A 43,316-nucleotide genomic window follows, 5' to 3' on the forward strand; every position below is an offset into this window, starting at 1 on the left:
GCTGCTGGGCGGGCACGACGGTGCCGCCGCCACCGTGTTCATCACTACGTCACGCACCCCCCCGGCGCGCCGCCCACCCGGTGGGGGGCGCGGCCTCTCGTGCGTGGTGCGTCAGTGGAAGAAGTGCCGCGTGCCCGTGAAGTACATCGTCGCGCCCGCCTGCTTCGCGGCCTCGACGACCTGCTCGTCGCGGACCGAACCGCCGGGCTGGACCACGGCCTTGACGCCCGCGTTCAGCAGGATCTCGAGCCCGTCCGGGAACGGGAAGAACGCGTCGGAGGCGGCGTACGCACCGTTCGCGCGCTCCTCGCCCGCACGCTCCACCGCGAGCTTCGCGGAGTCGACACGGTTGACCTGCCCCATGCCGACACCCACCGACGCACCGCCCTTGGCGAGCAGGATCGCGTTGGACTTCACGGCGCGGCAGGCGCGCCAGGCGAAAGCCAGCTCGGCGAGTTCAGCGTCGGACAGTGCCTGGCCCGTGGCGAGCGTCCAGGTCGACGGGTCGTCGCCCCCGGCCTGGAGCCGGTCGGTGACCTGGAGCAGCGCGCCGCCGTCGATCGCCTTGACCTCCACCTCGTCGGACGGAGCGTCGGGACAGACCAGCACGCGGATGTTCTTCTTGCGGGCCAGCACCTCGACGGCGCCGTCCTCGTACGCCGGGGCGACGATGACCTCGGTGAAGATCTCGGCGACCTGCTCGGCCATCTCCACGGACACCGGCCGGTTGACGGCGATCACGCCGCCGAAGGCGGACAGCGGGTCACAGGCGTGCGCCTTGCGATGCGCCTCGGCGACGTCCGCGCCGACGGCGATGCCGCACGGGTTGGCGTGCTTGATGATCGCGACACACGGCTCGCTCTGGTCGTACGCGGCCCGGCGAGCGGCCTCCGTGTCCGTGAAGTTGTTGTACGACATCTCCTTGCCGTGCAGCTGCTCCGCCTCGGCGAGGCCGCCCGTGCCGGAGGTGTAGAGGGCCGCGGGCTGGTGCGGGTTCTCGCCGTACCGCAGCACGTTCTTGCGCGCGTACGTCGAACCGAGGAAGTCCGGGAAGCCGCTGTCGTCGGCGGCCGCGTAGTCGGCGGCGAACCAGGACGCGACCGCGACGTCGTACGCCGCCGTGTGCTGGAAGGCCTCGGCCGCGAGCCGCTTGCGCGTCGTCAGGTCGAACCCGCCGCCCTTGACGGCGTCGAGGACGTCGGCGTACCGCTCGGGGCTGGTGACAACTGCCACAGAGGGGTGGTTCTTGGCGGCGGCGCGGACCATCGAGGGACCGCCGATGTCGATCTGCTCGACGCACTCGTCCGCGGTCGCGCCGGAGGCGACGGTCTCCTTGAACGGGTACAGGTTCACGACGACGAGGTCGAAGGGCTCGATGCCCAGCTCCTCCAGCTGCGCGCGGTGCGCGTCGAGCCGCAGGTCGGCGAGAATGCCGGCGTGGACGCGCGGGTGCAGCGTCTTGACCCGGCCGTCGAGGCACTCGGGGAAGCCGGTGAGCTCCTCGACCTTGGTGACCGGGACGCCGGCGGCGGCGATCTTCCCGGCGGTGGAGCCGGTGGAGACCAGGGTGACGCCCGCCTCGTGCAGGCCGCGGGCCAGCTCCTCGAGGCCCGTCTTGTCGTAGACGCTGACCAACGCGCGGCGGATGGGCCGCTTCGTACCTTCGGCGGTCACTGGATAACTACCTTTCGTCCCTCAATGTGAAAGCCGTTACGGGCCAGGCGCCCCACGACATCGACGAGCAGCCGTCGCTCGACTTCCTTGATCCGCTCATGAAGAGCGACTTCGTTGTCCTCGTCCCGGATCTCGACCACGCCCTGCGCGATGATCGGGCCGGTGTCGACACCGTCGTCGACGAAGTGGACCGTGCATCCGGTGACCTTCGCGCCGTACGCGAGTGCGTCGCGTACGCCGTGGGCCCCGGGAAAGCTGGGCAGCAGGGCAGGGTGTGTGTTCACGAACCGGCCGCCGAAGCGGGCGAGGAATTCCTTGCCCACGATCTTCATGAAGCCGGCCGAGACGACCAGATCGGGCTCGTACGCCGCCGTGGCCTCGGCCAGCGCCGCGTCCCACTCCTCGCGCGAGGCGTAGTCCTTCACGCGGCAGACGAAGGTCGCGAGCCCGGCGCGCTCGGCACGCTCGAGGCCCGTGATCCCGTCCCGGTCGGCGCCGACGGCCACGACCTGGGCGCCGTACGCCGCCGGATCGGCGCCGATCGCGTCGAGCAGGGCCTGGAGGTTCGTACCGGAGCCGGAGACCAGCACGACGAGGCGGGCGGGGGTGCCGGGGGGACGGGAGGAAGGGGGCGGGGAGGCCACAGCGGGTCTCTTTCTCGCGGATGGTGCGGTTTGTATGGTCGTACGAACGAATCGCGCCCCCCGATACGGGGAACTCTACGAAGACGCCAACCGTCGGCAACGATACCGGCACACCGAGCGGCCCCCACGGGACGGGTACGTGGCCGGGAGGTAGCGTCAGGGGACAGGTTCGTTCTGCGGACTGGGACAATCCGTCTCCGGACGGGAACAGATCGACACACAAGACCCTCTGTGCACCGGGTCTGAGGGGAAGACGTTCACCAGATGACGGACCGACGCCGCCGCGCGGCTCTCCGCCTGCCGCTTTCCGCGACGCATGCCGGACAGCGGGGTTCTCAGTTGCTGCTGCGGGAACGCCAGTCCTCGTCGACCCCGCCTCCGTCGCCGCAGGGCGACGACAATCCCTTCGCGCCGCCCCCCGAGGGGCAGCCCGACCAGCCGTGGCAGCCGCGCAGGCCGGCGAACGACGGTGGCCAGGACGACGACGCGGACCAGCAGAACACCCCGCCGTCCAGCCAGTGGAGCCCGCGCCAGCCCGGCCGCCAGAGCGGCGGATTCGGCGGTCCCAAACGCCAGGGCGAGCCCGAGGGGCCGGGCGGCCAGGGCGGCGGCAGCGGCCCGGGACTGCGCTGGGATCCCACGGACCCCGCGCAGCGCCGGGCGCGCTACGCGCTGCTGTCCGGCATGTGGGCGTTCTTCTTCGCGCTGTTCGACCTCCCCGAGGTCGCGCTGCTGCTGGGCGCGCTGGCCCTGTACTGGGGCATCAGCTCGCTGCGTGCGAAGCCCCGCCGCGACCAGGAGGCCACCGCGCGCACCGCCGCGCCGACCACGCCCGCTACGGCGCAGGCGCCCGGCAGCACCAAGCAGCAGACGACGGCGGCGGTGAGCGGCCTGGTCACGGCTGCGCTGGCGCTGACGATCGTGGCGACGACGTTCACGGTGCAGCTGGTCTACCGCGACTACTACACGTGTGTGCAGGACTCCCTGACCCAGTCCGCCCAGGTGTCCTGCAACGACCTGCTGCCCAAGCCCCTGCGCCCGGTCTTCGGCGTAAAGGAGTAGGCCCCACGCCTGCAAGCCCCCACGCCTGCAAGCCCCCACGCCTGCCGGACTGAGCCGGCTACCGCGGCTCCTCCCGTCCGGCAGGACCGTCCGGCAGTTCGCCGGGCGGAGCCGTAGCCGGGGGCAGGGGTGATCCGGGCGGCTCCACGGGCTTCGGGAGCCGCCCCCCGGGGGGCAGGCCGGGGTCCCGGCGCGCCTGCGGGCCCGGGGTCTGCGGCTCATGAGGTGCCGGGGCGGCGGGGAAACCGGCCATCGGACCGCCGGACGACTCCTTCAGGGTCGCCCACCTCACCTCGCGCACTCCGCTGTCGCGCCAGTCGACGCCGACCGTGGCCCCGGGGTCCCCGATGGGCAGGAAATCGGCTTCGCTGTCGTACGGTCCCGACACGTCGTCGCCGACGGAGCCGCGCCCGCCGGGACGCCACCACGGCGCGACATCGGCCGAATCCGTGACGGCGGCAACCTCTCTCCCCCGCCGCCACCAACCCCGCTTCGCACCATTGGCCACTTCCTCCACCTGTTGCGCACCCGACTCCGGCCCGGAGCCACGCCGCCACCACCCGCGCCTGCCCCCGCCCACCGTCGCCTCGGCCTCGCGCACGAGCCGCGGTTCCTCGGCGGAACCGCGCCGCCACCACCCGCGCTTCGCCGGACCGGCCTCCCTCGCGGCAGCCGCCTCCGCCCTCGCCGCCCTCCGCCAGGAGCGCGGCGTACGGTCGCGCAAGCGCCACACACGCAGGATCAGCGCGGCCGGGACGCCCAGCGTCACGGTCCACACCACCGCCGCCCCGCCCGTACGCCACCACACCGGCCCGAACTCGGCCAGCGCCCCCACCCCCAGCGGCCCTGCGGCCAGGGCCGCCAGTACCGCCATCGCCATCCCGCACCCTGAGCCCGCGAGCGCCGCCGTGGCGGCCGTTTCCCGGAGCGTCCACGCTTCCTCCCGTACGGCGAACGGCGGCGCCGCCGTGCGTACGGTGAACCACGCGACGGCGCCCGCACCCACCACCGGCACGGCCAACGTCGCCCAGTGGACCGGCGTCGCCGCCTCCCCGGCCGGCAAGGCGGCGACCAGCGGAAAGTGCGGAAGCGCCGGTGGCCCCACCACGCCCAGCGGCGCGGCGGTCGCACCGGCACCGAGCGCGAACCCGGGACCGAGCCCGTACGCGGCGGCCCACACGGCGGCATTCGGTGCGAGCGCCAGAACCAGCAGCAGTACCGCGAGCCGCCCCGACCAGTCCCCCGCCAGCTGCAGAACCGCCCCCTGCGCCGCCCCCGCGTGCCACACCAGCGACGCCAGCGCGAGCACCGATCCACCGCAGGTCAGCGCCACGACCCCGGCCCCGGCGGCCCGCAGCGCGACCCGGAGCCAGGGGCGCACGAGGGCCTCCCGCGCGCCCCCCGGCACCCACCCGGGCAGCGGCCCGCGCGGCCGCCCGTTGGCCGTCCACACACCACCGGCCGCACCCGCGGCCGCGACGAGGGGCAGATGCACCGCCGCACTGACAAGCCCTGCGGGTAGCGGCCCCCCGTGCGCGTAGAACACGGCGAAAACACCCACACCCACGTACCCACTCACCACACCGAGAAAGGCCGCCCCCGCAGACGCCACATCCCCTGGCGCCCCATAAGCACGACCATCCCCACCCACGCTCCCCTCCCCCTCCCCCTCCTCGTCTCCCTCCCCATCCATCGCATCCCGGGCGGCCCGGTGGGTGAGCCACAGCGGCAGGGCGATCAGCAGCATCGGAGTCAGCCCGACGGGCGCGGGTCCGCCGGAGAGCGTGTCGTACCGGACGAGTTCGACCCCATGGGCGAGCAGCCACAACCCGGCGGCGAGGCGCAACGCCCCGCCGGGTCCGCTGTCGGGGTAGGGCGAGCTGATCCACAGCACCATCACCAGAACGGCGAGCGAGCCGAGACCGAGCCCGGCAGCGATCACTCCGCGCACGAAACAGGCGGCCTGCACGGAGGAGCGGCTGTGCGCGGACGGCAACCAGGTACCGCGATGGGTCACTTGAGTCACCCGCCCATGCTGTCAACGACACGCGCTTAATCCATGTAACGGGCGAATGACTGCCGTGTCGCTCAATATACGTTTATGTACTTTTTCGTCCGGCGTAGCGCTGCGGAGGGACTTTCATGACGCAGGGCACCGAAACCGCCCACGCCGCGCCGCTGCCCTCCCCCAAGGAGCGCCGGAGGCTGCGCGAGGCGCAATCGCTGACCCGGGAGCAGGTAGCGGCCGCCCTGGGCGTCACCCGCGAGACGATCAAGGCATGGGAATCCGGCCGGGCGAACCCCAAGCGCCGCAAGCGAGCGGCGTACGCCAAGCTGCTGGCCTCCTTCCGGGACGCGCCCCACCCCGCTCCGCTCCTCACGGCGCCAGGAGGGGACGTTCCGGGGCGCTCCCCGCAGGGCGCCGAAAGCGACGACCGCGAACGGATCGACGCGGTACCCGAACGTTCTGCACCCGAGGAGACGCCAGAGCGCGGCACCGACCCCGCGCCCCCGGAACCCGCCACCAGCGAGGACCCGGGCCCGGAGTCCACCGCCGCGCCACCGCCCCCCTCACCACACCCCGCCGAGCCCCTCACCCCCGCCCAGGCCTTCGATGCCCTCTACGCCCACTCCGCCGCCGCCCTGCTGAGCCAGACGTACCTCCTCACAGGAAACCGGCCCATGGCCCGCGAGTCCGTCGAGTACGCCTTCCGCCTGGCCTGGGAGCGCTGGCCCGCCGTGGCGACCGACCGCGACCCGGCGAGCTGGGTCAGGGCGGCGGCGTACGAATACGCGCTCTCCCCCTGGCACCGCCTGCGCCGCGCGCACAGGCGCCCCGAGCGCCCGCCCTCCGACCGCGACCGCCGCGTCCTGCTCAAGGCCCTGCTCGAGCTCCCCCCCGCCCACCGCCGGACACTCCTGCTGTACGACGGCCTGGGCCTCGACCTCCCCGACACGGCGGCCGAGACGGAGGCGAGCACCCCCGCGGCGGCGCGACGCCTCCTCAACGCACGCGACGCGATCGCCCGGCGGCTGCCCGAGCTGGCCGACGCCGGCACCCCCGCCGAACAGTCCGCGCTGCTGCGGGAACGCCTGGGCCAGCTGGCCGAGATCGGCACGGCGCCGTCCGTCAGACTGCCGCCCGCCCGAGCCGTAAGGGCGGGCAGCGAGCGCAGGACGCGGTTCTGGACGCGCGCGGCCCTCTTTTTCACGGCGATGATCGTCGGCGCCACGGGTTTCACCCTGGCCACAGCCCCGACGCGGTACGAGCCCCCGCTGGCCCGCGGCGAACCCGTGGGCGGCGTTCCGGTGCGCGGCGGCCCGCAGCCGCTCACCCCCGAGGACGAGGACCTGCGGAGCATGCTGCACTCGGCACCCGTGACGGGCCCGGCCCGCCTGGTCCCGGAAGCACGCTGAAACGCGGGCGGGCCCGTACCCCCCTGACCGGGGGATACGGGCCCGCACTGCGACGCCTGAGCGCGCGTCACCACGCCACCGCACCACCGCCGGGAACCGGCGGAGGCAGCGGTGTACTAGCCCGCCAGAATGGCGCGAGCCAGCTTGGCCGTCTCGGTGGGCGTCTTGCCCACCTTGACGCCCGCGGCCTCGAGGGCCTCCTTCTTGGCCTGTGCGGTGCCAGAAGAACCGGAGACGATGGCTCCGGCGTGCCCCATGGTCTTGCCCTCGGGCGCCGTGAAGCCCGCGACGTAACCGACGACCGGCTTCGACACGTTCTTCGCGATGTAGTCCGCGGCACGCTCCTCGGCGTCGCCACCGATCTCACCGATCATCACGATCAGGTCGGTGTCGGGGTCGGCCTCGAACGCGGCGAGAGCGTCGATGTGCGTCGTACCGATGACCGGGTCGCCACCGATGCCGACGGCGGACGAGAAGCCGATGTCACGGAGTTCGTACATCATCTGGTAGGTCAGCGTGCCGGACTTCGACACGAGACCGATGCGGCCGGGCTTGGTGATGTCGCCCGGGATGATGCCGGCGTTGGACTGGCCCGGCGTGATGAGACCGGGGCAGTTCGGACCGATGATCCGGGTCTTGTTGCCCTTGGCACCGGCGTACGCCCAGAACGCGGCGGAGTCGTGGACCGCGATGCCCTCGGTGATCACGACGGCCAGCGGGATCTCGGCGTCGATCGCCTCGACGACGGCGGCCTTCGCGAAGGCCGGCGGCACGAAGAGAACCGACACGTCTGCGCCGGTCTTCTCCATCGCTTCCTTGACGGAGCCGAAGACCGGAACCTCGGTGCCGTCGAAGTCGACGGTCGTGCCGGCCTTGCGCGGGTTCACGCCGCCGACGATGTTGGTGCCATCGGCCAGCATGAGCTTGGTGTGCTTCATGCCCGTGGCGCCGGTCATCCCCTGGACGATGACCTTGCTGTCCTTGGTGAGGAAGATAGCCATGGTGTTGGAGTCCCTCGTCCCTTACTTCGCAGCCGCGGCGAGCTCGGCGGCCTTGTCGGCCGCGCCGTCCATGGTGTCCACGCGCTGAACGAGCGGGTGGTTCGCGTCGGAGAGGATCCTGCGACCCAGCTCCGCGTTGTTGCCGTCGAGACGCACGACCAGCGGCTTGGTAACAGCCTCGCCCTTGGTCTTGAGCAACTCAAGCGCCTGGACGATGCCGTTCGCGACCTCGTCACACGCGGTGATGCCACCGAAGACGTTGACGAACACGGACTTGACGTCCGGATCGCCGAGGATGATCTCCAGGCCGTTCGCCATGACCTCGGCGGAGGCGCCGCCACCGATGTCGAGGAAGTTGGCGGGCTTCACGTTGCCGTGGTTCTCACCGGCGTACGCGACGACGTCCAGGGTCGACATGACCAGACCGGCGCCGTTGCCGATGATGCCGACCTCGCCGTCGAGCTTGACGTAGTTGAGGTTCTTGGCCTTGGCGGCAGCCTCGAGCGGGTTGGCTGCAGCCTTGTCCTCGAGCGCCTCGTGGCCGGGCTGACGGAAGTCGGCGTTCTCGTCGAGAGACACCTTGCCGTCGAGCGCGATGATGCGGCCGTCGGCGACCTTCGCGAGGGGGTTGACCTCGACGAGGAGCGCGTCCTCGGCGACGAAGGTGTCCCACAGCGTCACCAGAACCTCGGCGACCTGCTCGGCGACCTCGGCCGGGAACTTCGCCTGGGCGACGATCTCGCGGGCCTTCTCGATCGTCACGCCGTCGTTGGCGTTGACCGGGACCTTCGCGAGGGCCTCGGGGGTCTTCTCCGCGACCTCCTCGATGTCCATGCCGCCCTGGACGGACGCCATGGCAAGGAAGGTGCGGTTCGTGCGGTCGAGGAGGTACGAGACGTAGTACTCCTCGGCGATCTCGGGCGCGGTCTCGGCGATCATCACCTTGTGGACCGTGTGGCCCTTGATGTCCATCCCGAGGATGTCCGTCGCCCGGGCGACGGCCTCGTCCGGCGTCGCGGCGAGCTTGACGCCGCCGGCCTTGCCGCGGCCGCCGACCTTCACCTGCGCCTTGACGACCGACTTGCCGCCCAGCCGCTCGGTGGCCTCGCGCGCCGCCTCAGGCGTTTCGATGACTTCACCGGCCAGCACCGGTACACCGTGCTTGGCGAAGAGGTCCCTCGCCTGGTACTCGAACAGGTCCACGCGCGTCCGTCCCTTTTCTGGTGATCGCGGTTCGTTGCTTTGAATGCGATGGGCGTGCCGCGAAGGGCAACGTGACGGCGCAGTCACAAGGGAGGCGTAACGGTGTCCGGTACGCGGCATGTCCGTCTCGCAGGTTATCCCCGTGGGCCACAGGTCCCTAAATCGCAGATCACACCTGAGCGGTGATACCGGTCACAGCCGGTCACGGAGCGCACGTGCTACCGCGTCGGCGGCGGGCGGCAGCGGCAGACACGGAGCCGGGCGGCCTCCACCCCAATGGAGACCGCCCGGGATGCATCGGACCCGCCGGTCGGATGCCGCAGGTGTCGTACGCGCCGTACGCGTCCTACTTGCTCTGCGTGTCTTGCGTGCCCTGCGTGTCTTGCGTGCCCTGCGTCAGATGCCCTGGGTGAGGTACGACGCGTAGCCCGGGGTGACCGAACCGGCGGCGTCCTGGGCGCCGTGGACGGCGTTGCCGGCGAGCGGGGCCGAGGCGACGGTGCCCGACAGGTCCTGCGCGAACGGCTGGACGTCGGACACGACGCCACCGGCGAACGGCGACACGTCGCCGGCGACACCGTGGGCGAGGGTGTGGGCGCTGCCGCCGACTCCGTACGCGACGGGCTCGACGTGGTCGACGACGGTCCGGACGAGCGGCTGCACGGCGCCGTGGACGCCGCCCGCGAACGGGCCGACCTCGGAGACGACGCCGCCGGCGAACGGCGGAACGTCGTTCACGATGCCGCCAGCGAACGGCGACACGTCGCCGACCGCGCCGTGGGCGAGACCGCCGACGTCGCCGACCGCCTGGCCGGCGACCGGGAGCACGCCGTGCACCGCGCGGGCGGCGATGGGCGGCAAGGTGTCCTCGGCGACGGCGTGGGCGAGCGGGGTGGCGTCGGCGCGGACCTGACCGACGTGGCCCTGGGCGTGGTTCGGCGCCTGCTCCAGCTCCGAGGTGAAGGCGGACAGCGGGCCGAAGAGGTAGTCGACCTCGGCGTCGGCCTCGGCGTGGGCGACCTCGGCGACGTCCGGCGCTCCGGCCAGGGAGGGCGCGGCGGGCAGGTCGTACGAGGGCAGCTCGGCCGCGGCGTCGTGCCGCACATCCTGGGCGCCGGACGCGACGTCCTTGACGTCCTTGACGTCCACATTCTTGACGTCCACGTCCGTGACATTCAGGTCCGGGACATTCAGGTCCGGGACGTCCACGTTGACGTCCTCTATGGCGTCGGACGCCTGGTCGGGGGAGGAGAGCGGCACCGAGACGGGCAGCTCGGCCGCGCTCGCGGCGGCGGTGCCGAGGGCCCACATGCCACCGGCGGTGGCGGCGACGGCGATGGAACGGCGAATGTTCTTGTTCATGCTGGTGTCAGATCCTTCGAATTCGTTCGGCTGGCTGTCCGGGGTTTCCGGATGGCGGGCAGACCTGTCCCGCCCCCGCGCGGCAGGTCATTGAGCGGGGACGGTCTGCCCTAGCCGGGGAATTCGAGAATTTCGTGCGGACGGTCGTACGTCGGTGAGGCGGTCGCCGGCAGCGTGGCTCCGCGCACCAGCCCGAGCCGGGCGCCGTGCGCGAACGGGGCGGCGTGCTTGTCACCGGAACGCGACGGGTTCCCGTCACCGGCCGTCTGCCGTACGCCGTCACCGCACGGCCCGGCAGGTGCCTGTACGGGCACCTCCCCGCACTCCGGGCGGCCCGGACCGCGTTCCGCGTCATCGCCTTGCGGGGCGGACAGTTCGTACGGGTACGCGCCCGGTTCGACCTGACCCGTCGTGCGGGCTGCGGACCCGCTCGCGGCAGGCTGCGCCCGGTCGCCGGAGCCCTGGTGCACGGCCTTCTCCGGCGTGACGGACGGCTCCGTACCACCGCCGGAAGGCGGCACCGGCACGGCGGCCTGCCCAGTGGGCACGGGCAGTTCGGGTACGGGCGGCGCCAACGCCACCGGTGACTGCGGCAGCCCGGGTACGGCCGGCCGATGCTCGGCGACGCGGTCCCGCAGCTCGCCGACGGGCCGTGCGACGCCCCGTACGACGTCGGCCACCGGCTCCGCGATTTCGCGCACGGCCTGTCCGGCCTCGCGCGCCGCCGGCTTCCGCTGCGCCGGCACGTCCACCGGGACGTCCGGGACCAGCTGGGCGATCGCGTCCACCGCATCGGTGGAATCGCGGAGCGGCGACGGTGCCTCGGCGGCGTACGCCTGACCGCCCCACAGGAACCCCAGCGCCAGCAGGCCGCCCAGGAAGAACACCACCCGCAGCGCACGCCGCCGGCCCGCCCGGCGCAGTACGCGCAGGGCGGTCAGGGGGTGAGCAACTGCGGCAGTCAAGGAGAACGGCGCCTTCACAGGGGGAACGGACAGGGTGTCGGAACGACGAGCGGCGGACCAGCGAGTGACGAAACGACGGGGTGATGCTCGCACGTCCCTCCTGGGTTCGCGCAAGTCGGATGTTACTGATGAGTCGCCACGTCCGGTATGGGCAGGGGTCGTTTTTCGATCGCGGCCGCCATTACCTCGGGGAAGAGGTCCGGCGTACAGGCGAAGGCGGGGGCGCCGAGTGCGGCCAGGGCTGCCGCGTGCTCCCGGTCGTACGCCGGAGCGCCTTCGTCGGAGAGCGCGAGCAGGGCTACGAACTGCACTCCCGACGCCTTCATCGCCGCGACCCGCTTCAGCATCTCGTCCCGTATGCCGCCCTCGTAGAGGTCGCTGATCAGCACGACGACGGTGTCGGCGGGCCGGGTGATCTGCGACTGGCAGTACGCGAGGGCGCGGTTGATGTCCGTGCCCCCGCCGAGCCGGGTGCCGAAGAGGACGTCGACCGGGTCCTCCAACTGGTCGGTGAGATCGACGACGGCGGTGTCGAAGACGACGAGGCGGGTGCTGACCGAGCGCATGGAGGCGAGGACCGCGCCGAACACCGAGGCGTAGACGACGGACGCGGCCATCGACCCGGACTGGTCGATGCACAGGACGACGTCCTTCTTCACGGACTGCGACGCCCGCCCGTACCCGACGAGCCGCTCCGGAACGACCGTCCGGTACTCGGGAAGGTAGTTCTTCAGGTTGGCCCGGATGGTCCGGTTCCAGTCGATGTCCCGGTGACGGGGGCGGCTCACGCGGGCGCTGCGGTCGAGGGCGCCGGTCAGGGTGGCCCTGGTGCGGGTGGCGAGTCGCTTCTCCAGCTGCTCGACGACCTTGCGGACAACGGCGCGCGCCGTCTCCCGGGTCGTCTCGGGCATCGCCTTGTTGAGCGAGAGCAGGGTCCCGACGAGGTGTACGTCCGCCTCGACGGCCTCCAGCATCTCGGGTTCCAGCAGCAGCGCCGACAGCCCGAGGCGTTCGATGGCGTCGCGCTGCATGACCTGCACGACCGTGCTCGGGAAGTACGTACGGATGTCGCCGAGCCAGCGCGCGACGGAGGGCGCGGAGCCGCCGAGGCCGGCCGAGCGGGCGCCAGAACGGCCGGTCGCCTCGCGTCCGCCGCCGTACAGCGCGGCCAACGCCCCGTCCATGGCGGCGTCCCGGCCGCCGAGCGCACACCCCGTCCCGTCGGCCGCCTCCCCGCCCAGCACGAGCCGCCACCGTCGAAGCCGCTCCCCGCCGCGCGCTTCCGAGACCGTGTGGAACGGAAGCGGTCCGGGTGCGCCTGCGGCGCGCTCGTTCCCCACTCCGCCCGTTCCCGAACCGGCGCGAGCTCCGGCCCCCGCACGCCCCCCGGGCGCGTCCGCACACTCCGGGCGGGCTGACGCGTCGCCCCCGGGGCGGGCCGGCGACTGCCGAAACGCGGCGGCCGCCCCCGCGCCCCGACTTCCCACCCGCGTGTCCTCACCCGCATGGCGGGCCGCGTCGGCCGGGTCGGCCGCGTCCGCCACTCCGAGCAGCAACTCCAGTACCGGCAGCACCGCGTCGGCGCGTTCCTCGTCGAAGCCTGGGCCGAAACCGGGCGCCCCGGGATCCGTGCGCGCCGGACGCGCGGCGGACGGTCCGCGCCGGACCAGCTCCCCGAGAGTGCGCCGAACTCCTGGCTCGAACGCCGCGAACGTACGGCGCAGCAGGGGCAGTACGCCGGTGAACGCCTCGCCGGGCACACCGGTCAGCCAGGCGTCGATCAGGGCGAGGAGCCGCTCGTCGTGCACGAGGAGCATTCCCCCGCCGGACGTCCCGCCGACGAAGCCCTCGATCCAGGCCGCGGCGTCGGCCGGTGGTGTCCCGGGCGACAGCGCGAGTGACATCAGACGCGCCGCCTCGTCCTCCGCGAGCCGCCCGTCGTCCAGCAGCAGCCGCGCCGCCCGGCCACGGATCACTCCGCCCACGCTGTCCCGCCGGGCAAGCCTGTTCAGTACCGCCGACCAACGCCCGCGTACGTCACGACGCTCGCCCGGTGCGGTCCCGGCCAGCAGGCCGATCGCCGCGTGGACCGCGTCGAGGTGGCGGCGCATGTCCGCCGCGCCGTCCGCGTCGAGCCCGGTGCAGGCGGGCGGCAGCCCGACACAGATCCGCTCGGCGAGACCCGCGGCGACCTCGCCCAGCGCCACCGTGTCCGTGCCCCGCACGTCGCCGTACCGCAGTGAGCGGGCCAGCGCGGGCAGCGCCTGCGCGAGGTGGCCGACATCCGCGTCCAGCGCCGCGCGGTCCGCGAGGGCCCGCATGACCACCGGGAGGGCGTCGGGGAGTTCGGCCAGCAGGCACCGCTCGGCCAGGGCGGTCACATCGGCGAGGGCGGTGGCCGACACGGCCTCGGTCTCGGCCTTGGCGGTCGCCGCGGAGAGCACCGTGGTGCCCCACACCCCGGCCTCCGCGACGCGCACCGACAGTTCGGGTTCCCAGCGCAGCCGCCAGTTCTCCCGGAACGTGCCCGTGCTCCCCCGGGCCTCGGCCGGCTCGCCCCAGCCGATGGACAGCAGCCTCAGCCGGTGCAGGAGTCGGCTGCGCGCCGCGTCGTTCTCCTTGCGCAGGTCGAGCTCCAGCTCGCGCTCCTGTGCTTCGGGTTTGAGCCGCAGGCTGCGTTGCGTCCGGGTCAGATCGCGTTGCAGCGGTACGGCGGGCGCCGTGTCCGGGACCTCTCCGAGAACGTCACCGACGACGAGCCGGTCGTGCACGAGCGCGAGCGGTACGTCGGACCCCTCGCACATCACGGCCCGCACCGCGTCGGTCGTCTCGGTGAGCCCCGCGAGCGGCCTGCCCCGCATGACGGCGAGCGTCCCGGCGAGACGAACGGCCTCGATGACATGGGCGGAGGAGACCAGGCGGTCCTCGTCCCGCAGCAGCCCGGCGACCTTGGTCATCCAGCGCTCGACAGGCCGGTCGGCGGCGCCGAAGAGATGGCCGTACCAGCCGGGCGAGTCGATACCCGCCCCGTATCCGCTGCGCCGGGCCAGCCTGCGATTGGTCCAGGGCACCCAGGTCATCTCGGCCTTGACCTTGGGCAGGCCCTTGAGCACCGCTCGGTCGGCGGTGGCTGTCGCGACCTTCTCGCCGAGCGCCGGCAGATGCCACGCGCCGCACACGACGGCGAAGCCGTCGCCGAATTCCTTGCGCGCGGACCGCAACTGGATCCTCATGTACGCCTCACGGACGCGGTCGCGGCTGTGGCCTCCGTCTCCGTACGTCTCGCGCAGGGCGCCCATGGCCTCGGCGAGCGCCGCGAACGGCGCGAACGGATCTGCGGCCCCGGCTCCGCGATGCTCGACCACGTCCTCCCACCACCGCTCCGGATCGTCGTACCCGGCAGCTTCCGCGAGCACCCCCACGGGGTCGACGGCCACGGCCGTCTCTTTCTCCTTCTCCTCCGCCTCCTCCGCCTCCTCCGTCAGCGCCAGCGAGTGCGCCGCCGGAAGGTCGATGAACCGCACCGGTACGCCGTGCCCGAGCGCCCAGCGGATCGCCACCCACTCCGGGGAGAACTCCGCCAGCGGCCAGAACGCGGCCCGGCGCGGGTCGTCCGTGACGTGCGCGAGGAGGGCCACGGGCGGGCGCATCGCCTCGTCGTCCGCGAGCGGCAGCAGCGCGTCGGCCTCGGGCGGCCCCTCGATCAGTACGGCCCGGGGCCGCGCCGCGTCGAGCGCCCGGCGCACCGCACGCGCCGAGCCGGGTCCGTGGTGGCGCACACCCAGCAGCAGGGGGCCCGGCGTCATCCCGAGACCTCCCGGCAGGCGCGGTAGAAGTCCTTCCAGCCGTCCCGCTCACGGACGACCGTCTCCAGGTACTCCTGCCAGACGACACGGTCCGCCGCCGGGTCGCGCACGACCGCGCCGAGGATGCCCGCAGCCACATCACCGGAGCGCAGCACGCCGTCCCCGAAGTGGGCGGCGAGGGCCAGGCCGCCGGTGACGACGGAGATCGCCTCGGCGGTGGACAGCGTCCCCGAGGGCGACTTGACCTTCGTACGCCCGTCGGTTGTGACGCCGTCGCGCAGCTCGCGGAACACGGTGACCACGCGCCGGATCTCGTCGAACCCGTCGGGCGGGGCCGGCAGGTCGAGCGAGCGCCCGATCTGGTCGACGCGGCGCGCCACGATGTCGACCTCGGCCTCCGCCGTCTCCGGAAGCGGCAGCACCACCGTGTTGAACCGGCGCCGAAGGGCGCTCGACAGGTCGTTGACCCCGCGGTCGCGGTCGTTGGCGGTGGCGATCAGGTTGAAGCCGCGGACGGCCTGTTGCTCCTGCCCCAACTCCGGGATCGGCAGGGTCTTTTCCGACAGAATCGTGATCAGGGTGTCCTGCACGTCCGCCGGAATGCGGGTGAGCTCCTCGACCCGCGCCGTCATACCGTCGGCCATGGCGCGCATGACGGGACTGGGCACGAGCGCTTCGCGGCTCGGCCCGTGGGCGAGCAGCCGGGCGTAGTTCCAGCCGTAGCGGATGGCTTCCTCGGGCGTGCCCGCGGTGCCCTGCACGAGCAGCGTGGAGTCTCCGCTGACGGCAGCCGCGAGGTGCTCGGACACCCAGGTCTTGGCGGTGCCCGGCACACCGAGCAGCAGCAGTGCACGGTCGGTGGCGAGCGTGGTGACGGCGACTTCGACGATCCGGCGCGGCCCCACGTACTTGGGCGTGATCACCGTGCCGTCGGGCAGCGTTCCGCCGAGCAGGTACGTGGCGACGGCCCACGGCGAGAGGAGCCACCGGGCGGGCCGCGGCCGGTCGTCGGCCGCGGCCAGCGCCTTGAGCTCGTCGGCGAAGGCGTCCTCGGCATGCGGCCGCAGGGCCTCGCCGTTGTCCGCACTCGCGCCGGCCTTGATTTCGGGCACGGTCATGGATCCCCCTCCAGATTTCCCGGATGTGGGATCCACCGTGCACCACGCCACTGACAATCGACCGTCGCCGCAGGTCAGGGCCCAAATGACGGCCTGCGGAGGTTACTTCACGATCGGGGAGACCGCGATGCAGCCGAGCAGGGCCTTCTCACCGGCGGCTTCCTTGATCGTCTCGCCCTTGTAGACGACCTTGCAGGTCAGCTCGGCGGTGTCCTTGAGGCTGATCGGGGAGACCGCGGGCGGCATGATGCCGCGCAGCGTGACCGTCTTCTTCCACGGCAGGGTGGGGTTCTTGACCGACTCCATCTTCGGGTCCATGGCCGTCCCCTTGCCGCCCGCGAACTCGATGGACTCGACGCCCTTGCCCGTGACCTCGTACGTGACTTCGTACTTCTCGTCCATGGACTTGTCGACCTGCTCGGCAGCCTCGTCCTTGACGGCTTCGGTCGCCTCGGAGCAGGCGCCCAGGCCGAAGGCGAGACCGGTGACAGCGGCGGTACAGACAACGGTGCGGATGAAGCGGTTCATGTGAGATCCCCCCGGATCTGGATGTGGCAGGAGGTCGCACCCAATCGCAAAGACAAAGTAAAGTCAAGTCACGGCAACCAGCCAAACCCGCAGGTCGGAGCCGATTGTCAGTGGTGCCCCGTAGCGTCTTGCCCATGAATCAGCAGGGGGTGCGCTGGACTGCGGAACAGGTGCTGGCCTTGGCTCCTGACGATGCGTCACGCAAATCGGGAAGCAGGCTCGGCACGGCCGGACCGTGGTCGGAGGCGGGGAGCAGCGGTTCGGGGGCGGTGTGGGGGCTGTGCAAGGGCAGCGGAAGCACGCCCTACCGCACCGTGATCGACACAGCGGGTGGCAGCCCGGCCTGCAAGTGCAGTTGTCCGAGCCGCAAGTTCCCCTGCAAGCACGCACTGGGACTGCTGCTGCTCTGGGCGTCCGACGACCCGGCCGTACGGGACACGGAGATGCCGGACTGGGCCGGGGAATGGCTGAAGGCACGCAGGAAGGCGGACGCCGAACGGGCCCAACCCACGCGGACCGCCGATCCGGAGGCGGCGAGACGCCGGGCCGAACAGCGCGCCGAGCGGATCACCCTGGGGGCTTCGGAGCTGGAGCAGCGCCTGACCGATCTGCTGCGCGGCGGCCTGGCCACCGCCGAGCAGACCGGCTACGGACTGTGGGCGGAGACGGCCCGCCGCATGGTCGACGCCCAGGCACCGGGGCTGGCCGCACGAGTCAGGGAGTTGGGCGCCGTACCGGCGTCGGGGCCCGGCTGGCCGGCGCGTCTTCTGGAGGAGTGCGCGCTGCTGCATCTGCTGGACGCGGCGTGGCTGGCGCGCGACCGTCTGCCGGAGCCGCTGGCCGCGACCGTGCGCAGCCGCGTGGGCCTCACCGCGCCCGCAAGCGGGCCGCCGGTCCGGGACCGCTGGCTGGTGCTGGCCCAGTACGACACCCCGGACGGCAAGCTCGTGACCCGCCGCATATGGCTGTACGGACGGCAGTCGGGCCGGACAGCCCTCGTGCTGTCCTTCGGAGCCGGGGGCCGGGCTCCCGAAGTCTCGCTGCCCGCAGGCCTGATGCTCGATACGGAGCTCACGTTCTACCCGGGCGCGGGCCGACTCAGGGCCGAAATGGACGAGCGGCCGGCCTCCCAGGCTCCGGCGGACGCCGCGCCCCCCGGTATCGGCACCACCCAGGCGATCCATGCCTACGGCAGCGCCCTGCGCGACGACCCGTGGCTCGAATCCTGGCCGGTGACGCTCGGCCGCGTCGTACCGGTCCCCGCCGGCGACACCTGGCAGCTGGCCGACGCGGAGGGCGGCCGCGCCCTGCCCGTCGCTCCCGCAGCGCTGTCCCGCCCAGGGCTGTGGAAGCTCGCGGCCCTGTCCGGCGGCGACCCGCTCACGGTCTTCGGCGAGTGCGGCCATCGCGGCTTCACGCCGCTGACGGCCTGGTCCGACGGCTCGTCGGAAGCCGTCCCGCTGACCGAACCCTGACCGTACGGAGGCCGCCATGACCACCAAAACCAACCCGGCACCGGACCCCGCCCCCGCGTCGCACACAACGCTGCCAGCAGGGGACGCGCCGCGGCGCTCCCCGCACCGCAGCACTGCTACACCTCCCGACACCCCGGGAGCCACGGCAGCGGTGGCGTGGGAAAAGCTCGTCACCGCCGCCCTGCTGGGCACCGATCGCCGCTCGCTGCCACCCGGCGCGGTGGCCCCCGGCAAGGACGCCCCGGCCGCCCTGCTCGACACCGCCGCACAGCAGACCGTACGGCGCAGGGCGGCCCTGCTCCCCGCCCGCGCCGCCGCACGCCCCGACCCCGCCCCGCACGACCCGCGCCCCCCACTGCCGCCGCCCGCCCGCCGCCGGCTGGCGCAACTGCTGGCCGGCCGCTCCGCGTCCCCCGCCGCCGCCGGGGGCAGGCGCGGCACCGCGCCGGACCTCACCGAGCTGCTCCCCCAGTGGCTCGCGGCCGCGAACCGGCGCCGCTTCCAAGCGCCGCCGGCCCTGCTCCCCGCACTGCTGGACGCCGCCCGCGCCCGCACCGACCTACGGCCGCAAGCGCTGGCCTTCGCGGGGTCGCGCGGGCTGTGGCTGGCCCGGCTGAACCCGGACTGGCGCTACGCGCTGCGCGGTGCGTCGGGCAGCGGCGCGACACCCGACCCCGGGGATACGACAGCCGTATGCCGGCTCTGGGAGGAGGGCCTGTTCGCCGAGCGCGTCGGCCTCCTCACCGCCGTCCGCGCCCAGGACCCGGCGGCCGCGCTCGCGCTGCTCACCAGCACCTGGTCCACCGAGCGAGCCGAGGACCGTCTGATGTTCCTTGACTCCTTGCGCGCCGGCCTCTCCGCCGCCGACGAGCCGTTCCTGGAACAGGCCCTGTCGGACCGCAGCCGCAATGTGCGGGCCACCGCGGCCGAGCTGCTCTCCGCGCTGCCGGACTCCGCGCTCGCCGGGCGGATGGCGGCGCGGGCCACCACGTGCGTCGGCCTGGACCGGTCCGGCCGCGCGACCGGCGACGTGCGCCTCGCCGTGGAGGCGCCGCACGAGTGCGACGCGGACATGCAGACCGACGGGTTGTCGCCCAAACCCCCGGCGGGGCGGGGCGAGCGGTCCTGGTGGCTGGGCCAGCTGGTCGAGTCCGCCCCGTTGCGCACGTGGCCGCGCCGGCTGGGCGGCCGTACGCCGCAGGAGATCGTCGCGCTGCCCGTGGCCGACGGCTGGAAGGAGGAACTGCACGCCGCCTGGTGCCGCGCGGCGGTGCGCCAACGGGACGCCGACTGGTCCCGCGCACTGCTCGGCGCGCCCTCTGCACCACCGGCGACCGGCCCCGGTACGTCGTCTCTCGCCGAGCGGGCGAAGCTGCTGGCCACGCTGCCGGACGACGAACGGGCGGAGTGGGTGGCCGCTTTCATCGCGGCGCACGGCCTGTCGGAGGCGTTCCAGCTGCTGGGGGTGTGCACCGTGCCCTGGGCGGGGCTGCTCGGCCGCGCGGTGGTCGACGCACTGGACATCGCGCGGGACGCGGGGAGCTACCCGTGGAGCTTCAGCGGCGTGATGGGCCTGGCGGAGCGCTGCCTCGACCCCGGGGAAGCGGGCCGCCTGGAGATGCTCACGACGACGCCGGACGAGCAGGAGGATGCGTCGCCCGGCGCGGCCGGCTACTGGTCGGAGGCCTTCCAGCGTCTCGTAGGCACCCTGCGCCTCAGGGCGGCGATGCTCACGGAGCTGTCGGAGGGCTAGGCCGTCCGGCGCTCGGGGCGGGCTCGCCCCGGACCCCGAGCACCGGAACAAGCTCCGGTGCCGAGTCCCAGCACGGCCGGACCCGGCCGGCCCGGCCCAGCCCGGACCTACGCCTGCGCCGCCTGCCGGACGTGAGTGTTGACCCACTCCACGATCGACTGCGTCGTCGCGCCCGGCGTGAAGATCTCCGCGACACCCTTCTCCTTCAGCGGCGCGATGTCCGCCTCCGGGATGATGCCGCCGCCGAAGACCTTGATGTCCTCCGCATCGCGCTGCTTGAGCAGCTCGATCACCTTCACGAAGAGCGTGTTGTGCGCGCCCGAGAGGATCGACAGCCCAATCGCGTCGGCGTCCTCCTGAATGGCGGTGTCCACGATCTGCTCGGGCGTCTGGTGAAGCCCGGTGTAGATGACCTCCATACCGGCGTCGCGCAGAGCCCGCGCGATGACCTTCGCCCCGCGATCGTGTCCGTCGAGTCCCGGCTTGGCGACCACCACGCGGATCGGCCCGGTCACACCCATCACTGCCTCCATGTACCGACTGCGCCGTCATTGGCACGCGCCCCGCACCGATGAGGACGGGGAAGTGAACGAACGTTATCGACAGCATCCCGCAACCGCCCGTTTCACGGTGGACAGGGAGGGGGAAATCACACATGGGACATGTTCGCTATGCGTCGTTCCTGCCACATCAGGCGCTACGGCGGCAGCAGCCGCAGCAGCAGCCGGGACGAACGCAAGGGGAGCCGCGACGAGGCCGCCGTTCCACCGTGCCGTCAGCCGCACGGCACGGTGGGACGGCCGCCGAGTTCCTCAGTACGGCACCCCATGAGGGCACACGGGGGACGGAGCCGCCTCCTGCGTGCCGTTCAGGAGGTCGGCCATGAGGCCCTTGCCCTTCTTCTTTCTGCCCTGTCTGCCCTGTCTGCCCCAGCTACGCCTCTCGGCCGCGCTCCTGAGAGCCACCGCCCTGGAACTGGCGATCCTGGCCGGGCACCTCCTGCTCTACCCCTCCGGCATGGCCCAGGAACGCCGCTCCCGGGCACCCGCGCTCCCCGATCCGGCGCCCGTACCGCCAGAGACCACGCTGCTCGCCACCACCGGCCGGGACCGCCCGCCCGTGGTGCTGCTCCACGGCTTCGTCGACAACCGCTCCGTCTTCGTCGTACTGCGCCGCTCCCTGGCCCGGCACGGCTGGCGCCACCTGGAATCTCTCAACTACTCCCCGCTCACGTGCGACATCCGCACGGCGGCCGAGCTGCTCCACCGGCACGTGGAGGAGATCTGCGACCGCACGGGCCACACCCGGGTCGACATCGTCGGCCACAGCCTCGGCGGCCTGATCGCCCGGTACTACGTACAACGGCTCGGTGGCGACGTGCGCGTACGCACCCTCGTCACCCTCGGCACCCCGCACGGCGGCACGAGCGTCGCCCCGCCGATGAGCGCCCACCCCATCGTGCGCCAGATGCGCCCCGGCTCCGACGTGATCGAGGAGCTGAGCAGGCCCGCACCCTCCTGCCGCACCCGGTTCGTGAGCTTCTGGAGCGATCTCGACCAGCTGATGCTCCCGGTCGAAACCGCGTGCGTCAGCCATCCGGATCTCATCGCCCAGAACGTACGGGTGACAGGGATCGGCCACCTTGCGCTGCCCGTGCATCCGGCGGTCGCCGCCGGCATCCGGCAGGCGCTCGAGGAGCAGGACACGGCAGCGGGCGCCTCAGGCACGGTCTCCGTCGCCTGAACTCGCCCAACACCGGTCGAACATCAGTCGAACGCAGCACCAAAGCTGTGCCCGCCGTCCACCAAAAGGCGGCCGAATGCCCGTTTCCTGAGCGGGCAAAATCTGGCGAAGATTGTCGCCGTCCCTTACCGCCGGGTACAGTCGCGCCACTGCTTTGCCTCTGGGGCCCCTCCCGGGACCCCAGCCCCCACAGGTCCTGCATTGCCGAGGCGAGAGAGAAGTTGGTGGACGACCAGCACGCCCACGCCGGGTACGACGGCTACTCCACCGGCAGCTTTCAAACAGATCCCCTCTTCGGAGCGCTCCCCGACCAGGGAAGTCACTACGAGGCAGGCCACAGCGGCCAGTACGACACCACCCAGTGGGACGCCACCGGTGCCCAGCAGACGGTCGGTTACGACGCGTACGGTGCACAGCACACGCAGCAGCAGTACGACGGCACCACCGGAGCCTGGCCCACCGCCGCCTATGAGAGCGCGGCCGACATCCCGGCCCAGTCCACCGGCCAATGGGACTCCAACGCCTGGAACCAGACAGGGCAGTTCGACACCAGTCACTTCACCACCGGGCAGCTCAACACCGCCCCGTACGCCCCCGGTCCGTACGAAACCGGCCATGTGACCACCGGCTTCGGCACCAGCCCGTACGAGACAGGCCAGTACGAAACGGCGCAGTTCACCCAGGCCGCCGACGCCACCGGCCAGTGGAGCGCCACGCCGGTCTACGACACCGGCGCGTACGACGCCACCGCCTGGAACTCGGGGCACACGGACGGCAACACCGGCGCGTACGAGACCGTCCCGCCGCAGCAAGTCTTCTACGAGACAGCCGAGTTCCCGCAGGTCGACCTGGCCGAGGACCCGGCGGCGTACGACGCCGACGCGTCGCAGGCACCTCACGCACCGCACGAGGCGCACGACCGGCCCGACAACACGCCCGGGGCCGAGCACGAATTCGCGTCGGAGTACGCACCCGAACACGAGCCTGAACCCGAGCCGGAGAACGACCCGGACCTCGAACTCCCACCGGCCGCCGCGGCAGTGACCACAGCCGCCGCCCCCGGCCCCCGCTCAGCCCGTCGCAGCGCCGGCAACTCCGGCCGCGGCCGCCGCCGTACCCCCGCCAAACGCTCCGCCCTCCTCACCGTCGCCGTCCCCTCCGCCTGCGTGATGGGCGTGGCCGGCATCGCCGCCGCCTCGGTCGGCAGCGTCGGCGGTGGCGCCCCCGCCGAGGAGAAGAAGGACACCACCACGACGGCCTCGGCGGCCGACCCGGGCTCGGTGAAGCCCGTCGCGGTCAACAACAAGCTCGACACCCAGCTGGCCAATCTCAGTACGGACGCCGAGGACTTCGCCGACCGCGCCAGCCGCACGCAGGAACGTATCGACCTCCAGGCACGCCAGGCCGCGGAGAAGAAGCGCAGGGCCGAGGAGGCCGCGCGCAAGGAGGCCGCCCGCCCGAAGTTCGCCCTGCCGGTCGAGCAGCACGGCCTGAGCGCGTACTACGGCCAGGCGGGCGTCAACTGGATGTCCGTGCACTCCGGCATCGACTTCCCCGTCTCGTACGGCACTCCCGTGATGGCCGCGACCGACGGCACGGTCCGTACGCAGTACAACACCGCCTACGGAAACATGGCGATAGTGACCGCCGCCGACGGCACGGAGACCTGGTACTGCCACCTCAGCAGCACCAAGATCCGCTCCGGCTCGGTCCAGGCCGGCGACGTCATCGCGTACTCGGGCAACTCGGGCAACTCCACAGGCCCGCACCTCCACTTCGAGGTGCGTCCCGGCGGCGGGTCGGCGATCGACCCCCTGCCGTGGCTCCGCAGCCACGGCCTCAGCCCGACCTGAGCGCACCTCCCGGGTGCCCCAGGCCCCGGCGCCGAAACCCGAACTCTCGACAACCGCCGCCTCGCGGCCTCCGCCGAACCCCGGAGCTCAACGCCCCGGGGCCCGGCAGAGCAGGACTTCCGCTCTCCTACAGCTTCTCGACCGGCGCGTACCGCAGGAGCAGCTTCTTCGGCCGCTCGTCGCCGAAGTCGATCGTCGCCTGCGCGTCCGACCCCGTCCCCGTCACCGTCATCACGGTGCCGAGCCCGAACTGGTCGTGCGTGACCCGGTCCCCGACCACCAGCGCGACCACCGGCTTGTCCGACGTCCGCCGCGTGGCGAATCCCGAAGCGCCGCCGCCCCCGCCCCGCGACCGCGAGGCCAGCGAGGCCGACAGCGACGAGGCGACGCCCGACACCGGCCCGGCCGGCATCTGCGCGCCCTTGCGCTTCCACGTCAGGTACGTGTCGGGGATCTCCTCCAGGAACCGGGACGGCGGGTTGTACGACGGCTGCCCCCACGCGCTGCGCATCGACGCGCGCGTCAGGTAGAGCCGCTCGCGGGCGCGCGTGATGCCGACGTACGCGAGCCGCCGCTCCTCCTCCAGCTCCTTCGTCTGGCCGAGCGCGCGCATGTGCGGGAAGACGCCGTCCTCCATGCCCGTCAGGAACACCACGGGGAACTCCAACCCCTTGGCGGTGTGCAGCGTCATCAGCGTGATGACGCCCGACCCTTCCTCGTCCTCGTCAGGGATCTGGTCGGAGTCGGCGACGAGCGCGACCTTCTCCAGGAACTCGGCCAGCGTCCCGGGCTCGTCGCCCTCGCGCTCCTGCTCGAACTCCAGGGCCACGGCGGCGAGCTCCTGGAGGTTCTCGATGCGCGTCTCGTCCTGCGGGTCGGTCGACGCCTGCAACTCGGCGAGGTAGCCGGTCCGTTCGAAGACCGCCTCCAGCACCGTGGCGGGCCCGGCGCCGGACTCGACGATCGTACGGAGCTCCTCCATCAGCGAGTTGAAGCGCTTCACGGCGTTCGCCGAGCGGGCCGCCATGCCGTACGCCTCGTCCACGCGCCGCAGCGCCTGGGGGAAGCTGATCTTCTCGCGCAGCGACAGTGCGTCGATCATCGCCTCGGCCCGGTCGCCGATGCCCCGCTTCGGTACGTTCAGAATGCGGCGCAGCGGAACGGTGTCCTCGGGGTTCGCCAGGACGCGCAGATACGCGAGCACGTCCCGGACCTCCTTGCGCTCGTAGAAGCGCACGCCGCCGACGACCTTGTAGGGCAGCCCGACGCGGATGAAGATCTCTTCGAAGACACGGGACTGGGCGTTCGTACGGTAGAAGACGGCGACGTCGCCCGCCTTCGCGTCGCCCGCGTCCGTCAGCCGGTCGATCTCCTCCGCGACGAACTGCGCCTCGTCGTGCTCGGTGTCCGCGACGTAACCGGTGATCAGGGAGCCGGCGCCGGCCTCCGTCCACAGGTTCTTGGGCCGGCGGTTCTCGTTGCGCTCGATGACGGCGTTGGCGGCGGTGAGGATGGTCTGCGTCGAGCGGTAGTTCTGCTCCAGCAGGATCGTCTTCGCGTCCGGGTAGTCCTCCTCGAACTGGAGGATGTTGCGGATCGTCGCGCCGCGGAAGGCGTAGATCGACTGGTCGGCGTCACCCACGACGCACAGCTCGCCCGGCGCCCGGCCCTCGCCCGAGGGACCCACCAGTTCGCGCACGAGCGTGTACTGAGCGTGGTTGGTGTCCTGGTACTCGTCGACCATGACGTGACGGAAGCGCATCCGGTAGTGCTCGGCGACATCCGGGAACGCCTGGAGCAGGTGCACCGTGGTCATGATGATGTCGTCGAAGTCCAGCGCGTTGGCCTCGCGCAGCCGCGCCTGGTACATCGCGTACGCCTGCGCCAGCGTCTTCTCGAAGCCGTCGGCGGCCTGGCCCGCGAAGGTCTCTTCGTCTATCAGCTCGTTCTTCAGGTTCGAGACCTTGGCGCTGAAGGCCTTCGGCGGGAAGCGCTTCGGGTCGAGATCCAGATCGCGGCAGACGAGCGCCATCAGGCGCTTCGAGTCGGCTGCGTCGTAGATCGAGAACGAGGACGTGAAGCCGAGCTTCTTCGACTCGCGGCGCAGGATGCGCACACACGCGCTGTGGAACGTGGAGACCCACATGTGGCCCGCGCGCGGGCCGACGAGCTGCTCCACCCGCTCCTTCATCTCACCGGCGGCCTTGTTGGTGAAGGTGATCGCGAGGATCTGGCCGGGGTGCACACCGCGCTTGGCCAGCAAGTACGCGATCCGGTGGGTCAGGACCCGGGTCTTGCCCGAGCCCGCGCCGGCCACGATGAGCAGCGGGGATCCGGCATGCACGACGGCGGCGCGCTGCTCTTCGTTCAGCCCGTCGAGCAGCGCGGCGGCGTCCACGACCGGGCGCGGCGCGCCGTCCCTGTAGTGCGCGTCCCTGGGCGCCGGAGGCGCGTCGAAGGCACCCCCGAACAGGTCGTGCGGGACCTCCTCCGGGGCGTGGTCCTCGGGGGGCGGCGGGGCCGGGTCCTCCGCGTGCTGAAGGTCGGCCAGGAAGCTGTCGTCAAAGAGGCTGCTCATCGTCTACCAAGCTTAGGCGGGACCACCGACAGCCCGCCCCGGATTCTCCCCGGCCGCGGAGATCGGACCGGGGGAAGCCCGTGCCCGGCACGCTCGCGTGCGGCGCGCCGCCGCGTGTGACCTTGCGCACGTACGGCGCGACACCCTGGCCGTGCCACCCGCGCACGTACGGCGCGACACCCGGCCGCGACCCCTGACAGCGGCCCCGCTCCCGGCGCCGGGCGGTTCGCAACGGAACCGGCTCGGCCAGGTCACGAAAACGTATCGGGCATATCGAACATCGGGCTTCCCAGCAGCCGCACCTCTTGGCTAGCGTGCCGTGTCGGGCGGCTCGTACCCCAACCGGCGAACAGCGCCGGACCGAGCGGCCCACGCCGAATCCGGCCTGCCCCAGGGCAGTTCGGAACCGGGGACCCACGCGCACGACCTGGGGTGAATCGGTCCGCAGTCCCACGGGCCGTAGGGCACCTTCCGTTCGTCCCGCCCGAACCCGACAGCTAACCCGGTAGGCGGTCCACGGAAGGAGATGCCGGCCTTGGCGTCGCATCGCAAGCCGCGTACCCGGGTACGCACGACCGCACCCGCACTGGGTATCTCGACGGCCGCACTCGCCTCAGTCGGCCTGCTCGCCCAGACAGCGGGCGCGGCACCCGCCGCGCCGACGGCTCCCCAGCCGACCGTCGAAGAAGTGCAGAAGAAGGTCGACGACCTCTACCGGCAGGCCGGTACGGCCACGCAGAAGTACAACCTGGCCAAAGAAGCCACCGACGAGCAGCGGAAGTCCGTCGACGGCCTGCTCGACGCCGTGGCCAAGCGCACCGAGAAACTGAACGAGGCGCGACGCAAGCTCGGCAACTACGCGGCCGCGCAGTACCGGTCGGGTTCGGTCACCCCGACAGCGGCGCTGCTCCTCGCGGACAGCCCGCAGGCGTACTTCGACCAGAACCGGCTGATGGACCGGATGACGGAACGCCAGCAGACGGACGTCACCGACTTCGAGAAGCAGCAGGCGGCGGCAACGACGAAGCGCGCCGAGGCGACTCGGAGCCTGGAGAGCCTCACGGAGTCGCAGGCCTCCCTCAAGTCCTCGAAGCAGGACGTGCAGAAGAAGCTCAGTGAGGCGCGCGAGCTGCTGTCACGGCTGACCGCACGGGAGAAGGCGCGGCTCGCGGAGCTGGAGAAGCAGCGGGAGGCGGAGGCGCGCCGCAAGGCCGAGGCGAAGGCCAAGGCGGAAGCGGAGGCGGAGGCGGAGGCCGAGCGCGAGCGCCGGCAGGAGGAGGCGCAGAAGGGCGAGAGCGGTACGGGCGGCGCAGGCACGGGCACGGGCAGCGGTACGACGACAGACCCGGGCGTCGACACCGGCACCGCCGACGCCTACGCCGCCAAGGCCGAGAAGGTCCTCGCCTTCGCCCGCGCCCAGATCGGCAAGCCGTACGTCTGGGGCGCCGCGGGCCCCAGCTCGTACGACTGCTCCGGCCTGACGCAGGGCGCCTGGAAGGCCGCCGGTGTCGATCTGCCCCGTACCACCTGGGACCAGGTGAACGTCGGCACCCGCGTCACGACCGAGAACCTCAAGCCGGGCGACCTCGTCTTCTTCTACGACGACATCAGCCACGTCGGCATCTACATCGGCGGCGGCAAGATGATCCACGCCCCGAAGCCCGGCGCGTACGTCCGCGAGGAGTCGATCTACTACATGCCGATCTACGGCAGCGTCCGCCCGGCGTAGGCCGTACGCGCTACGCGCGTCGGTAGGACGCGCGCCGGCGGTACGCTTCCGCCCCGGCCTGCCCCCTGGAAGCGCTGATGCCGGTTGCGGCGTGACACTGTGGTCGCGCCGCAACCGGCATTCTCAGGTCCAGAGCACCGCGATGAAGATGTTGGCGACGGTCAGCCCGCCGACCGCGCCGAAGAGCGCCTTCTCGACCCTCTCCTCGTCACGCTTGACGTACACGAGGCCGAGGATCACCACGAGGATCGCGAGCTTGATGCCGATCTTGAGGTTGTTCACCGTCTGGTCGTCGGCCTGATTGAGGCCCACCAGCGCCACGCCCGTGACAAGCATGGTCAGCGCTCCGTGCAGCATCGCGGGGCTGAAGCGGGCGGTACCAGCGCCCATCGCCTTCATCTGGGTCAGGAAGCCTCCGAGCAGCGAGGCGATGCCGATGATGTGCAGGCCGACGAAGACATTGATGAGTACGTCCATGAACCGGAGCCTAGCTCTGGCCATAGCAGGCCCGGCGGCCAGGTTCCCGCACCATGGCCCTATCGGTCGGGGAACAGCGGAATGCTCGCTTCCGGAGCGGGTCGGCCTCTCAACGACGTGCACGCAGCAGCCTAATTCGACCACTGTCGGTCATTGTGCCGCTCCCCCGTGACCCGCAGGTTTAGCGTCCTTCCCCAGGTGACCGACTCCCCACCGCCGCTCCTCCCCGGAACGGCAGTCGGCCACCCCGCCGAGAGTCCGGCGGCGGCCCGCTCCCCTGTGCGGGCGGCCGCCGGATGCGAGCGGCTCGACGTACAGCGACGTACAGGACGGAAGGACGTGGACGCCCTCGTGGCCACGCACCGAAAGCCCAAGCAGCGCACGCGCACCGGAAACACCGCTCGCACCGCCCTCACCATCGCGCTCGCCGGAGCGGCGAGCGCCACCGCGTTCGACGGCTTGGGACACGCGGAACCCGCCCTCACCCCCGCTCAGGTGAAGGCGAAGGTCGACCAGCTGTACCACGACGCCGAGGTCGCCACGGAGAAGTACAACGGCGTGAAGGAGAAGACGGGCAGCGCCGGAGAATCCCTGGACGCGCTGCGTGACGAGGCCGCCCGCAGGACCGAACGCCTCAACACCGCGCGCAACTCTCTCGGTTCGCTCGCCACCGCGCAGTACCGCACGGGCGCCCTCGACCCGGCCATGCAGCTCGCGCTGACGTCCGACCCGGACCAGTACCTGGAGCGCGCCGCGATCGCCGACCGTGCGGGCGACCGGCAGGCCGCGGCCGTCACCGGGATCCGCCGACAGCTCGGCGAGATCGGGCAGCTGCGGGAGGAGGCGGACGGCAGACTGGCGGAACTGAGAGCCCACCAGAAGGATTTGCGCAAGCACAAGTCGAAGATCCAGGAGAAGATCGGCGCGGCCGAGAATCTCCTGTCCCGCCTCACGGCGGAGCAGCGCGCGCAGTACGACCGGCGGGACGGCCACGGCGCCGCCCCCGCCACCTCCGTCCGGGCCGACCGGGACGCCCCGCGCGGCGGCGCGGCTCAGGCGGCGCCGAACTCCCGCGCCGGACAGGCGGTTTCCTTCGCGCACGGGGCGATCGGCAAGCCGTACGTCTGGGGCGCCACGGGGCCGTCCGCCTTCGACTGCTCGGGCCTGACGCAGGCGGCCTGGAAGGCGGCGGGCGTGGCGCTGCCCCGTACGACGTACACCCAGATCAACTCCGGCCGGCGCGTCTCCCGCTCGGAGCTGGCCCCCGGTGACCTGGTCTTCTTCTACTCCGGCATCAGCCACGTGGGCCTCTACATCGGCAACGGCGAGATGATCCACGCGCCGCGTCCCGGCGCACCGGTGCGCGTGGCGCCGATCGACCAGATGCCGTTCGTGGGGGCCACGAGGCCGGCGTAGGACCTGCCTTGTCGGCTGCGTCCCGGCGCAAGGTCTCAGCCCGAGGTCTCGGACCCCGGGAGACGGGGTAGGCGGCGTACTGGAGCGCGTGTGCGAGCACGCCACGCGCCGCACGCCACGACCGTGAACGGAGGGCCGACCATGCCGGGCATCATCAGCCGGATCAAGCAGTACGCACGCAGCCCGCAGGGGCGCCGGACGATCGCACAGGCACGCCAGGCGGCGTCCGACCCCAGGAGGCGCAGCCAGGCGAAGCAGCTGCTGGGACGGCTGCGGGGCCGAAGGCACTGAGGGTGGGGCGGGGTGCCGAACGGTGCCCCGCCCCGGCACCTTTCACGCTCGGGCCGGCTCGCCGCAGGAAGACATGCACGCACTGACGCACCGGCGGTGTGCTCTGCGTCACATTCGCGAGAGTTCGTCTTTGCCGCGATGATTTCGGGCCGATGCGGCAGTCTCAATTGCCGTAATCCCGCAGCGAAGCAGAGGAGCAAGTCCCATGCGCATCGTCATCAGTGAATTCATGAGCCTCGACGGCGTCGTACAGGCGCCGGGCGGTGCCGGCGAGGACACCGACGGTGGCTTTGCCCATGGCGGCTGGTCCCACCCGTTCTTCGACCCGGAGGTGGTGGGCGGTGCCTTCAACGACGTGGTGACCAAGGCGGAGGCGCTGCTGTTCGGGCGGCGTACGTGGCAGACGATGGCCGGGGCGTGGCCCGAGCGGGCCGGCGACCCGTTCGCCGACCGGATGAACGCCCTCCCGAAGTACGTCGTCTCCCAGACGCTCGGCGACGACAAGCTGACGTGGAACAACACCACCCTCATCCCCGGCGACGAGGCAGTGGCCCGCATACGGGAGCTCCGCGAGGCCGCCGGCGGCGACCTGTTGGTCATGGGAAGCCCCACGCTCGCGCGCACCCTCCTGAGCGAGGGCCTGGTCGACGAGCTCCGGCTCATGGTCATGCCGGTGCTCCTCGGCGGCGGCAAGACGATCTTCCCGGCGGACGGTGGGCTGCACACGCTCGAACTGGTCTCGACGGTCACCAGCGGCGCGGGCGTCAACGTGTGCACCTACCGGCCGGTCGCCGGGGCGTAGACGGGGACGACGAGGCGGGGAAGGGGCGGTCCCGCCGCCCCGGTCCTCGCCGCCTTGACGACCGCCCCCGGGTCCGGGACCCGTGGTGTCAGTCCCCGACCGCGTCGAGGAAGATCCGCGCCAGTTCGCCCGGTCGGGAGAACATCGGCCAGTGACCGGTGTCCATCTCGACCAGCCGCCACTGATCGCTGGTGAGCAGCTCGGCCACGTCGTAGCCCGGCTCGGCTCGCCGTCGAGCAGACACTTGATGTACGTCGCCGGGAGTTCGCCAAGTGGCCTTGTCGGCGCGGCCGGTTCGGCCAGAGCGGCACCCGGGTGCGGCGTCGAACCGGCCACGATCCGTGCGATCTGTTCGTCGGTGAGGTCCTGGCCCTCGTAGATCGGGAGCGGTCCTCGGCGCCCAGAAGCCGCCGTTCGCGGCGAGCGCGGCCTCCAGCTTCGCGGGACCCTCCCACCAGGCGGAGACGAACGACTCGCCGTCCGTGGGAACGTTGGCGTCCACGAAGATGATCCGGGCCAGCCGGTCACCGATCCGCCCGGCGGCCTGACCGACCGGGATGCCCGAGTAACTGTGCCCGACGAGAACGACGTTGCGCAGGTCCTGGCGTTCGACCTCGTCGACGATGTCCCGCACGTGGGTCTGCTGCCCGGCGGCGCACCCCGCTTGTCCGCGAGGCCGGTCAGCGTCAACGGGTGGGGCGCCGTGACCGGCCGCACGCAACCGCGGCGTCACCTCGTCCCACGCCCACGGTCCGAGCCACGCGCCTGCGACCAGTACGAATCCCGTCATGGCGGCAACATGGCGGACGGGGTCAAATGCCTTGAGGCGGCCGACGTCGCTGTGCGACGGTGCCCCCATGCCGAACGACCATCGCACTCCTCTCCCCAAGTCCGTCGGGGAGGCCATCACCGCAGAGCAGACGGCCGAGCGCGGGCAGCGCCTCCGCTACCTCTACTTCTGGGGCCACCGTCCGACCCCCGGTTCCGCCGCCGGTCCCGGCTGCCTCAGTCAGTGGTGGCCCGTCGAGTTCACCGAGGACGGCCACACGTACCGCTCCGCCGAGCACTACATGATGGCGCACAAGGCCTGGCTCTTCGACGACCCCGAGTCGGCCGCCAGGATCCTCCGGGCCGGGCATCCCGCCGAGGCGAAGTCCCTGGGCCGGCAGATCGTCGACTTCGACGAGAAGACCTGGCGGAAGCACCGTTACGACATCGTCGTACGCGGCAGCATCGCCAAGTTCGGCCGTCACGACGCCCTCCTCCAGTACCTCCTCGCCACCCGCGACCGCGTCCTCGTCGAGGCCAGCCCGCTCGACCCGGTCTGGGGCATCGGCCTCGCGGCCGACGACGCCCGCGCCACGTCACCCACCACGTGGCGCGGACTCAACCTGCTCGGCTTCGCCCTCATGGACGCCCGCGACGCACTGGCCAAGTCCGCGGCGTAGGACGGCGGCCGCGAGTCCCCGGGCCGGGACCGCGGCCCGTGACCGCGGCGCAAGCCGTCATGAGGTCGTACGCGCGCGCCTTGCCGGGAACCCCTGACCGTCACACCAGCCGGCGCGCCGTGGCCCACCGCGTCAGCTCGTGCCGGTTCGAGAGCTGGAGCTTGCGCAGCACCGCCGACACATGCGACTCGACCGTCTTCACCGAGATGAAGAGCTGCTTCGCGATCTCCTTGTACGCGTAACCCCGCGCGATCAGCCGCAGTACCTCCCGCTCCCGCTGCGTGAGCCGGTCCAGGTCCTCGTCCACCGGCGGCGCGTCCGTCGACGCGAACGCGTCCAGGACGAAACCCGCGAGCCGGGGCGAGAACACCGCGTCGCCGTCCTGCACGCGGAAGATCGAGTCGACCAGGTCCGTGCCCGTGATCGTCTTCGTCACGTACCCGCGCGCCCCGCCCCGGATCACGCCGATGACGTCCTCCGCCGCGTCCGACACCGACAGGGCCAGGAACCGCACCGGGTTCTCCACCGCCCCCATCAGCGGGGCGCACCGGCGCAGGACTTCGACGCCGCCGCCGCCCGGCAGGTGGACGTCGAGCAGGACCACCTCGGGCCGGGTCGCCGTGATGACCGTGACCGCCTGGTCGACGTCGGCGGCCTCGCCGACCACCTCGACCCCCGTCGTCCCGGTCTGCCCGATCTCCGCCTGCACTCCCGTACGGAACATCCGGTGGTCGTCCACCAGCACGACCCGTACGCGCCTGCCCGGGGTTTCCTCGGTCTCGGTCATGCGTCCGCCGCCCTCTCCATCTCAAGCTCGACTTCCGTGCCCCCGTCGGGCGCGGAACGCAGCCTCGCCGTGCCGCCGTTGCGCTGCATTCGGCCGATGATCGATTCTCGTACGCCCATACGGTCGCCCGGCACCGAATCCAGATCGAATCCCGGTCCCCGGTCCCGTACGGACACGAAGACCGTCCGGCCCTCGACCTCCGCGTAGACCTGCACCGCCCCGCCCTCGCCACCGTACTTGGCGGCGTTCACCATCGCCTCGCGCGCGGCCTGCATCTGCGCGATCAATTTGTCGTCGAGCGGGCAGTCGCCGACGACCACGACCTCCAGCGGTACGCCGTGCTTGTCCTCGACCTCCGCCGCCGCCCGCTTGATCGCCTCGGCCAGGGTGTCGGGCTCCTCGGACTCGTCCTTGCCGGTGCCCTCGGGCTTGTAGAGCCAGTTGCGCAGTTCCCGCTCCTGGGCGCGGGCCAGGCGCCGTACCTCCCCCGGGTCCTCCGCGTTGCGCTGGATCAGGGTGAGGGTGTGGAGCACCGAGTCGTGCACATGGGCCGCGACTTCGGCGCGTTCCTGGGCGCGGATGCGCATCAGGCGTTCCTCGGACAGGTCCTGGGTCATGCGGACGAGCCAGGGCCCCGCGAGGAGCGCGATGCCGGTGACGACCGCGAGCGCCGCCGTCAGTACATTGCCGAGCTGCGCCGCGGATCCCCGTACCACCAGGAACGCCGTGAGGCCCATGCCGACCAGGGCCACGCCCGCCATGCCGCGTGCGAGTTGCAGCATTCGCCGGCGGCGGCCGGTCTCCGTCCAGTGGGCGCGGCGCGCGTTGTCGGCCTGGCGCCATACGAGGACGACGCCGAGGCCGATCAGCAGGGCCGGCCAGACGTACCGCCCGGCCTGGCCGCCCACCTCGACGTTGGTGACGAAGGTGACCGCGCCGACGAGCAGCGCGAAGAGTGCGAAGACCTGGCCCTTGTCCGGCTTGCGGAGCCTGCGGCGCCCGTCGGGCGTGGTCTCGAACGCCGAGCGCGGCGCGTCCACGCCGCCCACGCCGAGCGGCACCACGAACCAGAAGACGGCGTACAGCAGCGCGCCGAGACCGTCCGAGAGGAAGAGCGCGAAGAAGACGATCCGTACCCAGACGACCGGCAGTCCCAGATGCCCCGCGAGCCCGCGCGCGACGCCTCCGAGCATCCGCCCTTCGGCGCTGCGGTAGAGCTTGCGCGGCTGGGGCTCCTCCGGTTCGGGGACGCGGGAGCTCGCGGCTCGGCGGGGCGTGGCGACTGGCATGACCCGATGGTCACACGTACGGGTGGGACCGGGCATCAGGGTCGGTCCCCTACATGCCCCTGACTGACTGGCCGAGACGAACGGGCGGAGACGAACCGGCGGCGGCTAACCGGCGGCGCCTGCGGGCCCGCCCCTCCCGCGCGCTCCCAGCCCGTACAGCAGTGTGTCCACGACCCGGGTGGCCAGCACGTCCGGGTCCGCTCCGGCGGCTCCGCCATGGACGGCCTCACCGATGAGCGCGTAGTAGACGCGGCGTACCCAGTCGAGATCGGCCGACGGATCGAGCAGGCCCTCGTCGCGGGTGCGGGCGAGGAAATCCATGCAGCGGCTGTCGATTTCCCGCTGGGCCCGGGAGGCGGCGCTCCCCGCGTCGTGGGACTGCGCCAACGCGAATCCCCAGGAGCCCTTGATCCTGAGCACGTTGGCGGTGATCCGGTGCAGCGCCACGAGGGGCGGCGTGGTGTCGGGGCGGCCGTCGTCGATGGCCTGGAGGAGTTGCCGTACGGCCGAGTCGGCCAGCGCGTCGATCAGCGCCCGACGGCTGGCGAAGCGCCGGTGGACCGTGGTCCTGGCGACGCCGGCGGCCTCCGCGATCTGCTCCATCGAGGCGTTGGGGTCCTCGGTGAGAACGCGCTCGGCGGCTTCCAGGATCGCGCGCACACTGCGCTCCGCGTCCGCTCGCAGCGGCCGGCCGGTCCTGGCGGTCGTGCGGGTCCCGTCCATGGGTCCTCCTGACACTCTTCGAAACTCAGCAAACGATACGTCGGAGCAGCAGCTTCTCCCATACTTGCGTCACTACTGTTGCAGTTATGGATTTAACCGCTACTCTAATGTTGCAAGTAGCGTTCGCATCACCGAAAGGACACCCCCATGGCCACCACCGCCCTCATCACCGGAGCCTCCTCGGGTCTCGGCGCCGAATTCGCCGCCCAGCTCGCCGCCCGCGGCATGGACCTCGTGCTCGTCGCCCGCTCCGAGGACCGGCTGCAGGCCCTCGCCGAGCGCCTCGGCAAGGAGTACGGCGTACGCGCCCACGTCCTCGTGCGGGACCTCGCCGAACCCGACGCCGCCCGCCGCGTCGGCGCCGCTCTCACGGACCGCGGGCTCACCGTCGATCTGCTGGTCAACAACGCCGGGTTCGGCACCTGCGGCCGGTTCGAGGAGATATCCGGCGCCCGCGACCACGACCAGCTCATGGTCAACGTCGTCGCGCTCGTCGACCTCACGCACGAGCTGCTGCCCGGCATGCTGGCGCGCGGCTCCGGCGGCGTGCTGAACGTCGCTTCGACCGCCGCCTTCCAGCCGAGCCCGTACTTCGCCGTCTACAGCGCCGCGAAGACCTTCGTCCTCAACTTCTCGCTCGCGCTCCGCCAGGAGTACCGGCGCCGCGGCATCCGCGTCACGACGCTGTGCCCCGGCCCCGTGGAGACCGCCTTCTTCGAAGCCATCGGCACCCGCAAGGCGGCCGTGACCGGCAGCTTCACCACCCCCGAGCCGGTCGTCAAGGCAGCCTTGACCGCCCTCGACCGCAACCGCGCGTACGTCACACCGGGCTTCGCCAACGCCGTCGCGGCCCACCTCAGCCCCCGCCGCTCGCGCACGCTCGTCACGGCCGTCGCCGAGCGCATCACCCGCAAGGTCCTGGAGCCCGCCGCCTGACTCGGGGTCGAAATCAGGGATCGTCCAGGGTCGGGGCGGGTGCCACGGCGCCGGTGCGCCCCTCACCATGGACGTATGACACAGCCGTACGACGCTGCCGCTCCCCCGGGGGCCGCTGACGAGCCGATGGAGCAGCCGGCGCCGCAGCCACCGCTGCGCCGCAGCAAGCGGCAGAAGATGGTGGGCGGCGTGTGCGGCGGACTCGGCCGGCACTTCGACCTCGACCCGGTGATCTTCCGGATCGGTCTCGGCGTACTCGCCGCGACCGGCGGGCTCGGCCTGATCTTCTACGGCTTCGCCTGGCTCTTCGTCCCCCTCGACGAGGAGGACGAGAACGAGGCCCGCAGGCTGCTGACGGGCCGTGTCGACGGCGCCACCCTCATCGCCGTGCTCTTCGCCCTCGTCGGCTGCGGCCTCTTCCTCTCCATGCTGAACAACGGCACCGTGCTCGGCTTCGCCGTCCTGCTCTCGGTCGCCCTCACCGGGGCCACCTACTGGTCGCAGCGCCGGCAGCTCGTCGACCCCGAGACCGGCCCCGTCGACCCGGTGACCGCGCAGGCGGCCGCCGTCGCACCGCCCGAGACACAGGCGCCGCCCGTGCCGGGCGCGCCCTCCTGGTGGCGGGACCCCATCGTCAAGGACGGCACGACGGGCCCAGTCGGCACCGGTTACTTGTGGGGCCCCGAGGACGCCGTCGTGCCCGAGGCGCCCGACCGACCCCGGGGCGTGCCGCCCGCGCCCGGCATTCGCCCGCAGCAGCGGCGCGATCCGGCGGCGCGCGGGCCCCGTGGCATCGGCGGCCGGGTGTTCCTGCTGGCCGTGCTCGCGGCCGGGCTCGGCACCGGCCTGTCGTGGGACGTTCAGCCGCTCGGCACCAGCCTGCAGATCGGCCTGTCCTGCGCCCTCGCAGTCTTCGGCCTCGGCATCGCCGTCAGCGCGTTCCGCGGACGTACGGGGGTCGGCACGATCCTGCTCACCGTGATCACGGCACTGCTGCTGGCCGGCGCGTCCGCCCTGCCGAAGCAGATCTCCACGGACTGGATGCGTACGAGCTGGAAGCCGGCCTCGGCCTCGGACGTACGGCCCGGGTACGAACTCGGGTCGGGCGTGGGGACGCTCGACCTCAGCCGCGTACGCGTCCCGGCGGACTCGTCGCTCGCCACCCGTGCCGAGGTGGGGGCGGGGCAGCTGAAGGTCGTCGTACCGAAGGACGCGACAGTCGAGCTGCGCATGACAGTGGGGGTCGGTGACATCCAGCTGCCGGGGCAGAAGCGGCAGGACTTCGACATCCGTACGGACCAAGAGCTGCACCGGACGCTGGAGCCGCCGGGGAGCGCCGGGCCCGCCGGGACGCTTCAGCTGGACCTGGAAGTCGGCGTCGGACAGGTGGAGGTGACCCGTGCCGCGAAGTGACACGCCGGACTACACGGGAAGCGGCATGCGAAGTGACCTGCGAAGTGACACTCCGGCCGGGCCGCGCGGCGAGCGCCACCCCGAGCGGCGCCCCTCCCGCTTCCGGCACGAGTTCAAGCCCGGCAAGCTGATCAGCGGCCTCGTCACCCTGGGCACGGCCGCGGCGTACACGGCAGACGCCACCGGCGCGTGGCGGATCCCGGCCTACGTCGCACTCCCGGCCATCTGCCTCGGCCTGCTGCTCGCGGGCGCGGCGAGCTGGGTGACCTACAGCATGCGCCGGCGGCGGGCCGCGAGGGCGGCGTCGAAGGAGAAGTACGCGGCGCCCGCGAGCACCAGCGGCAGCCAGGCCATGAGGTAGGCCAGGTCGTTCCCGTAGTAATACGGATCGGACGCCCAGCTGACCGTCAGCCACAGGCTCAGTGAGATCAGCGCCCCGCCGAACGCGGCGAGGCGGGAGAGGAGTCCGAATAGCGTGCCGAGGCCGACGGCGAGTTCGCCGAAGCCGATGGCGTAGCCGAAGCCCACGGGGTTCTTGAGGGCCAGATCGACGAGGGCCGGGATGGCCGACGTATCGCGCACACCGCGCATCATCTCGCCGATCGACCCGGGGCCGGTCTCGGACATGAACTGGCTGTCCGTCAGCTTGTCGAGGCCGGCGTAGACGAAGGTGACGCCGAGAAAGATCCGCAGGGGCAGGAGCGAATAGCGGCGCGCGGTGGCGCGCCAGCCGCGTTCCTGGCGTCCGTCGCCCATGCCCGATCCCGCCATGCTGCCGTTGCCGCCGGCCCGATACCCGTGGGTCATGGTCTGGTCCCGCCTCTCCGAAGCGTCAGCGCCGTACGGCGCGGGCACGATTCTGCCCGCGCCCCTCGAAAAGGGATACGTATGCAGCGGAGATCCGGCTCAAACGGCAGGTCACGAGTGCTGCTCAGTCCGTGACGTCGATCGTCACCCGGTCGGTCTCGGCGCCCGCCGCCGTCACCACCTGCACATCGACGCGGCCCGGCTCGACCTCCACCGGCACAGGCACGGTCAGCACGGTGTCCGTCGGGTTGGCGAAGCCGCCGGGCACCGGGATCAGGGGCACGTGGACGTGCACCGTCCCGATCCGTACGACCATCCGGGCCAGCCGGTCGGGGGTCCCCGCGCCCGGCGGTACGAAGCCCGCTCCACGGATCTCGATGTCGTCCCCGGTACGGATGGGCGCGTCCAGATCGCCCGCCTCCCTGGCCCGTACGACCGACAGCACCACCGGACGGCCGCCCTCGGCGAACTTCCCCGCGAAGTACGCCGCCGCCGAGACCACGACCAGCAGGGCCAGGCCCCACGGCAGGTCGGGCAGCTGCTCGGGCCGCCGGGCGAGACGTACCGCGGCGAAGACCACCGCCACCGCGCTCACCAGGACGTACTGGACGTCGGCGAAGCTGCCCCGGCCGGCGTCGTCGGTGAGCAGATCGGCGGCGCGGGGGCGGTCGGCCCGTACCTTCTGGAGGCGCCGGGTGAGGACGCGCACGGTCACCACATGACGTACGACGACGGCGATGGCGCAGGTCAGAGCGAGGACGGTCAGCACGCCGAGGCCACGAGCGAGCTCGAGACCGGCGATGAGCGCGTCACGGTCGGCGTGGTCGGAGGCGGCGGCCAGCTGGATCGCGATCACCAGCACCGCGAAGACGACGAGCAGCACCCAGCTCGCGGCGACGGCGCGCGAGGTCGACAGCCGGTTGTCCTCGCCGATGAGGGGCGCGAGCAGCCCGCCGCGCGCCCGGTGCATGCGCGCCGCGCCGGTCAGCAGGACGGCGGTGACGAGTGCGGCCACGAGACCCGCCGTGCGGGCCGGGGTCCAGCCGGCGCCGATGGCGGTGAACGCCTCGGCGAGCATCAGCACGATCACCCCGCCCCACACCACGAACAGCGTGCCGCGCCACACCGTGGCGAGCCACGCGTCGCCCGCCTCGCGGCTGCGCTCGGCGACCGCGCGGGCCGACTGGGTCAGCTCGTCCGACACCCACTGGCGCGAGGCGCCCGCGGAGTGCGCGACGGCGGCGGGCAGGCCCTGGCCCGCGGCCAGGCCGTCGCGCTTGGCGAGGAAGGCGGCCACAGCTCGGCGGTGGCCCTCGCGGGCACCGTGCGGGCAGTCGCCGCACGTACAACCGCCACTGTGCGTGCTCTGTCGTGCCTCTTGCACAGCCACGGAACCTGCCGCCCTCTCGAACTCTCTCAAAGCCACTGATGTCACTGAAGTCGACGAAGGGAACTTCCCTCCGGCGTAGGGGAATTGTGCCGTACGCGGGAGGGTCCCCGCTTCACCCGAAGGGGGCTATGCGAACAGCTCCGGCTCGGCGCGGGTGATCCGGCCCCAGAGCGGCTGGTGGTTGATCCACGCGACGAGGTCGCTGCCCAGCTGGTCCCGCGTCGCCACCGCGTCCTCGTGGTCGATCAGTACGGGCCGGCCCGCCGCCCGCGCGGCGAGCTGCACCTGGCAGCAGCGCTCCATCGCGATGAACCACCAGGCCGCCGCGTCCACCGAGTCCCCCACGGTCAGCAGCCCGTGATTGCGCAGGATGACGGCCTTGTGCGGTCCGAGCGCGCCCGCGATCCAGCGCCCCTCCTCCTCGTCGACGGACACTCCGGTGTACGCGTCGTACAGCGCGTGGTCCTCGTAGAAGGCGCAGGCCTCCTGGGTGATCGGGTCGAGCAGCTCACCCAGCGCGGACAGCGCGCGGCCGTGGACCGAGTGGGTGTGCGCGACGGCCACGACATCGGGCCTGGCCCGGTGCACCTGCGCGTGGACGAGGAACGCCGCCTGGTTGACGTGGCGACGGCCCTCGACGACCTGCCCGTCGCCGTTGACAAGGATCAGATCGCTCACCGTCATGTCGGCGAAGGCGAGCCCGAAGGGATTCACCCAGAAACAGTCGGCGTACTCCGGGTCGCGTGCCGTGATGTGCCCCGAGACGCCCTCCTCGTACCCGTACCGCCCGAACAGCCGCAGCGCCGCGGCCAGCCGTTCCTTGCGGTGCTGCCGTTCCTCGGCGGCGGTCGCGTGAGTGGGCGGCATCGCGAAGTGCAACTGCTCGACGGGGACCGGTGCGGGCGCGGGTATCTCACTCATGGGGCGGAAGCTACCCCGCGGTACGGCAGGTGACCAGGGCCCGGGGAAACGCCGACGCCGCCGCTCGAACGAGTGAGCGACGGCGTCGGCGTTGACCCTGCTGGGCGGGGACTACTCCCACTCGATCGTGCCCGGCGGCTTGCTCGTCACGTCGAGCACCACGCGGTTCACATCGGCGACCTCGTTCGTGATGCGGGTCGAGATCTTCGCCAGTACGTCGTACGGCATCCGCGTCCAGTCCGCCGTCATCGCGTCCTCGGACGAGACGGGGCGCAGCACGATCGGGTGGCCGTAGGTCCGGCCGTCGCCCTGGACGCCCACGGACCGTACGTCCGCGAGCAGCACGACCGGGCACTGCCAGATGTCACGGTCGAGACCGGCCGCCGTCAGCTCCTCGCGGGCGATCGCGTCGGCCTCGCGCAGCAGGTCGAGGCGCTCCTTGGTGACCTCGCCGACGATGCGGATCCCCAGACCGGGGCCGGGGAACGGCTGGCGCTGGACGATCTCCTCCGGGAGACCGAGCTCCTGGCCGACCATCCGGACCTCATCCTTGAACAGCTGGCGCAGCGGCTCGACGAGCTCGAACTCGATGTCGTCGGGCAGCCCGCCCACGTTGTGGTGCGACTTGATGTTCGCGGTGCCGGTGCCACCGCCGGACTCGACCACGTCCGGGTAGAGCGTGCCCTGCACGAGGAACGCGACGTCCTCGCCCTCCGCGCCGGCCTCGGCGACGATCTCCGCCTGGGCCTGCTCGAAGACACGGATGAACTCGCGGCCGATGATCTTCCGCTTCTCCTCGGGGTCGGAGACCCCGGCGAGGGCGTTCAGGAAGCGCTCCTGGGCGTCGACGACCTTCAGCTGTACGCCGGTGGCCGCGACGAAGTCCTTCTCGACCTGCTCGGTCTCGCCCTTGCGCATCAGACCGTGGTCGACGTACACGCAGGTGAGCTGGTCGCCGATGGCCTTCTGCACGAGCGCCGCCGCGACGGCGGAGTCGACGCCGCCGGACAGGCCGCAGATGGCGCGCTTGGTGCCGACCTGCGCCTGGATGGCAGCGATCTGCTCCTCGACGACGTTGTGCGTGGTCCAGTCGGGCTCGATGCCCGCGCCCCGGTAGAGGAAGTGCTCCAGGACCTGCTGGCCGTGCGTGGAGTGCATCACCTCGGGGTGGTACTGCACGCCGTACAGCTTCTTCTCGTCGTTCTCGAAGGCGGCGACCGGCACGACGTCCGTGGACGCGGTGACGGTGAAGCCCTCGGGGGCGGCCGAGCAGGCGTCGCCGTGCGACATCCACACCGACTGCTCGGTGGGGGTGCCCTCGAAGAGGGTGGAGCCGGCCTTGGAGACGGCGAGAGGGGTACGGCCGTACTCGCGCGCACCGTTGTCGTCGACGGCGCCGCCGAGCGTCGTGGCCATCAGCTGGAAGCCGTAGCACATGCCGAAGACGGGGACACCGGCCTCGAAGATCTCACGGTCGAGGGTCGGGGCGCCCTCGGCGTACACGGAGGACGGGCCGCCGGAGAGGATGATCGCCTTGGGGTTCTTGGCCAGCATCTCCGCCACCGGCATGGTGCTGGGGACGATCTCGCTGTAGACGCGGGCCTCACGGACACGACGGGCGATGAGCTGGGCGTACTGCGCGCCGAAGTCGACAACGAGGACGGCGTCGGGGGCGGCGGGGGGCACTGCTGGCACGGGGCGGCCTTCCGGCGGTGAAGGGTGTCGGGACTGTCAATTCTAACGGGGACGCGGCATTCCCCTTGTCTCACCATCCGAACCCGGCTCCGGCCGCCCGCCCGCGCCGGGCATACTGAATCCATGCACGAGCAGCTGAGCTTCCTCTTTACCTATGGCATCCGGTCCGACCGGTGCCATGGTCGAGCTGCTTGAGCTACTGACAAGCGACTTCACAGGCGCCCCGGGCCGACAAGGCCCGGGGCGCTCTGTCATTCCCGGACCTGGTCGCCCCCGGGGGGCCGTACCCCTTCACCCCAGGAGATACGGACATGAGCACCGCCACCGCCACCACCGCCCCGACTGCCACGGCCGGGAAGACGACCGCCGCCGAGAAGACCGGCGCCCGCACCGACGCGGCCGCGGACCTGATCGGCAATGCCCGGGAGCGCATCGACTCGCTCGACGACAGGATCATCGGTCTCATCCAGGAACGGATGGCCGTCTCGGCCGTCATCCAGGAGGCACGCATCACCTCGGGCGGGCGCCGCGTGAACCTGTCGCGCGAGATGGAGGTCCTCGCCCACTACAGCGACGCTCTCGGCAAGCCCGGCACGGCGCTCGCGATGACGATGCTGGAGCTGTGCCGGGGCCGTATCTGAAGCCGTGCCCGAGGCCGCGCCCCGGGCCGTATCTGCGTTCGGGCGCATCCTCACCCGTACGGCGCGTGACCGGGCCCCGCGGGGATTCGTTGGTCCCGTTGTCCGCACCAGCCAGGGGCGGGCGCGCAGGAAAGAACCACGCGTGGCTCCGCCGGGGCGTGCGGCGTACTGCACGTGCGCCGTGGGACCTCTCCCCGGCGCGCGTGACCGGTCGGCAGGGGACAGCAGCCCGGTCACCCGAGGCGGGGGGGTGCGGGGGCGCCCCGGACCCCCCCGCCCAGTACCCCGCCCCCCCCCCCCCGGCCGGGCGCGGGGGGGTGGTCGAAAAAGTTTGGGAGGTGGCAGCACAAACCCCACCAAGCAAAAACA

Annotated in this window: 36 protein-coding genes, 1 pseudogene and 1 riboswitch; of the genes and pseudogenes, 15 read left to right on the forward strand and 22 right to left on the reverse strand. The window is 71.9% G+C overall.

Annotation, left to right across the window (positions count from 1 at the left end; all coding sequences use genetic code 11):
* Positions 1 to 111 precede the first annotated feature (111 nt).
* On the reverse strand, positions 112 to 1,674 hold the full coding sequence (gene purH, locus ACWIHY_RS16205; protein WP_454376312.1) for a bifunctional phosphoribosylaminoimidazolecarboxamide formyltransferase/IMP cyclohydrolase: 1,563 nt from the start codon (positions 1,672 to 1,674) through the stop codon (positions 112 to 114).
* Positions 1,671 to 2,318, reverse strand: coding sequence for a phosphoribosylglycinamide formyltransferase (gene purN / locus ACWIHY_RS16210; RefSeq protein ID WP_454376313.1), 648 nt, complete (start codon positions 2,316 to 2,318; stop codon positions 1,671 to 1,673). The genes purH and purN overlap by 4 nt, the downstream gene beginning before the upstream one ends.
* A gap of 264 nt (positions 2,319 to 2,582) precedes the next feature.
* Here purN and ACWIHY_RS16215 point away from each other — a divergent pair, with 264 nt between their 5' ends.
* Positions 2,583 to 3,380 (forward strand): hypothetical protein, encoded by a 798-nt coding sequence (locus ACWIHY_RS16215; protein ID WP_454376314.1) that lies wholly within the window; start codon positions 2,583 to 2,585, stop codon positions 3,378 to 3,380.
* Between the two features lie 58 nt (positions 3,381 to 3,438).
* Here ACWIHY_RS16215 and ACWIHY_RS16220 read toward each other — a convergent pair whose 3' ends face one another.
* Positions 3,439 to 5,406, reverse strand: coding sequence for a cell division protein PerM (locus tag ACWIHY_RS16220; protein ID WP_454376315.1), 1,968 nt, complete (start codon positions 5,404 to 5,406; stop codon positions 3,439 to 3,441).
* A gap of 116 nt (positions 5,407 to 5,522) precedes the next feature.
* On the opposite strand from ACWIHY_RS16220, the gene ACWIHY_RS16225 reads away from it, so the two are divergent.
* Positions 5,523 to 6,797 carry a helix-turn-helix domain-containing protein gene (locus ACWIHY_RS16225; protein WP_454376316.1) on the forward strand — a complete coding sequence of 425 codons (1,275 nt, stop codon included), beginning with the start codon at positions 5,523 to 5,525 and terminating at the stop codon, positions 6,795 to 6,797.
* A 116-nt stretch (positions 6,798 to 6,913) separates the two neighbouring features.
* On the opposite strand, the gene sucD is transcribed toward ACWIHY_RS16225, so the two are convergent.
* From sucD to ACWIHY_RS16265, 8 genes and pseudogenes are all read right to left on the reverse strand, one after another.
* Positions 6,914 to 7,798, reverse strand: a complete 885-nt coding sequence (sucD, locus tag ACWIHY_RS16230) for a succinate--CoA ligase subunit alpha (RefSeq protein WP_454376317.1) — start codon at positions 7,796 to 7,798, stop codon at positions 6,914 to 6,916.
* A 21-nt stretch (positions 7,799 to 7,819) separates the two neighbouring features.
* A complete protein-coding gene (gene sucC, locus ACWIHY_RS16235; RefSeq protein ID WP_454376318.1) occupies positions 7,820 to 9,001 on the reverse strand; it encodes an ADP-forming succinate--CoA ligase subunit beta in 1,182 nt (393 codons plus the stop codon).
* Between the two features lie 396 nt (positions 9,002 to 9,397).
* Positions 9,398 to 10,363, reverse strand: coding sequence for a hypothetical protein (locus ACWIHY_RS16240; RefSeq protein WP_454376319.1), 966 nt, complete (start codon positions 10,361 to 10,363; stop codon positions 9,398 to 9,400).
* A 110-nt stretch (positions 10,364 to 10,473) separates the two neighbouring features.
* Complete coding sequence (locus ACWIHY_RS16245) at positions 10,474 to 11,328, reverse strand: hypothetical protein (RefSeq protein WP_454376320.1); 855 nt, start codon at positions 11,326 to 11,328, stop codon at positions 10,474 to 10,476.
* 122 nt (positions 11,329 to 11,450) lie between these two features.
* Positions 11,451 to 12,512, reverse strand: coding sequence for a VWA domain-containing protein (locus tag ACWIHY_RS16250; protein ID WP_454376529.1), 1,062 nt, complete (start codon positions 12,510 to 12,512; stop codon positions 11,451 to 11,453).
* Between the two features lie 321 nt (positions 12,513 to 12,833).
* A pseudogene (locus ACWIHY_RS16255) lies at positions 12,834 to 15,134 on the reverse strand (DUF5682 family protein); the annotation flags it as partial.
* Complete coding sequence (locus ACWIHY_RS16260) at positions 15,131 to 16,252, reverse strand: ATP-binding protein (protein ID WP_454376321.1); 1,122 nt, start codon at positions 16,250 to 16,252, stop codon at positions 15,131 to 15,133. The gene ACWIHY_RS16260 and the pseudogene ACWIHY_RS16255, both read right to left, overlap by 4 nt.
* Positions 16,253 to 16,354: 102 nt before the next feature.
* On the reverse strand, positions 16,355 to 16,780 hold the full coding sequence (locus ACWIHY_RS16265; RefSeq protein WP_454376322.1) for a hypothetical protein: 426 nt from the start codon (positions 16,778 to 16,780) through the stop codon (positions 16,355 to 16,357).
* Positions 16,781 to 16,914: 134 nt separating this feature from the next.
* Between ACWIHY_RS16265 and ACWIHY_RS16270 the strand changes: the two genes are divergently transcribed.
* Complete coding sequence (locus ACWIHY_RS16270) at positions 16,915 to 18,255, forward strand: SWIM zinc finger family protein (protein ID WP_454376323.1); 1,341 nt, start codon at positions 16,915 to 16,917, stop codon at positions 18,253 to 18,255.
* 16 nt (positions 18,256 to 18,271) lie between these two features.
* Positions 18,272 to 20,008 carry a DUF5691 domain-containing protein gene (locus tag ACWIHY_RS16275; protein ID WP_454376324.1) on the forward strand — a complete coding sequence of 579 codons (1,737 nt, stop codon included), beginning with the start codon at positions 18,272 to 18,274 and terminating at the stop codon, positions 20,006 to 20,008.
* 107 nt (positions 20,009 to 20,115) lie between these two features.
* Here ACWIHY_RS16275 and ACWIHY_RS16280 read toward each other — a convergent pair whose 3' ends face one another.
* Entirely contained in the window at positions 20,116 to 20,529 is a 414-nt protein-coding gene (locus ACWIHY_RS16280) for a cobalamin B12-binding domain-containing protein (RefSeq protein WP_028812291.1), read from the reverse strand.
* A 361-nt stretch (positions 20,530 to 20,890) separates the two neighbouring features.
* On the opposite strand from ACWIHY_RS16280, the gene ACWIHY_RS16285 reads away from it, so the two are divergent.
* Together ACWIHY_RS16285 and ACWIHY_RS16290 are read left to right on the forward strand one after the other, a co-directional pair.
* Entirely contained in the window at positions 20,891 to 21,751 is an 861-nt protein-coding gene (locus ACWIHY_RS16285) for an esterase/lipase family protein (RefSeq protein WP_454376325.1), read from the forward strand.
* Between the two features lie 224 nt (positions 21,752 to 21,975).
* Positions 21,976 to 23,604, forward strand: a complete 1,629-nt coding sequence (locus ACWIHY_RS16290) for a peptidoglycan DD-metalloendopeptidase family protein (protein ID WP_454376326.1) — start codon at positions 21,976 to 21,978, stop codon at positions 23,602 to 23,604.
* Between the two features lie 127 nt (positions 23,605 to 23,731).
* Here the strand turns inward: ACWIHY_RS16290 and pcrA are convergent, their stop codons facing one another.
* Positions 23,732 to 26,182, reverse strand: coding sequence for a DNA helicase PcrA (gene pcrA, locus ACWIHY_RS16295; protein ID WP_454376327.1), 2,451 nt, complete (start codon positions 26,180 to 26,182; stop codon positions 23,732 to 23,734).
* Positions 26,183 to 26,544: 362 nt separating this feature from the next.
* Positions 26,545 to 26,710: riboswitch (cyclic di-AMP (ydaO/yuaA leader) on the forward strand.
* 7 nt (positions 26,711 to 26,717) lie between these two features.
* Between pcrA and ACWIHY_RS16300 the strand changes: the two genes are divergently transcribed.
* Entirely contained in the window at positions 26,718 to 27,911 is a 1,194-nt protein-coding gene (locus ACWIHY_RS16300; RefSeq protein ID WP_454376328.1) for an NlpC/P60 family protein, read from the forward strand.
* A 123-nt stretch (positions 27,912 to 28,034) separates the two neighbouring features.
* On the opposite strand, the gene ACWIHY_RS16305 is transcribed toward ACWIHY_RS16300, so the two are convergent.
* Positions 28,035 to 28,388 (reverse strand): hypothetical protein, encoded by a 354-nt coding sequence (locus tag ACWIHY_RS16305; RefSeq protein ID WP_454376329.1) that lies wholly within the window; start codon positions 28,386 to 28,388, stop codon positions 28,035 to 28,037.
* A 351-nt stretch (positions 28,389 to 28,739) separates the two neighbouring features.
* On the opposite strand from ACWIHY_RS16305, the gene ACWIHY_RS16310 reads away from it, so the two are divergent.
* The 3 genes from ACWIHY_RS16310 (at position 28,740) to ACWIHY_RS16320 (ending at position 30,897) form a co-directional block, all read left to right on the forward strand.
* Positions 28,740 to 29,804: an NlpC/P60 family protein gene (locus tag ACWIHY_RS16310; protein ID WP_454376530.1), complete on the forward strand. Its 1,065-nt coding sequence runs from the start codon at positions 28,740 to 28,742 to the stop codon at positions 29,802 to 29,804.
* A gap of 141 nt (positions 29,805 to 29,945) precedes the next feature.
* A complete protein-coding gene (locus tag ACWIHY_RS16315; protein WP_454376330.1) occupies positions 29,946 to 30,095 on the forward strand; it encodes a hypothetical protein in 150 nt (49 codons plus the stop codon).
* Positions 30,096 to 30,300: 205 nt separating this feature from the next.
* Positions 30,301 to 30,897: a dihydrofolate reductase family protein gene (locus tag ACWIHY_RS16320; protein WP_454376331.1), complete on the forward strand. Its 597-nt coding sequence runs from the start codon at positions 30,301 to 30,303 to the stop codon at positions 30,895 to 30,897.
* An 88-nt stretch (positions 30,898 to 30,985) separates the two neighbouring features.
* On the opposite strand, the gene ACWIHY_RS16325 is transcribed toward ACWIHY_RS16320, so the two are convergent.
* Complete coding sequence (locus ACWIHY_RS16325; protein ID WP_454376332.1) at positions 30,986 to 31,687, reverse strand: alpha/beta fold hydrolase; 702 nt, start codon at positions 31,685 to 31,687, stop codon at positions 30,986 to 30,988.
* 67 nt (positions 31,688 to 31,754) lie between these two features.
* Here ACWIHY_RS16325 and ACWIHY_RS16330 point away from each other — a divergent pair, with 67 nt between their 5' ends.
* Entirely contained in the window at positions 31,755 to 32,345 is a 591-nt protein-coding gene (locus ACWIHY_RS16330) for an NADAR family protein (protein WP_454376333.1), read from the forward strand.
* A 100-nt stretch (positions 32,346 to 32,445) separates the two neighbouring features.
* Here ACWIHY_RS16330 and ACWIHY_RS16335 read toward each other — a convergent pair whose 3' ends face one another.
* The 3 genes from ACWIHY_RS16335 to ACWIHY_RS16345 form a co-directional block, all read right to left on the reverse strand.
* Entirely contained in the window at positions 32,446 to 33,132 is a 687-nt protein-coding gene (locus ACWIHY_RS16335) for a LuxR C-terminal-related transcriptional regulator (RefSeq protein WP_454376334.1), read from the reverse strand.
* The gene (locus ACWIHY_RS16340; RefSeq protein ID WP_454376335.1) at positions 33,129 to 34,421 is read right to left on the reverse strand and encodes a PspC domain-containing protein; all 1,293 of its coding nucleotides are present in this window, start codon (positions 34,419 to 34,421) and stop codon (positions 33,129 to 33,131) included. The genes ACWIHY_RS16335 and ACWIHY_RS16340 overlap by 4 nt, the downstream gene beginning before the upstream one ends.
* 105 nt (positions 34,422 to 34,526) lie before the next feature.
* Positions 34,527 to 35,144, reverse strand: coding sequence for a TetR/AcrR family transcriptional regulator (locus ACWIHY_RS16345; protein WP_454376336.1), 618 nt, complete (start codon positions 35,142 to 35,144; stop codon positions 34,527 to 34,529).
* A 147-nt stretch (positions 35,145 to 35,291) separates the two neighbouring features.
* Here ACWIHY_RS16345 and ACWIHY_RS16350 point away from each other — a divergent pair, with 147 nt between their 5' ends.
* The 3 genes from ACWIHY_RS16350 to ACWIHY_RS16360 all read left to right on the forward strand — a co-directional run bounded on the left by ACWIHY_RS16350 (position 35,292) and on the right by ACWIHY_RS16360 (position 37,854).
* Complete coding sequence (locus tag ACWIHY_RS16350; RefSeq protein WP_454376337.1) at positions 35,292 to 36,080, forward strand: SDR family NAD(P)-dependent oxidoreductase; 789 nt, start codon at positions 35,292 to 35,294, stop codon at positions 36,078 to 36,080.
* 75 nt (positions 36,081 to 36,155) lie between these two features.
* Entirely contained in the window at positions 36,156 to 37,493 is a 1,338-nt protein-coding gene (locus tag ACWIHY_RS16355; RefSeq protein WP_454376338.1) for a PspC domain-containing protein, read from the forward strand.
* Between the two features lie 25 nt (positions 37,494 to 37,518).
* Positions 37,519 to 37,854, forward strand: coding sequence for a hypothetical protein (locus ACWIHY_RS16360; RefSeq protein WP_454376339.1), 336 nt, complete (start codon positions 37,519 to 37,521; stop codon positions 37,852 to 37,854).
* Here ACWIHY_RS16360 and ACWIHY_RS16365 read toward each other — a convergent pair.
* From ACWIHY_RS16365 to guaA, 4 genes are all read right to left on the reverse strand, one after another.
* Positions 37,761 to 38,300, reverse strand: a complete 540-nt coding sequence (locus tag ACWIHY_RS16365) for a DoxX family protein (RefSeq protein WP_454376340.1) — start codon at positions 38,298 to 38,300, stop codon at positions 37,761 to 37,763. The genes ACWIHY_RS16360 and ACWIHY_RS16365 overlap by 94 nt on opposite strands.
* 124 nt (positions 38,301 to 38,424) lie before the next feature.
* Positions 38,425 to 39,690 carry a hypothetical protein gene (locus ACWIHY_RS16370; RefSeq protein ID WP_454376341.1) on the reverse strand — a complete coding sequence of 422 codons (1,266 nt, stop codon included), beginning with the start codon at positions 39,688 to 39,690 and terminating at the stop codon, positions 38,425 to 38,427.
* 126 nt (positions 39,691 to 39,816) lie between these two features.
* On the reverse strand, positions 39,817 to 40,611 hold the full coding sequence (locus ACWIHY_RS16375) for a class II aldolase/adducin family protein (protein WP_454376342.1): 795 nt from the start codon (positions 40,609 to 40,611) through the stop codon (positions 39,817 to 39,819).
* 111 nt (positions 40,612 to 40,722) lie between these two features.
* Positions 40,723 to 42,306 (reverse strand): glutamine-hydrolyzing GMP synthase, encoded by a 1,584-nt coding sequence (gene guaA / locus ACWIHY_RS16380; RefSeq protein WP_214970669.1) that lies wholly within the window; start codon positions 42,304 to 42,306, stop codon positions 40,723 to 40,725.
* A gap of 311 nt (positions 42,307 to 42,617) precedes the next feature.
* On the opposite strand from guaA, the gene ACWIHY_RS16385 reads away from it, so the two are divergent.
* Positions 42,618 to 42,947: a chorismate mutase gene (locus ACWIHY_RS16385; RefSeq protein ID WP_454376343.1), complete on the forward strand. Its 330-nt coding sequence runs from the start codon at positions 42,618 to 42,620 to the stop codon at positions 42,945 to 42,947.
* Positions 42,948 to 43,316 lie beyond the last annotated feature (369 nt).

It is taken from the genome of Streptomyces sp. NPDC055287 (assembly GCF_053646035.1).

Bases quoted from the DNA above. Each gene is read 5' to 3' on its own strand.
- ACWIHY_RS16215 (WP_454376314.1), top strand. From the start codon at position 2,583: ATGACGGACCGACGCCGCCGCGCGGCTCTCCGCCTGCCGCTTTCCGCG.
- ACWIHY_RS16225 (WP_454376316.1), top strand. From the start codon at position 5,523: ATGACGCAGGGCACCGAAACCGCCCACGCCGCGCCGCTGCCCTCCCCC.
- sucD (WP_454376317.1), bottom strand. From the start codon at position 7,798: ATGGCTATCTTCCTCACCAAGGACAGCAAGGTCATCGTCCAGGGGATG.
- ACWIHY_RS16240 (WP_454376319.1), bottom strand. From the start codon at position 10,363: ATGAACAAGAACATTCGCCGTTCCATCGCCGTCGCCGCCACCGCCGGT.
- ACWIHY_RS16250 (WP_454376529.1), bottom strand. From the start codon at position 12,512: ATGGACGGGGCGTTGGCCGCGCTGTACGGCGGCGGACGCGAGGCGACC.
- ACWIHY_RS16260 (WP_454376321.1), bottom strand. From the start codon at position 16,252: ATGACCGTGCCCGAAATCAAGGCCGGCGCGAGTGCGGACAACGGCGAG.
- ACWIHY_RS16265 (WP_454376322.1), bottom strand. From the start codon at position 16,780: ATGAACCGCTTCATCCGCACCGTTGTCTGTACCGCCGCTGTCACCGGT.
- ACWIHY_RS16270 (WP_454376323.1), top strand. From the start codon at position 16,915: ATGAATCAGCAGGGGGTGCGCTGGACTGCGGAACAGGTGCTGGCCTTG.
- ACWIHY_RS16275 (WP_454376324.1), top strand. From the start codon at position 18,272: ATGACCACCAAAACCAACCCGGCACCGGACCCCGCCCCCGCGTCGCAC.
- ACWIHY_RS16280 (WP_028812291.1), bottom strand. From the start codon at position 20,529: ATGGGTGTGACCGGGCCGATCCGCGTGGTGGTCGCCAAGCCGGGACTC.
- ACWIHY_RS16285 (WP_454376325.1), top strand. From the start codon at position 20,891: ATGAGGCCCTTGCCCTTCTTCTTTCTGCCCTGTCTGCCCTGTCTGCCC.
- pcrA (WP_454376327.1), bottom strand. From the start codon at position 26,182: ATGAGCAGCCTCTTTGACGACAGCTTCCTGGCCGACCTTCAGCACGCG.
- ACWIHY_RS16305 (WP_454376329.1), bottom strand. From the start codon at position 28,388: ATGGACGTACTCATCAATGTCTTCGTCGGCCTGCACATCATCGGCATC.
- ACWIHY_RS16315 (WP_454376330.1), top strand. From the start codon at position 29,946: ATGCCGGGCATCATCAGCCGGATCAAGCAGTACGCACGCAGCCCGCAG.
- ACWIHY_RS16320 (WP_454376331.1), top strand. From the start codon at position 30,301: ATGCGCATCGTCATCAGTGAATTCATGAGCCTCGACGGCGTCGTACAG.
- ACWIHY_RS16325 (WP_454376332.1), bottom strand. From the start codon at position 31,687: ATGACGGGATTCGTACTGGTCGCAGGCGCGTGGCTCGGACCGTGGGCG.
- ACWIHY_RS16330 (WP_454376333.1), top strand. From the start codon at position 31,755: ATGCCGAACGACCATCGCACTCCTCTCCCCAAGTCCGTCGGGGAGGCC.
- ACWIHY_RS16335 (WP_454376334.1), bottom strand. From the start codon at position 33,132: ATGACCGAGACCGAGGAAACCCCGGGCAGGCGCGTACGGGTCGTGCTG.
- ACWIHY_RS16340 (WP_454376335.1), bottom strand. From the start codon at position 34,421: ATGCCAGTCGCCACGCCCCGCCGAGCCGCGAGCTCCCGCGTCCCCGAA.
- ACWIHY_RS16345 (WP_454376336.1), bottom strand. From the start codon at position 35,144: ATGGACGGGACCCGCACGACCGCCAGGACCGGCCGGCCGCTGCGAGCG.
- ACWIHY_RS16350 (WP_454376337.1), top strand. From the start codon at position 35,292: ATGGCCACCACCGCCCTCATCACCGGAGCCTCCTCGGGTCTCGGCGCC.
- ACWIHY_RS16355 (WP_454376338.1), top strand. From the start codon at position 36,156: ATGACACAGCCGTACGACGCTGCCGCTCCCCCGGGGGCCGCTGACGAG.
- ACWIHY_RS16360 (WP_454376339.1), top strand. From the start codon at position 37,519: ATGCGAAGTGACCTGCGAAGTGACACTCCGGCCGGGCCGCGCGGCGAG.
- ACWIHY_RS16365 (WP_454376340.1), bottom strand. From the start codon at position 38,300: ATGACCCACGGGTATCGGGCCGGCGGCAACGGCAGCATGGCGGGATCG.
- ACWIHY_RS16375 (WP_454376342.1), bottom strand. From the start codon at position 40,611: ATGAGTGAGATACCCGCGCCCGCACCGGTCCCCGTCGAGCAGTTGCAC.
- ACWIHY_RS16385 (WP_454376343.1), top strand. From the start codon at position 42,618: ATGAGCACCGCCACCGCCACCACCGCCCCGACTGCCACGGCCGGGAAG.